49 protein-coding genes and 1 riboswitch (1 of these 50 cut by a window edge) are annotated in these 56,692 nt (G+C 61.0%); of the genes, 28 read left to right on the forward strand and 21 right to left on the reverse strand.

Going from position 1 to position 56,692, the window contains the following annotated elements; translation table 11 throughout:
* The first annotated feature begins 222 nt into the window (after positions 1-222).
* The 4 genes from ruvA (at position 223) to V8G57_RS18425 (ending at position 3,437) form a co-directional block, all read left to right on the forward strand.
* The gene (ruvA, locus tag V8G57_RS18410) at positions 223-801 is read left to right on the forward strand and encodes a Holliday junction branch migration protein RuvA (protein ID WP_120237208.1); all 579 of its coding nucleotides are present in this window, start codon (positions 223-225) and stop codon (positions 799-801) included.
* A 92-nt stretch (positions 802-893) separates the two neighbouring features.
* Positions 894-1,952 (forward strand): Holliday junction branch migration DNA helicase RuvB, encoded by a 1,059-nt coding sequence (gene ruvB / locus V8G57_RS18415; protein WP_342830593.1) that lies wholly within the window; start codon positions 894-896, stop codon positions 1,950-1,952.
* Positions 1,953-2,001: 49 nt separating this feature from the next.
* Complete coding sequence (locus tag V8G57_RS18420; RefSeq protein ID WP_092396549.1) at positions 2,002-2,454, forward strand: YaiI/YqxD family protein; 453 nt, start codon at positions 2,002-2,004, stop codon at positions 2,452-2,454.
* A gap of 140 nt (positions 2,455-2,594) precedes the next feature.
* Positions 2,595-3,437: a 2-keto-4-pentenoate hydratase gene (locus V8G57_RS18425; protein ID WP_092396551.1), complete on the forward strand. Its 843-nt coding sequence runs from the start codon at positions 2,595-2,597 to the stop codon at positions 3,435-3,437.
* 89 nt (positions 3,438-3,526) lie between these two features.
* On the opposite strand, the gene V8G57_RS18430 is transcribed toward V8G57_RS18425, so the two are convergent.
* Both V8G57_RS18430 and V8G57_RS18435 read right to left on the reverse strand, forming a co-directional pair.
* Complete coding sequence (locus tag V8G57_RS18430; RefSeq protein ID WP_342830686.1) at positions 3,527-3,961, reverse strand: DUF2147 domain-containing protein; 435 nt, start codon at positions 3,959-3,961, stop codon at positions 3,527-3,529.
* An 84-nt stretch (positions 3,962-4,045) separates the two neighbouring features.
* On the reverse strand, positions 4,046-6,880 hold the full coding sequence (locus V8G57_RS18435) for a valine--tRNA ligase (RefSeq protein ID WP_342830594.1): 2,835 nt from the start codon (positions 6,878-6,880) through the stop codon (positions 4,046-4,048).
* A gap of 248 nt (positions 6,881-7,128) precedes the next feature.
* Positions 7,129-7,236: riboswitch (TPP riboswitch) on the forward strand.
* Positions 7,237-7,343: 107 nt separating this feature from the next.
* Here V8G57_RS18435 and thiC point away from each other — a divergent pair.
* The 5 genes from thiC (at position 7,344) to thiE (ending at position 11,995) form a co-directional block, all read left to right on the forward strand.
* Positions 7,344-9,257: a phosphomethylpyrimidine synthase ThiC gene (thiC, locus tag V8G57_RS18440; protein WP_342830595.1), complete on the forward strand. Its 1,914-nt coding sequence runs from the start codon at positions 7,344-7,346 to the stop codon at positions 9,255-9,257.
* A 244-nt stretch (positions 9,258-9,501) separates the two neighbouring features.
* Entirely contained in the window at positions 9,502-9,702 is a 201-nt protein-coding gene (gene thiS / locus V8G57_RS18445; protein WP_092396856.1) for a sulfur carrier protein ThiS, read from the forward strand.
* A gap of 49 nt (positions 9,703-9,751) precedes the next feature.
* Entirely contained in the window at positions 9,752-10,564 is an 813-nt protein-coding gene (locus V8G57_RS18450; RefSeq protein ID WP_092396558.1) for a thiazole synthase, read from the forward strand.
* Positions 10,561-11,376 (forward strand): bifunctional hydroxymethylpyrimidine kinase/phosphomethylpyrimidine kinase, encoded by an 816-nt coding sequence (gene thiD / locus V8G57_RS18455; protein WP_342830596.1) that lies wholly within the window; start codon positions 10,561-10,563, stop codon positions 11,374-11,376. Before V8G57_RS18450 ends, thiD begins: the two co-directional genes overlap by 4 nt.
* Before the next feature lie 4 nt (positions 11,377-11,380).
* Positions 11,381-11,995, forward strand: coding sequence for a thiamine phosphate synthase (gene thiE, locus V8G57_RS18460; RefSeq protein WP_342830597.1), 615 nt, complete (start codon positions 11,381-11,383; stop codon positions 11,993-11,995).
* Between the two features lie 51 nt (positions 11,996-12,046).
* On the opposite strand, the gene V8G57_RS18465 is transcribed toward thiE, so the two are convergent.
* Positions 12,047-12,535, reverse strand: coding sequence for a Dps family protein (locus V8G57_RS18465; protein ID WP_092396564.1), 489 nt, complete (start codon positions 12,533-12,535; stop codon positions 12,047-12,049).
* A 94-nt stretch (positions 12,536-12,629) separates the two neighbouring features.
* Positions 12,630-13,856 (reverse strand): MFS transporter, encoded by a 1,227-nt coding sequence (locus tag V8G57_RS18470; protein WP_342830598.1) that lies wholly within the window; start codon positions 13,854-13,856, stop codon positions 12,630-12,632.
* Positions 13,857-14,027: 171 nt separating this feature from the next.
* Between V8G57_RS18470 and V8G57_RS18475 the strand changes: the two genes are divergently transcribed.
* Positions 14,028-16,307 (forward strand): UvrD-helicase domain-containing protein, encoded by a 2,280-nt coding sequence (locus V8G57_RS18475; protein ID WP_342830599.1) that lies wholly within the window; start codon positions 14,028-14,030, stop codon positions 16,305-16,307.
* Between the two features lie 36 nt (positions 16,308-16,343).
* Here V8G57_RS18475 and V8G57_RS18480 read toward each other — a convergent pair whose 3' ends face one another.
* From V8G57_RS18480 to V8G57_RS18495, 4 genes are all read right to left on the reverse strand, one after another.
* Complete coding sequence (locus V8G57_RS18480; RefSeq protein WP_342830687.1) at positions 16,344-17,141, reverse strand: BPSS1780 family membrane protein; 798 nt, start codon at positions 17,139-17,141, stop codon at positions 16,344-16,346.
* A gap of 34 nt (positions 17,142-17,175) precedes the next feature.
* Positions 17,176-18,153, reverse strand: a complete 978-nt coding sequence (locus V8G57_RS18485; RefSeq protein ID WP_342830600.1) for a homoserine kinase — start codon at positions 18,151-18,153, stop codon at positions 17,176-17,178.
* A 118-nt stretch (positions 18,154-18,271) separates the two neighbouring features.
* Positions 18,272-18,700 carry a DUF2782 domain-containing protein gene (locus tag V8G57_RS18490; protein WP_139220023.1) on the reverse strand — a complete coding sequence of 143 codons (429 nt, stop codon included), beginning with the start codon at positions 18,698-18,700 and terminating at the stop codon, positions 18,272-18,274.
* Between the two features lie 114 nt (positions 18,701-18,814).
* Positions 18,815-19,552 (reverse strand): LOG family protein, encoded by a 738-nt coding sequence (locus V8G57_RS18495; protein WP_092396574.1) that lies wholly within the window; start codon positions 19,550-19,552, stop codon positions 18,815-18,817.
* Here V8G57_RS18495 and polA point away from each other — a divergent pair, their 5' ends adjacent.
* The 3 genes from polA to V8G57_RS18510 all read left to right on the forward strand — a co-directional run bounded on the left by polA (position 19,553) and on the right by V8G57_RS18510 (position 24,248).
* Positions 19,553-22,327 (forward strand): DNA polymerase I, encoded by a 2,775-nt coding sequence (polA, locus tag V8G57_RS18500; RefSeq protein WP_342830601.1) that lies wholly within the window; start codon positions 19,553-19,555, stop codon positions 22,325-22,327.
* Between the two features lie 57 nt (positions 22,328-22,384).
* The gene (locus V8G57_RS18505; protein WP_092396578.1) at positions 22,385-23,299 is read left to right on the forward strand and encodes a dienelactone hydrolase family protein; all 915 of its coding nucleotides are present in this window, start codon (positions 22,385-22,387) and stop codon (positions 23,297-23,299) included.
* Positions 23,300-23,501: 202 nt separating this feature from the next.
* Positions 23,502-24,248: a ZIP family metal transporter gene (locus V8G57_RS18510; protein WP_254785034.1), complete on the forward strand. Its 747-nt coding sequence runs from the start codon at positions 23,502-23,504 to the stop codon at positions 24,246-24,248.
* Positions 24,249-24,284: 36 nt separating this feature from the next.
* Here the strand turns inward: V8G57_RS18510 and V8G57_RS18515 are convergent, their stop codons facing one another.
* The 3 genes from V8G57_RS18515 to V8G57_RS18525 all read right to left on the reverse strand — a co-directional run bounded on the left by V8G57_RS18515 (position 24,285) and on the right by V8G57_RS18525 (position 27,393).
* Positions 24,285-25,151 (reverse strand): sulfurtransferase, encoded by an 867-nt coding sequence (locus V8G57_RS18515; protein ID WP_342830602.1) that lies wholly within the window; start codon positions 25,149-25,151, stop codon positions 24,285-24,287.
* Between the two features lie 67 nt (positions 25,152-25,218).
* Positions 25,219-26,133 carry a DMT family transporter gene (locus V8G57_RS18520; RefSeq protein WP_342830603.1) on the reverse strand — a complete coding sequence of 305 codons (915 nt, stop codon included), beginning with the start codon at positions 26,131-26,133 and terminating at the stop codon, positions 25,219-25,221.
* 150 nt (positions 26,134-26,283) lie between these two features.
* Positions 26,284-27,393: an aromatic ring-hydroxylating oxygenase subunit alpha gene (locus V8G57_RS18525; protein WP_092396584.1), complete on the reverse strand. Its 1,110-nt coding sequence runs from the start codon at positions 27,391-27,393 to the stop codon at positions 26,284-26,286.
* A 221-nt stretch (positions 27,394-27,614) separates the two neighbouring features.
* On the opposite strand from V8G57_RS18525, the gene V8G57_RS18530 reads away from it, so the two are divergent.
* The 4 genes from V8G57_RS18530 (at position 27,615) to folE2 (ending at position 31,654) form a co-directional block, all read left to right on the forward strand.
* Positions 27,615-27,878 (forward strand): exodeoxyribonuclease VII small subunit, encoded by a 264-nt coding sequence (locus V8G57_RS18530; RefSeq protein WP_092396586.1) that lies wholly within the window; start codon positions 27,615-27,617, stop codon positions 27,876-27,878.
* Positions 27,875-28,807, forward strand: coding sequence for a polyprenyl synthetase family protein (locus tag V8G57_RS18535; RefSeq protein ID WP_342830604.1), 933 nt, complete (start codon positions 27,875-27,877; stop codon positions 28,805-28,807). The genes V8G57_RS18530 and V8G57_RS18535 overlap by 4 nt, the downstream gene beginning before the upstream one ends.
* 2 nt (positions 28,808-28,809) lie before the next feature.
* Entirely contained in the window at positions 28,810-30,681 is a 1,872-nt protein-coding gene (gene dxs, locus V8G57_RS18540) for a 1-deoxy-D-xylulose-5-phosphate synthase (protein ID WP_342830605.1), read from the forward strand.
* A 169-nt stretch (positions 30,682-30,850) separates the two neighbouring features.
* Complete coding sequence (gene folE2, locus V8G57_RS18545; protein WP_342830606.1) at positions 30,851-31,654, forward strand: GTP cyclohydrolase FolE2; 804 nt, start codon at positions 30,851-30,853, stop codon at positions 31,652-31,654.
* 57 nt (positions 31,655-31,711) lie between these two features.
* Here folE2 and V8G57_RS18550 read toward each other — a convergent pair whose 3' ends face one another.
* Positions 31,712-32,269 (reverse strand): cob(I)yrinic acid a,c-diamide adenosyltransferase, encoded by a 558-nt coding sequence (locus tag V8G57_RS18550; protein WP_342830607.1) that lies wholly within the window; start codon positions 32,267-32,269, stop codon positions 31,712-31,714.
* 124 nt (positions 32,270-32,393) lie between these two features.
* Between V8G57_RS18550 and V8G57_RS18555 the strand changes: the two genes are divergently transcribed.
* From V8G57_RS18555 to glcF, 5 genes are all read left to right on the forward strand, one after another.
* Positions 32,394-33,803, forward strand: a complete 1,410-nt coding sequence (locus V8G57_RS18555) for an FAD-binding oxidoreductase (protein ID WP_342830608.1) — start codon at positions 32,394-32,396, stop codon at positions 33,801-33,803.
* Between the two features lie 38 nt (positions 33,804-33,841).
* On the forward strand, positions 33,842-34,729 hold the full coding sequence (locus tag V8G57_RS18560; protein WP_342830691.1) for a LysR substrate-binding domain-containing protein: 888 nt from the start codon (positions 33,842-33,844) through the stop codon (positions 34,727-34,729).
* Between the two features lie 177 nt (positions 34,730-34,906).
* A complete protein-coding gene (locus tag V8G57_RS18565; RefSeq protein WP_342830609.1) occupies positions 34,907-36,418 on the forward strand; it encodes an FAD-linked oxidase C-terminal domain-containing protein in 1,512 nt (503 codons plus the stop codon).
* Between the two features lie 15 nt (positions 36,419-36,433).
* Positions 36,434-37,507: a glycolate oxidase subunit GlcE gene (gene glcE / locus V8G57_RS18570; RefSeq protein WP_342830610.1), complete on the forward strand. Its 1,074-nt coding sequence runs from the start codon at positions 36,434-36,436 to the stop codon at positions 37,505-37,507.
* Between the two features lie 36 nt (positions 37,508-37,543).
* Positions 37,544-38,779, forward strand: coding sequence for a glycolate oxidase subunit GlcF (glcF, locus tag V8G57_RS18575; RefSeq protein WP_342830611.1), 1,236 nt, complete (start codon positions 37,544-37,546; stop codon positions 38,777-38,779).
* A gap of 23 nt (positions 38,780-38,802) precedes the next feature.
* Here the strand turns inward: glcF and V8G57_RS18580 are convergent, their stop codons facing one another.
* From V8G57_RS18580 to V8G57_RS18605, 6 genes are all read right to left on the reverse strand, one after another.
* Entirely contained in the window at positions 38,803-39,978 is a 1,176-nt protein-coding gene (locus V8G57_RS18580; RefSeq protein ID WP_342830613.1) for a porin, read from the reverse strand.
* A 29-nt stretch (positions 39,979-40,007) separates the two neighbouring features.
* Positions 40,008-42,425, reverse strand: coding sequence for a glycoside hydrolase family 31 protein (locus tag V8G57_RS18585; protein ID WP_342830614.1), 2,418 nt, complete (start codon positions 42,423-42,425; stop codon positions 40,008-40,010).
* Between the two features lie 20 nt (positions 42,426-42,445).
* Positions 42,446-43,717 (reverse strand): MFS transporter, encoded by a 1,272-nt coding sequence (locus V8G57_RS18590; RefSeq protein WP_342830615.1) that lies wholly within the window; start codon positions 43,715-43,717, stop codon positions 42,446-42,448.
* 51 nt (positions 43,718-43,768) lie between these two features.
* Complete coding sequence (locus V8G57_RS18595) at positions 43,769-44,722, reverse strand: aldose 1-epimerase (protein ID WP_342830616.1); 954 nt, start codon at positions 44,720-44,722, stop codon at positions 43,769-43,771.
* 19 nt (positions 44,723-44,741) lie between these two features.
* Positions 44,742-46,097: a glucarate dehydratase gene (gudD, locus tag V8G57_RS18600; protein WP_342830617.1), complete on the reverse strand. Its 1,356-nt coding sequence runs from the start codon at positions 46,095-46,097 to the stop codon at positions 44,742-44,744.
* Between the two features lie 137 nt (positions 46,098-46,234).
* Entirely contained in the window at positions 46,235-47,308 is a 1,074-nt protein-coding gene (locus V8G57_RS18605; RefSeq protein WP_092396614.1) for a LacI family DNA-binding transcriptional regulator, read from the reverse strand.
* Positions 47,309-47,448: 140 nt separating this feature from the next.
* Here V8G57_RS18605 and V8G57_RS18610 point away from each other — a divergent pair, with 140 nt between their 5' ends.
* The 4 genes from V8G57_RS18610 to V8G57_RS18625 all read left to right on the forward strand — a co-directional run bounded on the left by V8G57_RS18610 (position 47,449) and on the right by V8G57_RS18625 (position 52,548).
* Positions 47,449-48,252 (forward strand): DeoR/GlpR family DNA-binding transcription regulator, encoded by an 804-nt coding sequence (locus V8G57_RS18610; RefSeq protein ID WP_342830619.1) that lies wholly within the window; start codon positions 47,449-47,451, stop codon positions 48,250-48,252.
* 324 nt (positions 48,253-48,576) lie between these two features.
* Positions 48,577-50,112: a glycerol-3-phosphate dehydrogenase gene (gene glpD / locus V8G57_RS18615; RefSeq protein ID WP_342830621.1), complete on the forward strand. Its 1,536-nt coding sequence runs from the start codon at positions 48,577-48,579 to the stop codon at positions 50,110-50,112.
* Positions 50,113-50,241: 129 nt separating this feature from the next.
* The gene (gene glpK / locus V8G57_RS18620) at positions 50,242-51,738 is read left to right on the forward strand and encodes a glycerol kinase GlpK (RefSeq protein WP_342830622.1); all 1,497 of its coding nucleotides are present in this window, start codon (positions 50,242-50,244) and stop codon (positions 51,736-51,738) included.
* Between the two features lie 96 nt (positions 51,739-51,834).
* Complete coding sequence (locus tag V8G57_RS18625; RefSeq protein ID WP_041742976.1) at positions 51,835-52,548, forward strand: MIP/aquaporin family protein; 714 nt, start codon at positions 51,835-51,837, stop codon at positions 52,546-52,548.
* A gap of 68 nt (positions 52,549-52,616) precedes the next feature.
* Here the strand turns inward: V8G57_RS18625 and V8G57_RS18630 are convergent, their stop codons facing one another.
* The 3 genes from V8G57_RS18630 to V8G57_RS18640 are packed head-to-tail and all read right to left on the reverse strand — an operon-like array spanning position 52,617 to position 55,321.
* Positions 52,617-53,111 carry a glutathione peroxidase gene (locus V8G57_RS18630; RefSeq protein WP_092396622.1) on the reverse strand — a complete coding sequence of 165 codons (495 nt, stop codon included), beginning with the start codon at positions 53,109-53,111 and terminating at the stop codon, positions 52,617-52,619.
* Positions 53,108-54,244 (reverse strand): PilT/PilU family type 4a pilus ATPase, encoded by a 1,137-nt coding sequence (locus tag V8G57_RS18635; RefSeq protein WP_092396624.1) that lies wholly within the window; start codon positions 54,242-54,244, stop codon positions 53,108-53,110. Before V8G57_RS18635 ends, V8G57_RS18630 begins: the two co-directional genes overlap by 4 nt.
* A gap of 33 nt (positions 54,245-54,277) precedes the next feature.
* Positions 54,278-55,321, reverse strand: a complete 1,044-nt coding sequence (locus V8G57_RS18640; protein ID WP_092396626.1) for a type IV pilus twitching motility protein PilT — start codon at positions 55,319-55,321, stop codon at positions 54,278-54,280.
* A 122-nt stretch (positions 55,322-55,443) separates the two neighbouring features.
* Here V8G57_RS18640 and V8G57_RS18645 point away from each other — a divergent pair, with 122 nt between their 5' ends.
* Together V8G57_RS18645 and proC are read left to right on the forward strand one after the other, a co-directional pair.
* Positions 55,444-56,199 (forward strand): YggS family pyridoxal phosphate-dependent enzyme, encoded by a 756-nt coding sequence (locus V8G57_RS18645; RefSeq protein WP_092396628.1) that lies wholly within the window; start codon positions 55,444-55,446, stop codon positions 56,197-56,199.
* Positions 56,189-56,692, forward strand: the 5' portion of a protein-coding gene (gene proC, locus V8G57_RS18650) for a pyrroline-5-carboxylate reductase (protein WP_092396630.1). It continues 321 nt past the right edge of the window; 504 of the gene's 825 nt are visible here — the first part of the coding sequence; it begins with the start codon at positions 56,189-56,191; its stop codon lies beyond the right edge, outside the window. Before V8G57_RS18645 ends, proC begins: the two co-directional genes overlap by 11 nt.

Consider the following 56,692-nt stretch of genomic DNA (forward strand, 5'->3'; position numbering starts at 1 on the left):
GACTTTGCGCCGATGATAGTGCTGCAACCAGTGTGAAAGTAGGTCATCGTCAGGCTTTTATTAAAAAACCCTCTGCATTCACATGCAGAGGGTTTTTGCTTTGTGTTTTCAGTTTCCACCGCAGCACGATTTCCCGAAATTTCAGCTTTGACGCAACAAAACTACTGTGTTTTTAACCAGTTGTCCTGTATGATTCATTGATTCACATAAAGGCCAACTGCGATGATAGGTCGTCTTTCCGGGATTCTGCTCGAAAAAAATCCTCCTCAATTATTGATCGACTGCAATGGCGTCGGCTATGAGGTCGGCGTGCCAATGAGCACTTTCTACAATCTGCCGGGGCTGGGCGAGAAGGTCGCCTTGCTGACCCATCTGGCGATACGCGAAGATGCGCATGTCTTGTATGGCTTTGGCACGGCTGAAGAACGGAATGTTTTCAAGCAGCTGATCAAGATCAGCGGCGTCGGCGCCCGGACCGCCTTGTCCATCCTGTCCGGCATGTCGGTGCAGGATCTGGCGCAGGCGATCACCATGCAGGAAGCCGGCCGCCTCACCAAGGTGCCAGGCATCGGCAAGAAAACCGCCGAGCGGCTGTTGCTCGAACTGAAGGGCAAGCTGGGCGCGGACCTGGGACCGGTCGGCAGCCATCATGCCAGCGATGTCAGCGGCGATATCCTGAACGCCCTGATCGCACTGGGTTACTCGGACAAGGAAGCGATGCTGGCGCTGAAACAGCTGCCGGCCGATGCCAGCGTATCCGATGGTATCAAATTGGCACTGAAAGCCTTGTCCAAGCTATAAGCGGACAGGCAAAAGCTGATCATTATTGCTTTATTGATGGTGTGGATGTCTTTTTTTATATCTAATCGCTACAGTCTGGCTACAATCCGACCATGAGTATCCAAACCGACGATTTCGCCGAACAACGCATTATCGCTGCCACGCCGGCTTCGCCCAATGAAGAGGCGATCGAACGTGCCTTGCGGCCGAAGCAGCTGGACGAATACGTCGGCCAGGAAAAGATACGCGACCAGCTGCAGATATTCATCACGGCGGCCAGGCAGCGGCGTGAAGCGCTGGACCATACCTTGCTGTTCGGTCCTCCGGGCCTTGGCAAGACTACGCTGGCGCATATCATCGCGCGCGAAATGGGCGTCAACCTGCGCCAGACTTCGGGGCCGGTGCTGGAACGCGCCGGCGACCTGGCTGCGCTGCTGACCAATCTCGAAGCCAACGATGTGCTGTTCATCGATGAAATCCATCGATTGTCGCCGGTTGTCGAAGAAATCCTGTATCCGGCGCTGGAGGATTATCAGATCGATATCATGATCGGCGAAGGCCCGGCAGCGCGTTCGGTGCGCCTGGACCTGCAGCCGTTCACCCTGGTAGGCGCGACCACGCGCGCGGGGATGCTGACCAATCCGCTGCGCGACCGTTTCGGCATCGTCGCCCGCCTTGAGTTTTATACGCCGCAGCAGCTAAGCAAAATCGTCACGCGCAGCGCTTCCTTGCTGGGCGCGCCGATCATGGACGAAGGCGCTTTCGAAATAGCCAAGCGCAGCCGCGGTACGCCGCGTATCGCCAACCGCCTGCTGCGCCGGGTGCGCGACTACGCCGAAGTCAAAGGCAATGGTGAAATCACCAAGCCGATGGCGGATGCGGCGCTGGTCATGCTGGATGTCGATCCGGTCGGTTTCGACATCATGGACAGGAAATTGCTGGAAGCGGTGCTGTTCAAGTTCGGCGGCGGTCCGGTCGGTCTGGACAACCTTGCCGCCGCCATCGGTGAAGAACGCGACACCATCGAAGATGTGCTTGAGCCGTACCTGATCCAGCAGGGATACCTGCAGCGTACGCCGCGCGGCCGTATTGCGACCCCGCTGGCATACGGCCATTTTGGCGTGGCGGCGCCGCGCACCGGGCCCAACGGCGAGTTATGGGGGCAAAATTAATTCGCCCACGGAAGCCGACGCCAAAGCTGTGCCCGGGCAGCCGGCAGCAATGCAGATCTGGGTTGACGCCGATGCATGTCCCGGCGTCATCAAGGAAATCCTGTTCCGGGTGGCCGATCGGTTGCACATTGTAGTGACCCTGGTCGCCAACAGGTTGTTAAGGGTGCCGCCTTCGCGGTTCATCAAGGCGGTCCAGGTGGCGTCCGGTTTCGACGTCGCCGATCGCGAAATTGTTCGATTGCTGCAAGCGGGCGACCTGGTGATTACCGCCGATATCCCGTTGGCGGCAGATGTGCTTGAAAAGGGCGGCAACGCTTTGAATCCGCGTGGCGAGTTTTATACCAGGGACAACATCCAGCAGCACCTGACGATGCGTAATTTCATGGATGAGCTGCGCGGCAGCGGTGTGGAAACCGGCGGTCCGGCGGCATTCAGCCAGAGCGACCGCCATCTGTTCGCAGCTCAGCTTGACCGGTTTCTGCAGAAGTCGCGGAATCGATGAATGTTTCTGATCATGGCAGGACCGCGGGCCCGGTGTCGTCCCGCAATCCAGGTGTCGAAATGTCAATGTTTCTGCGCTTGTGTAAAAATTGAACGTCACAGACAATACGATAGCCTTCACTAATAGTGTGCAAGTCAACCATGCTTATGTCTACCAAAGCTAACCGTTACGCCAACCAGCTTCTGGATGCGCGGGCGCGTGCCAAATTGATGCCGCTGTTGTCGGCTGCCGATGCCCTGTCGCCGATGGATGGGTATGACATCGGCAAGCGCATCCTGGATGCCAGCATCAGCCAGGGCGATTCCCCGGTCGGCCGCAAGGTCGGCTTCAGCAATCGCACCATCTGGCCGAAATACGGCATCACCGAAACCATCAATGCTCCGATCTGGGCGCACGTATTCGACAGTACGGTGCGCTACGCCGAAGATAACCGCGGAATCCAGAGTCTGGAAGGCGCCTTGCAGCCGCGTATCGAACCGGAGGTGGTGTTCAGCCTGGGCCGGACGCCGGCGCCGGATGCCGACCTGGAAGAAATCGCCGACTGTATCGAATGGATGGCGCATGCCTTCGAAATCGTGGTGTGTCCTTTCCCCGACTGGAAATTCGAGGCGGTCGACGCGATCGCTGCGTTCGGCCTGCACGGCACGCTGATTGTCGGCGAACCGCACATGCTGTCGACGGCCACCCGCCGCAACCTGGCCAGCATGCTGGCCAACGCCAGCGTTTCGCTGTCGTGCTGCACCGAAGACTCGGTGACCCTGTGTGGAGCCGGTTTCGGCAGCGATGTGCTGGATAGCCCGGTGCACGCCTTATGGCATTTGCACCAGGTGCTGAATGCGCAATCGCAGTTCACGCCTTTGCAGGCCGGTGAAATCATCACCACCGGCACCTGGACCGACGCCTATCCGGTGCAGGCAGGGCAGACCTGGGTCACGGCATTTTCAGGAATCGCGCTGCCGGGCTTGACGGTATCCTTCGTGTAAGCCGGCTGAAGCAGCGCCAGGCAAAGAAAAATGCCGTTCAGCGAATCGCTTGAACGGCATTTTTTTCGAACGGCCCAGCGGCCGGCCAATTATTCTTCGCGTACCCAGGTCTGGGTGCGGCCAAGCATAGGCACGCCGATATAGCCGCGCACATTCAGTTTTTTGCCGTCCTCGATGAGGGCCATCTTGCTCTTGTAGACCTTGCCGTTGTCCGGGTCAAGGATGGTGCCGCCGTTGTATTCGTTGCCATCTTTCTTCATGCCGTTGATGATGGTCATGCCGAGGATAGGCTGGTCTTTCAGTTCACCCTGGCATTTGACGCATTTCGGATTCTGGTCCTGGCTGGGATCGCGCAGCAGTTTCTCGATCTTGCCGCGCAGTTCGCCATTGCTTTCGGTAATGCGGATCAGCGCTTTCGGCTTGCCGGTATGGTCGTCGATATTCTTCCACAGGCCGACCGCCGAACTGGTGTTCTGGGCGAACGCGCCGAAAGCCAGCAAGACGCTGCCGGCGATTGCCGTCATCAAAAGTTTCTTCATGTTTTGTCTCCTGTCTCTATCGCATCGGCCTGCATTGCTGCAGGCCGGTGCATTCATATTATTAAGAAATCAAGATACTTTTAATTTTGCAAACTGTTCCCGCAACTTTTCAAGGGTACCCGAAAAATTGACCAGGCGTTCTTGCATCTGCGCAACCACCTGTGCCGGTGCTCTTGCCACAAAGCTTTCATTGCCCAGTTGGACCTGCGCTTTCGCAATCTCTCCTTCTATACGAGCGATTTCCTTGCCCAGGCGTTCCCGTTCAGCTGCAACATCAATTTCTACCTTGAGCAGCAGCTTAGCATCGCCCACTATGGAGACCGGGGCGGGCGATTCGGGTAGAGTCTCTACTACTTGCACCTCTGCCAACTTCGCCAGCGCCTGCAGATAGGGTGCGAACGATTGCAGCGTTGCCTGTTGCGTTGCCGAACCCGCAATGACCAGCGGCACCCGCGTCGCCGGCGACAGCTGCATTTCGCCGCGCAGGTTGCGGCAGGCATCGGTCAGCGCTTTCAACTGGGTCATCCAGGCTTCGGCGTTTTCGTCGATCTTTTCCAGGTCAGCTTCAGGATAAGGCTGGCGCATGATGGAGTCGCCGGCCGGATCAAGCGTCTTGCCGGTCAGCGGCGCCACGCTCTGCCACAAGGCTTCGGTGACAAACGGAATGACCGGGTGCGCCAGGCGCAGCACGACTTCCAGCACGCGCAGCAAAGTGCGGCGGGTAGCGCGCTGTTGCGCTTCGCTGCCTTGCTGGATCTGAACCTTGGCGACTTCCAGGTACCAGTCGCAATATTCGTCCCAGACGAACTTGTAGATGGCGGAAGCGATATTGTCGAAACGGTAGTCGGCAAAACCCTTGGCGACTTCGGCTTCGGTGCGCTGCAGGAGCGAAACGATCCAGCGGTCGGCTTGCGAGAACTGCAGCTTTTCCTTGTCGCACACGCCAGGCGTGTGGCCGTCGAAACCGCAGTCCTTGCCTTCGGTGTTCATCAGCACGAAGCGGGTGGCGTTCCACAGCTTGTTGCAGAAATTGCGGTAGCCGTCGCAGCGGCCGAGGTCGAAATTGATGTTGCGGCCGAGCGTCGCCAGCGAAGCGAAGGTAAAGCGCAGCGCATCGGTGCCGAAGGCCGGGATGCCGTCGGCGAATTCCTTGCGGGTCGCCTTGGCGATGCGTTCCGCGTCCTTCGGCTTCATCAGGCCGACGGTGCGCTTGGCGACCAGTTCTTCCAGCGTGATGCCGTCGATCAGGTCGATAGGGTCAAGCGTATTGCCTTTCGACTTCGACATTTTCTGGCCGTTGCCGTCGCGTACCAGGCCGTGCACATACACGGTCTTGAACGGCACCTTGCCGGTGAAGTGGGTGGTCATGATCACCATCCGCGCCACCCAGAAAAAGATGATGTCGAAACCGGTGACCAGCACCGAGGACGGCAGGAACATTTTGTAGTCCGGCGTTTCTTCCGGCCAGCCCAAGGTCGAGAACGGCACCAGCGCCGATGAGAACCAAGTGTCGAGCACGTCGTCGTCGCGCCGCAACGCGCCGGTATAGCCGGCGGCGGCAGCCTTGGCTTGCGCTTCCGCTTCATTGCGGGCGACATAGATCTTGCCGTCGTCAGCATACCAGGCCGGGATCTGATGGCCCCACCACAGCTGGCGCGAAATGCACCAATCCTGGATATTGTTGAGCCACTGGTTGTAGGTGTTGTTCCAGTTTTCCGGAATCATCTGGATTTCGCCGTTGGCGACTTTCTCCAGCGCGACTTCGGTAATCGATTTGCCAGGAAAGTGCGTGCCTTCCGGCGCCGGCTTGCTCATGGCGACAAACCACTGGTCGGTCAGCATCGGTTCGATCACCACCCCGGTACGGTCGCCGCGCGGCACCACCAGCTTGTGCGGCTTGACCGATTCCAGCAAACCTTGGGCGTCGAGGTCGGCGACCATCTGCTTGCGGGCCGCGAAACGATCCATGCCCTGGTACTGGACCGGGCCGTTTTCGTTGATCTTGGCGTCCAGCGTCAAGATGGTGATCTGCGGCAGCTGGTGCCGCTGGCCGACTGCATAATCGTTGAAGTCATGGGCCGGCGTGATCTTCACGCAGCCGCTGCCGAATTCCTTGTCGACGTAGCTGTCGGCGATGACCGGGATCTCGCGGTCGGTCAACGGCAGCTTCAGCATCTTGCCGACCAGGTGGATATAACGTTCGTCAGTCGGATCGACTGCGACAGCAACGTCGCCCAGCAAGGTTTCAGGACGCGTGGTGGCGACCGTCAGGTGGCCGCTGCCATCGGCAAACGGATAGCGGATATGCCACATCGAACCGTCTTCTTCTTCCGACGCCACTTCCAGTTCCGAGATCGCGGTGCCCAGCACCGGGTCCCAGTTCACCAGCCGTTTGCCGCGATAGATCAGGCCCTGTTCAAACAGCCGTACAAACACTTCCACCACGGTGCCGGACAGTTTTTCGTCCATTGTGAAATATTCACGGCTCCAGTCGGTCGAGGCGCCCATGCGGCGCATCTGGCCGGTAATGGTCGAGCCGGACTGCTCTTTCCATTCCCAGACTTTTTCGACGAATTTTTCACGGCCGAGGTCATGGCGCGAAATATTCTGCGCGTCGAGTTGCCGTTCGACCACAATTTGCGTGGCGATGCCGGCGTGGTCGGTGCCCGGGATCCATGCGGTGTTGAAACCGCGCATGCGGTGGTAGCGGGTCAGGCCATCCATGATGGTCTGGTTGAAAGCATGCCCCATGTGCAGCGTGCCGGTGACGTTGGGCGGCGGCAACTGGATGCTGAAAGACGGTTTGTCGGCGTCGGTGGTGGCGGTGTAGTACCCGCGCTTTTCCCACTCGCTGCGCCAGAATTGTTCAATCTCGGCAGGGTCGAAAGACTTGGCTAATTCCATGATTTATTGGGGTTCTTTGCTAAAGCGATCTAAAACGACGATTATAAAGTACGCAGCCGACTCGCTCCTAGTATTGGGGCCGGGCAGGCAGGGTTTTTTGACGTAAAGACAATCGTATGGACGGATTTGCCACGGAAGCCGGCTTCTATACTTGATCTGGGATAAGGAAACCCGGATTTTCGATATACCGCAAGCCGGTTGCGGGTGTAAAATCCTTTCCGCTGCCTCGGGATTCAAACACCGCGGCAATGCAACGCTAGGGGTCCTGATTGCTGAAATGCCAATGCAATCGGGTGAGAAATACCCTCGAACCTGATCTGGGTAATGCCAGCGAAGGGAAGCTGTCGAGATGTAACCGGCCGGTTCACAAGACGATTTACAGCCTGTACTGTGATCCCGCGCCACCAGACTCGAAAACTCCTTTGCTGGCTCCAAGCCATGAATTACAAGCAAAGGAGCCAATATGAACGCCAATCCAAAATTCTTGTCCGCCACAGCAACGGTGGATGAAGCCGCAATCCATCCCCTGCCGAATTCCCGCAAGATATACATCACCGGCTCGCGCCCCGATATCCGCGTGCCGATGCGGCAGATCAGCCAGTCTGATACGCCGGCTTCGTTCGGCGCCGAAAAGAATCCGCCGATCTATGTCTACGACACCTCGGGACCGTACAGCGATCCTGATGTAAAGATCGATATCCGCTCCGGCCTGGCGACGCCGCGCCTGCCGTGGATCATGGAACGCGACGATACCGAAGAACTGCCGGGCCCGAGCTCGGAATACGGCATCGAGCGCCTCAACGATCCCAAGCTGGCCGAACTGCGCTTCAACCTGCACCGCAAGCCGCGCCGCGCCAGGGCCGGCAAGAACGTCTCGCAGATGCACTATGCGCGCCAAGGCATCGTCACGCCGGAAATGGAATTCGTGGCGATCCGCGAAAACATGCGCCGCAAGGAATACCTGGAAGAGCTGAAAGCCTCCGGCCCGATGGGCAACAAGCTGGCCGAACTGATGGGCCGCCAGCATCCTGGCCAGTCGTTCGGCGCCTCGCTGCCTGCCGAAATCACGCCGGAATTCGTGCGCGACGAAATCGCCCGCGGCCGCGCCATCATTCCCGCCAATATCAACCACCCGGAAATCGAACCGATGATCATCGGCCGCAATTTCCTGGTCAAGATCAACGCCAACATCGGCAACTCCGCAGTGACCTCGTCGATCGGCGAGGAAGTCGAAAAGATGACCTGGGCCATCCGCTGGGGCGGCGATAACGTGATGGACCTGTCGACCGGCAAGCACATCCACGAAACGCGCGAATGGATCATCCGTAATTCGCCGGTGCCGATCGGCACGGTGCCGATCTACCAGGCGCTGGAAAAAGTCAACGGCAAGGCTGAAGACCTGACCTGGGAAATTTTCCGCGATACCTTGATCGAGCAAGCCGAGCAAGGCGTCGACTACTTCACCATCCACGCCGGCGTGCGCCTGCAATACGTGCCGATGACGGCCAAGCGCCTGACCGGCATCGTCAGCCGCGGCGGCTCGATCATGGCCAAGTGGTGCCTGGCGCATCACCGCGAATCGTTCCTGTACGACCATTTCGAAGACATCTGCGAAATCATGAAAGCCTATGACGTCAGCTTCAGTCTCGGCGACGGCTTGCGTCCAGGTTCGATCTACGACGCCAACGATGAAGCGCAGCTGGGCGAACTGAAGACCCTGGGCGAACTGACCCAGATCGCCTGGAAGCACGACGTGCAGGTGATGATTGAAGGCCCTGGCCACGTGCCGATGCACCTGATCAAGGAAAACATGGACCTGCAGCTGGAGCAGTGCCACGAAGCGCCGTTCTACACGCTCGGACCATTGACTACCGACATCGCACCGGGCTACGACCACATCACTTCCGGCATCGGCGCCGCCACCATCGGCTGGTACGGCACGGCCATGCTGTGCTACGTCACGCCGAAGGAACATCTGGGCTTGCCGAACAAGGTCGACGTCAAGGACGGCATCATCACCTACAAGATCGCGGCGCATGCGGCCGACCTGGCCAAGGGCCATCCCGGCGCGCAGATCCGCGACAACGCCCTGTCGAAAGCACGCTTCGAATTCCGCTGGGAAGACCAGTTCAACATCGGCCTCGATCCGGACAAGGCGCGCGAATTCCATGACGAAACCCTGCCCAAGGATTCCGCCAAGGTGGCGCATTTCTGCTCCATGTGCGGACCGCATTTCTGTTCGATGAAGATCACCCAGGAAGTGCGCGAATACGCCGCCGCGCAAGGCATTTCCGACATCGCTGCGTTGAAGCAGGGGATGGAAGTGAAAGCCATCGAGTTCGTCAAGAACGGCGCGGAAATATACACCAAGCAGTGAGGCTGATCTTAGAAACGGCAGTAGACCACTCGCTTATGTTTGGAGAGCTATATGAACATTGGAATTATGAGAAATCTAGTCGTGCATCTAACGGGTGAAAGCGTTACGCGCCCGATTGCACTTTTGTCGCGGCGCCTGGCGGCGTTGCTCCTCCTTGCAGGGAAAACCCTGCCGCGTCGTCGCGCCTTGCCATGCACCCCGGCAAAAGCACACTCGGGCGCGTTCTACTGCCGTTTCTAAGATGATGGAAATCGTTCTTAACGGTGCGCCGCATCCGCTGGCCGACGGCGAGAACCTGCAACAGCTGATCACGGCGCTGGAGCTGGCCGGGAAAGCGGTGGCGGTCGCCGTCAACCGGCAAGTGGTGCCGGCCAGCCTGTGGCCGCAGCGCATCTTGCAGCCGGAAGACAAGGTTGATGTAGTGCGTGCGATAGGAGGCGGCTGAAGCCGTTCCTGTCGGACTGCACGCGACTCAATGACAGAAAGGAATTGAAATGGACCTGAACTCGAGCCCTGCGACGGGACAACCAGACACCGGCCTGACCATCGCCGGCAAAACCTACAGTTCGCGGCTGCTGGTCGGCAGCGGCAAGTACCGCGACCTGGAGCAGACGCGCGCCGCCACCGAAGCCAGCGGCGCCGAAATCATCACGGTAGCGATCCGGCGCGTCAACATCGGCCAGGATCCGAAAGCGCCCAACCTGCTGGATGTGGTGCCGCCGTCGCGCTACACCATCCTGCCCAATACCGCGGGTTGCTACACCGCGGCCGATGCGATCTATACCCTGCAGCTCGGGCGCGAACTGCTGAACGGGCACAAGCTGGCCAAGCTGGAAGTGCTGGGCGACGAGCGCACGCTGTTCCCCAACATGCCGGAAACCTTGAAAGCGGCGGAAGCCCTGGTCAAGGACGGTTTCGACGTCATGGTGTATTGCAGCGACGATCCGATCCAGGCCCGCCTGCTGGAAGAAATCGGCTGCGTCGCGGTGATGCCGCTGGCGTCGCTGATCGGTTCCGGCATGGGCATCCTGAACCCGTGGAACCTGTCGCTGATCATCGAGCAGGCCAAGGTGCCGGTGCTGGTCGACGCCGGCGTCGGCACTGCGTCTGACGCGGCGATTGCGATGGAGCTGGGTTGCGACGGCGTGCTGATGAATACCGCGATTGCCGGCGCCCAGGATCCGATCCGCATGGCGCGGGCGATGCGGCTGGCGATCGAAGCCGGGCGCGAGGCGTTTCTCGCCGGCCGGATTCCGAAGCGCTTTGCGGCGTCGCCGTCTTCACCGATGGCCGGACGACTCAAGTGAGCGCCGGCGCTGCATCGCCGGCCTGCGTGCTGGTGTTTTCCGGCTCGGATCCAAGCGGCGGCGCCGGTTTGCAGGCCGACATTGGCGCGATTGCCGCGTTGGGCGCGCACCCCTTGTCGGTAGTGACGGTGCTGACGGTGCAGGATAACGAACGGGTGTTCGGCGTCCACCCGGTGGCGGCCGACCTGGTGCGGCAGCAGGCGCAGGTTCTGGTCGACCGGATTGCCATTGCCGCGGTCAAGCTGGGCATCGTCGGCAATCGCGCCAATGCTGAAGCGATTGCCGCCGTCATCCGTGACCTGCGCTCGCGGCAGCCGGACTTGCCGGTGGTGTTCGATCCGGTGCTGGCGACCGGCCATGGCGACAGCCTGGCCAGTGAAGATCCAATCGCAGCGCTGTCGCCTTTGTTCGAGCTTGCCACGGTGATTACGCCGAACCGGATCGAGGTCGACCGTTTATGCGGCGCCCAGGCCAGCCCGGAGCAGCAGGCCGCGCTGTTGCTTGAGCGTGGTTGCGGGCATGTGCTGCTGAAGGGCGGCCATGGCCCGGAACCCGACGAAGTCTTGAACCGCTGGATCAGCAAGGCGCAGCAGCGCAACTGGCGCTGGCCGCGCTTGCCGGGCGAGTTCCACGGCAGCGGCTGCACGCTGGCGGCGGCGCTGTCTGCGCTGTTGGCGCAGGGCCTGGATATGGAACAGGCAATCGATGCAGCCCAGGCATATTGCCAGCAGGCGTTGGCGGAATCGTATGCGATAGCGGCCGGACAGCGCATTCCCAGCCGCATTCTGCCGTTCTTAAAATTACGAGGATAAAGCGATGAAAGGTTTATACATCGTCACGCCCGACTGGGATGACACCGACAAACTGCTGCGTGTCAGCGAGCAGGCTTTGCAGGGCGGAGCAGCGCTGCTGCAGTACCGGCACAAGACCGCGGATGCCGCGCAACGGCGGCAGCAGGCTGAAGCCTTGCTCAAGCTGTGCCGGCGTTATGAACGGCCCTTTATCGTCAACGACTATGTCGAACTATGCATGGAGCTGGGAGCGGACGGCATCCACGTCGGCGGCACCGACGCCAGCGTGGCTGAAGTGCGGGCGATGGTGGGGGCGGACAAGATTGTCGGCGCTTCCTGCTACGGCGACCTGGAGCTGGCGCATGCCGCATACCGCGCCGGCGCCAGCTACATAGCGTTCGGCGGATTTTATCCTTCGCGCGTGAAGAAGTATCCGGTCACCACGCCGCCCGACATCGTGACCCGCGCCAAGGCGCAGATCGCGGTGCCGAACGTGGTGATCGGCGGCATGACGCAAGAGAATGCAGTGCCCCTGATTGCCGCCGGCGCCGACATGGTGGCGGCCATCAGCAGCGTCTACCTGGCCGACGATCCGGTTGCCGCGGCGCGCAGCTTCGCCGCCTTGTTTGAAAACCGTTAAGCAACGATAGCCGCGGCCGTAACCGCGATCATCCGTTTGATAGGGAACCGTTCAGGTTTCCAGCAGGCTGCGCAGCATCCACGCATTTTTTTCATGCAGCTGCATGCGCTGCGTCAGCAAGTCCGCGGTCGGCTCATCCGACGCGGCGTCAACTACCGGGAAAATCGAACGCGCGGTGCGGGTGACGGCTTCCTGTCCCTGCACCAGCTGCTGGATCATGGCGGTCGCGTTCGGCACGCCTTCTTCTTCGGTGATCGAGGTCAGCTTGGAGAACGCCTTGTAGGTAGCCGGCGCAGGGTAGCCGAGCGCGCGGATCCGTTCTGCGATCAGGTCCACCGCCAGCCACAGTTCGTTGTACTGGGTTTCGAACATCAGGTGCAATGTATTGAACATCGGCCCGGTGACGTTCCAGTGGAAATTATGGGTTTTCAGATACAGGGTGTAGGTGTCGGCCAGCAGCTTGCTGAGCCCGTCGGCGATTTTCCTGCGATCCTTGTCGCTGATGCCGATATCGATGACTGCGACGTTTTTCTTTACCATTGTGCTGCTCCTTCTAACAGTGGTGTATGAAGACTTGCAGCTCGATTTTAAGTCAATTCGCCGCAGGCAAAGCAATGCCCGCGTTTTTCCCAGCCTAGCCGGGGACGGCGGTGCTGGAAGCCGGCTGCGCGCGGCGATACATGCTGACAGTCAAAGCCACTGCGGCCAGCGACGCCACGGCAGCGAACAGGAATACCTCGGGGTAGCCGAACTGGCTCACGATCAATCCCGCCAGCGGGCCGGTGACGCCCAGCGCCAGGTCGAGGAACACCGAATAGGCGCCGAGGGCGCTGCCGCGGTTATTGGCCGGCACCAGGTTGACCGCTTCCACCCCGAGCGCAGGGAAGATCAGGGCAAAACCGAAGCCGGTGAGCGAAGCGCCGACCAGCGCCAGCGCAGGCGAACCGGCCTGCCACAGCAGCAGCAAGCCAAGCGCCTCGACCGAAAAACAGATGATCGCCACCCGGAAGCCGCCGAAGCGCGAAATGGTGCTGGCGAACAGCAGGCGCGCGCCGACAAAGAAGGTGCCGAACAAGGTCAGGGAAAATGCCGCGTTCGGCCATTGGTGGCTGGCGTAAAACAAGGTGATGAAAGTGGCGATGGAGCCGAAGCCGATCGAGCCCAGGGCCAAGCCCATGCCGTGCGGAAATACCTTGCGCAATACGTGCTGGAACGGCAAGTGTTCGCCGCGCACCACGGCCGTTGCCGCTTTCAGGCGAGCCAGCAGGAAACCGCCCAGCGACAGCACGGTCACGGTAGCTCCGACTGCAGCCAGGCCCCAGGCATGGTTGATCACCACGCCCAGCGGCGCGCCGATGGCCAGCGCGCCATAAGTGGCGATGCCATTCCAGGAAATCATGCGCGCCGTGTGCTGGGCGCCGACCCGGCCTATGCCCCAGGTAATCGCCCCGGTGCCGACCATGCTTTCGCCGCAGCCAAGCACCAGCCGGCCGATCAGCAGGATGGCCAGGCTCAGCGCCGGTATCTGCGGAAAGAACCCCGCAGCCAGCAAGAACACGCCGCTGACGCTGCAACCGGCCAGGCCGCGCAGGACGGCGGTCTTGGGACCGACCGAATCCGCCATGCGGCCCGCGAACGGCCGGCTGAGCAAGGTCGCCAGGTATTGCATGCTGATCGCCAGGCCCGCCAGCACTGAGCTGTAGCCGAGGTCGGTATGGACGTAGCCGGGCAGCACAGCCAGCGGTATGCCGATTGCCAGATAGCAAATGAATGTAAAAAATGCGGTGGAAACGATGTGAAACGTTACTGCGGTCCCGGACAACGGCTGGCTGGCGCGGTCGAGACGAACTTCTTCGGGCATGGTGGAGGACGACTTGGTTGATGGTGACGGAGGGATGCAATGATGCAATGCGGTATTTTACTCTTCCGGCCCGGATGCTGCAGGCGGGCCGCCACCAGGGCGGACGCGGCCCGGCGACGGCTGCCGTGATCGCGGCATCAGGCGAGCCTCCGCACAGCTTATAATGCAGGGATGCAAAATCTTCTTCATAACCTCAATCCAGAGCAGCTCGCGGCAGTCACCTTGCCGGCGCAATCCGCACTCATCCTGGCCGGCGCCGGTTCCGGCAAGACGCGCGTGCTGACCACTCGCATCGCCTGGCTGATCCAGACTGGCCAGGTATCGCCGTCCGGCGTGCTGGCGGTGACGTTCACCAACAAAGCGTCAAAGGAAATGATGATGCGCCTGTCGGCGATGTTGCCGATCAATACGCGCGGCATGTGGATCGGGACTTTCCATGGCTTGTGCAACCGCCTGCTGCGCGCCCACTATCGCGACGCCGCTTTGCCGCAGACCTTCCAGATCCTGGATTCGCAGGACCAGTTGTCGGCGATTAAGCGTTTGCTGAAATCGCTCAATGTCGACGATGAAAAATACCCGCCGCGCAACCTGATGTATTTCATCAACGGCGCCAAGGACCAGGGCTTGCGCGCCAACGAAGTCGAGGCGAACGACGATTACAACCGCAAGTTCGTCGAGCTGTACGATTTGTACGACCAGCAATGCCAGCGCGAAGGCGTAGTCGATTTTGCCGAGCTGCTGCTGCGCACCTATGAACTGCTGAGCCGCAACCAGCCGCTGCGCGAGCATTACCAGTCGCGCTTCCAGCATATCCTGGTGGACGAATTCCAGGACACCAACGACCTGCAGTACAAATGGCTCAAGCTGATGGCGGGCCAGCGCGGCTCAGTGTTTGCGGTGGGCGACGACGACCAGAGCATCTATGCTTTCCGCGGCGCCAATGTCGGCAACATGAGCGCTTTCGAGCATGAGTTCCGGGTTGAGAACCTGATCAAGCTGGAGCAGAATTACCGTTCGCACGGCCATATCCTGGACAGCGCCAATACCCTGATCGCCAACAACAGCAAGCGCCTCGGCAAGAACCTGCGCACCGACGCCGGCCACGGCGAGCCGGTAAGGATCTACGAAGCCACCAGCGACCTGCAGGAAGCGCAGTGGATCATCGAAGAAACCAAGAGCCTGATCAACGAAGGCGCCAGCCGCAGCGAAATCGCCGTGCTGTACCGCTCGAATGCGCAGTCGCGCGTGATCGAACATGCCTTGGTGGCGTCTGGCATCCCTTACCGGGTGTACGGCGGCCAGCGCTATTTTGAACGTGCCGAGGTCAAGCACGCGATCGCCTACCTGCAGCTGATGGACAATCCGCACAACGATTCGGCCTTTCTGCGCGTGGTCAATTTCCCGGCGCGCGGCATCGGCGCCCGCTCGCTGGAGCAGCTGCAGGATGCGGCCAAACAATACGGCATCTCTTTGTATGCAGCGGTGCCGCATGTGGCCGGCAAGGCTGGCGCCACGCTCGGTTCCTTCCTCAAGCTGATCGAAGGCGGGCGCTTTGAAACCCAGCATCTGCCGCTGCCGGAAATGGTGCAGGTGGTGCTCGACCTGAGCGGCCTGATGCAGCATTACCAAAATGAAAAAGAAGGCGCCGACCGCATCGAGAATCTGGAGCAGCTGGTGAATGCTGCGACCCTGTTTGTGTCGGAAGAAGGTTATGGCATCGATGCGCCGGCCTTGCTTGGGCCCAAGGCGCAGGCGGTGTCAGGAGCGGCCATCACGACCGCCGGCGGCGTCGAGATCTTCGATGCCGATGCGCCGCTGTCTGCGGTGATGTCGCCATTGTCGGCCTTCCTTTCGCATGCGTCGCTGGAGGCTGGCAACAACCAGGCCCAGGCCGGCGAGGAAGCCTTGCAGCTGATGACGGTGCACTCGGCCAAGGGGCTGGAGTTCGATGCGGTGTTCATTACCGGGCTGGAAGAGGGGCTGTTCCCGCACGAGAATTCACAGAAAGAGGACGCCGGCGTGGAAGAAGAGCGGCGCCTGATGTACGTTGCCATCACGCGCGCGAAAAAGCGGCTGTACATGAGTTTTTCGCAAACCCGGATGCTGCACGGCCAGACCCGCTACAACATGCGCTCGCGCTTCTTTGACGAGCTGCCGGAAGATGCGCTGAAGTGGCTGTCGCCCAAGGTGCAGCAGCATAGCTGGTTCGCCAATGCAAAATCGGCCTGGGACGAGGCGCCCGAGAAAGCTGCCAACAATATCTCCAAGAACTTCGGCCGGCGCGATATCGGCTGGCGCATTGGCGAGAACGTCGCTCACTTGAAGTTTGGCGAAGGCGTGATCGTGAATATCGAAGGCAGCGGCGGCAACGCCCGCGCCCACATCAATTTCGGCAAGCACGGCATGAAGCTGCTGGACCTGAGCGTGGCGAAACTGGAGAAGGTTGCCTGAGGAGGGGGCGGGGCGGGTTATCCCGCCCGCCGGCGCTTATTCCTGCGTAGGGGCTTCCACCGTCGGCGGCAAATCTGCCTCGGGTTTGCCGAAGATGTGGGTGTAGGTCGGGTAGAAAGAGCAGTACATCACCACCGTCAGCGCGATCGACAGCGGCAGCAGGATCATGATCGTGACCGCCTGGTTGCCGACCAGTACCGCAATCAGCACGCTGACGATCGCCGGCAGCACAACGCCGATGCCGGCCCAGGCCAGCCCGTATACGGTGAAGGCCTTGATTTCACGCGATACCGCAAAGAAGCTGTAGAAAATGGCTTTCGATACACCCATGTTTTTCCACATGATGAGCGGCGCTGCGTACCAGAACGCCATTGCTGCCGGCGCATAGACCGCGGCGGAAAACAGCATCGCCAGCGACATGCTGGAGTCCTGTATCTCTTTGGGATCGAGCGCGGCCTGGCCGGTGATCGTTTTCCAGAACACGCCGCCGTCGATCAGGGCCGAGGCGGCCAGGGCGACAAACGCAGCCACCAGGTACAGGGCGCCCAGGATCAGCAGGTTTTTCAGCGCCGGCGAGCGAAAGCCGACCATCAGCAGGTTGGGATAGACGCGCTTGCCCTGTTCAATCAGCAGGCAGGCTTGCATGAAGGACATGGCAAATACCGGGACCAGCATCAGCGGCAGCAATTGTCCCAGCAGCGGCACGAAGCTGAGCAGCAGCATCAGGAACATGTAAGCCAGGAATAGAGTGGATATTTCGGCCGGCTGTTTGCGGAACAGCGCAAACCCTTCCTTGATCCATATCCATCCGGTTTTTGCAGGCAGTTTTTCCATTGTTTCAATCAAGAATTTTGCTTAATGACTTGGTTTAATACAAGGCTTTAAGGCTTGAATACAGGGCCGGGGCAGGGTGCGCCACACGTTGCCGCAGAATCCGCTCGAAATGGGCCGGATCGTGTGGCGTCAGCATTTCCGCCGCACGCGGCAAATAAAAATCGTAGAGCCGCGACAGCCAGAAGCGCAGGGCGCCGGCACGCAGCATGGCTTGCCAGGCGCCTTGTTCGGCGGCGCTGAACGGCCGTACGGCATGGTAGGCGTCCAGCATGGCCCTGGTCCGGGCCGCATCCAGCTCGCCACTGGCCGGGTCTATGCACCAGTCATTGACCGTGACCGCCAGGTCGAACAGCCAGGTATCGCAGCCGGCGAAATAGAAATCGAAAAATCCTGTCAGCCGTTCGCCGTCGAACATCACGTTGTTGCGGAACAGGTCGGCATGCACCGGTCCGCTGGGCAGCTCGCCATAAGCTTGCGAGGCGGCGAAGCTTTCCTGGAACGCCATCTCGCTGCGCAGCAGCTGCTGGCCGTCTTGCGGCAGGTAAGGCAGCACCACAGGCGTGGTTTCGCGCCACCAGGACAAGCCGCGCAAATTCGGCTGGCGGATCGTAAAGTCTTGCGCCGCCAGGTGCATTTTTGCCAGCATCGCGCCTACTTCAGCGCAATGTACCGCCGCCGGCGCCAGCTGGCAATCACCCTCCAGCTTGGTGACGATGGCCGCAGGCTTGCCGTGCAGCGGATTGATGATCCGGCCTTGCTGGTTGGCGATAGGCTCGGGCACCAGCACACCGCGCTGCGCCAGGTGGCGCATCAATTCCAGGTAAAACGGCAGCTGCTCGAAACTGAGGTTTTCAAATACCGTCAGCACATACTCGCCGCGTTCGGTATCGATGAAAAAATTGCTGTTTTCGATGCCGGACGAAATGCCCCTGATTGCCAGTGCCTTGCCTAAGGAAAAGGGAGGGATCCACTGCGTGAGATCGTCTAGCGTGACGGGGGTAAATACTGCCATGGGGAAAATCGGAAAAGGACAAGATTCGGACAAGGTTCAGGCCGGGTTGGAATGAATATGCGGCAAATGCGCAGCGGTTTCCCGCGCATCGGCCGCATGGCTGCTCAGGAATTGCAGGCTAGTTCTTGGACGGCGCCACTGTCGGCGGCGGCAATCCTGCATCGCCGTCAGCTTGCACGGCTTCGCCTTCCTTGCGGGCTTTTTTGCCCAGGTCGAATTCCTTGATCTGCCATTGGGCGCCGCGTACCGGGCCATCGCCCGGCTGCAAGGTGCCGGCCTGCGACTGCGGCTTCACATAGTAAGTGCTGCCGCCGCTGGTGACCTTGACTTCGGTGACCTTGCCTTGTTCGCGTTTTTGGGTCATGTCGGCAGGGCCTTCGCCCGGCTTGCGGATGGAGACGGCCGGCGCTTCGCCTTCTTCCAGCTTTTGCAGCTCGGGCGGTGGCGGCGCGGCGGTCTTGGCCGCCTGTTGTGCATTGACCAACAACGGCGTTGCCAACGCGGCAATACATACTGCCAGCAACTGCCAGGCTTTGGATTTATTCATGAGAATTTGGCTACCTTGAATTAAAACAAGATGGAAGTCTTCATTGTAACAAACCACCGGCCCCTATAGGCGATAAGGGGGCCGGGAATCTGTCGGCGAGCGCTTGCTGCGGGTTTACAGCAACACGCTGGCGTGGCGGTCGGATTCCGCCATGACGGTTTCGCCCGCTTCGTAGAATTTCACCACGGCAGCAAGGATTTCGGCCGGATCGTCCAGCACCTGGATCAAGTCCATGTCCTTTGCCGCGATCATGCCGTCGCCCACCAGCTGGGTGCGGAACCAGTCCAGCAAACCGCTCCAGAAGCTGCTGCCGACCAGGATGATCGGGATGTGGCGGCATTTGCCGGTCTGGATCAGCGTCAATACTTCGGTCAGCTCATCCATGGTGCCGAAGCCGCCCGGCAGCACGATGTAGGCATCGGCGTAACGCACGAACGCGACTTTGCGGGCGAAGAAATGACGGAAGCTGAGCGAGATGTCTTGCCACTTGTTTCCGCTTTGCTCATGCGGCAGTTCGATGTTCAGGCCGACCGATGGCGATTTCCCTTCAAATGCGCCTTTGTTGGCCGCTTCCATCAGACCCGGGCCGCCGCCGGAAATCACGGCAAAACCTTCATCGGAAAAACGCCGCGCGATATCCTTGCACAAGGGGTAATAAGGATTATTTTCCTTGATCCGGGCCGAGCCGAAGATCGATACCGCGGGATGCAACTCGGAAAGGCGTTCGGTCGACTCGATAAATTCTGCCATAATCGTGAACATATGCCACGATTCGCGCGCCTTCTTGGAAGTTGCGCGTTCGATGTCCGTCACTTGCCGCAAACGCGGCACATTTTTTCCGTTCAATTCCATATGCAAAAAACCCTGCTGTTAGTTGATGGTTCCAGTTATCTCTATCGAGCTTTCCATGCCTTGCCCGATATGCGCAATGCTGCCAATGAACCGACCGGCGCGATGTACGGGATCATCAATATGTTGCGCCGCCTGCGCCTCGATTACCCCTCAGCTTACCTTGCCTGCGTGTTCGATGCAAAAGGTAAAACTTTCCGCGACGACATGTACGCCGACTACAAGGCAACCCGGGCATCGATGCCGGAAGACCTGGTTAAACAGATTACGCCGATTCACGCCGCCGTGCGCGCCATGGGCTGGCCGATCCTGATGGTCGAAGGCGTGGAAGCCGACGATGTGATCGGCACCCTGACCGTGCAGGCGGTGAGCCACGGCATGCAGGCCATCGTCTCGACCGGCGACAAGGACCTGGCGCAGCTGGTCAACGACGATGTGACGCTGATCAACACCATGAACAACGAAACGCTGGACCGCGCCGGCGTGATCGCCAAGTTCGGCGTGCCGCCTGAACGCATCGTCGATTACCTGACCCTGATCGGCGATACCGTCGACAATATTCCCGGCGTCGCCAAGGTCGGGCCGAAGACTGCCGTCAAATGGCTGGCGCAATACGACACGGTCGACCAGGTGATCGCGCATGCGGCCGATATCGGCGGCGCCGTCGGCGAGAACCTGCGGCAAGTGCTGGACTGGCTGCCGAAGGCGAAGGAACTGGTGACGGTAAAAACCGATTGCGACCTGAGCGCGCACATGGTGTCGATCCCGGAATCGCTGAAGGCGCCGGAGCAGGACAAAGAGATGCTGATCGAATTGTTCACGCGCTATAACTTCAAGACCTGGCTGCGCGAACTGAGCGCACCGGGCAATGCCGCCGACGCCGCCGACAGCGTGGGAAAAACCGCCACGGCCGCTGCCGACGGCAAACCGGGCGCGGCCGAACCGGCCCAGAGCAGCCTGTTTGCAGCGGTCGAGCGGCAGTACGAAACCGTGCTGACCGAAGCCCAGCTGGACCAGTGGCTGCAGCGCATCGACAAGGCCGGCTTGACCGCGGTGGATACCGAAACCACTTCGCTCGAGCCGATGACTGCCCAGCTGGTCGGCATCTCGCTGTGCTGCGAGGTCGGCATCGCCGCCTATATTCCGGTCGCGCACCGCTACCAGGATGCGCCGGCGCAGTTGCCGCGCGAATTCGTGCTGGAAAAAATGCGCGCTTGGCTGGAAGATGAGAGCAAGCCCAAGGTCGGCCAGAACCTGAAATACGACAGCCATATTTTCGCCAACCAGGGTGTCAGCCTGCGCGGTATCGTGCACGATACCCTGCTCGAATCGTATGTGTTCGAATCGCACCGCAGCCACGATATGGACAGCCTGGCCTTGCGCCACCTGAACCACCAGACCATCACCTTCCAGGAAGTGTGCGGCAAGGGCGCCTCGCAGATCGGTTTCGACGAAGTCGAGATCGGCCGCGCCACCGAATACGCGGCAGAAGATGCCGACATCACGCTGCAGCTGCACCTGGCCATGTGGCCGCACATCGCCGACGACGCCAAGCTCAGGTTCATCTACGAAAAAATCGAAGTGCCGACGTCGGTCGTGCTGCAAAAGGTCGAGCGCAACGGCGTGCTGATCGACGCCAGCCTGCTGGCGACGCAATCGAATGAACTGGGCAAGCGCATGCTGGAGATCGAGCAGCTGGCTTATGAGCTGGCCGGCCAGCCTTTCAACCTGAGCTCGCCCAAGCAGCTGGGCGAAATCCTGTTCGACAAGCTCAAGCTGCCGGTGGTCAAGAAGACGCCGTCCGGATCGCCTTCCACCGATGAGGAAGTGCTGCAGAAACTGGCGGAGGATTATCCTTTGCCGAAGGTGCTGCTCGACTATCGCAGCCTGTCCAAGCTGAAGTCGACCTATACCGACAAATTGCCGAAGATGGTCAATCCGAACACCGGCCGTGTGCACACCAACTATGCGCAGGCGGTGGCGGTGACCGGACGGCTGGCGTCCAACGATCCCAACCTGCAGAACATCCCGATCCGCACCGCCGAAGGCCGGCGCATCCGCGAAGCATTCGTGGCGCCGGCGGGCAGCGTGATTGTCTCAGCCGACTATTCGCAGATCGAACTGCGCATCATGGCGCACATCTCGGGCGATGAAAACATGCTGCGCGCCTTTGCCGAAGGGGTGGATATCCACCGCGCCACCGCCGCCGAGATTTTCGGCACGCCGGCGGCGGAAGTCAGCAGCGAGCAGCGCCGTTACGCCAAGGTGATCAACTTCGGCCTGATCTATGGCATGAGCGCGTTCGGCCTGGCCGGCAACCTCGGCATAGAGCGCGCCGCGGCGCAGATGTATATCGAGAAATATTTCATGCGTTTCGCCGGCGTCAAGCAGTTCATGGACATGACGCGGGTAGAGGCCAAATCGCAAGGTTACGTCGAGACGGTGTTCGGCCGCCGCCTGTGGCTGCCGGAAATCAATTCGCCCAACGGCCAGCGCCGCCAGGGCGCCGAACGGGCCGCGATCAATGCGCCGATGCAGGGTACGGCTGCCGACCTGATCAAGTTGTCGATGATCGCGGTGCAAGGCTGGATCGAAACGGAGCGGTTAAAATCCAAGATGGTCATGCAGGTGCACGATGAGCTGGTGCTCGAAGTGCCAGAGGACGAACTGGCGCTGGTGCGCGAAAAGCTGCCGCAGCTGATGGCTGGCGTGGCTGAACTAAAAGTGCCGCTGATTGCCGAAGTCGGAGTAGGCAAGAACTGGGACGAGGCGCACTGAGGACAACGCGCACACGGTTTCTGCGATAGCTGAAGGTCAACTTTAAAGGAGAGCTTGATGCCGAATTTGAAAGAGGATTTCGATAGCCTGGTGGCGAAAACCAGTTTGTCCGACGGCGTGGACCGCCGTACTTTCATGAAAACCGCCTTGGGCACAGGCTTTGCCGCCGCCGTGCTGCCGGTAACGGCGCAGACCGTGATCAAGACCGATGCCGAGGGCCTCACGGCCGGCGCGCTGGACATTGAGGAAAACGGCTTGAGCGTACCGATCTATCGCGCGCAGCCGGAGGGGAAAACCAATTTGCCGGTGGTGCTGGTGGTCTCGGAGATTTTCGGGGTGCACGAGCATATCGCCGATATCGCAAGGCGTTTCGCCAAGCTGGGTTACCTTGCGATTGCGCCGAATCTGTTCAAGCGCCAGGGCGATCCGGCGGCTTTCGCATCCATCCCGGAGTTGTACGTCAACGTGATTTCCAAGGTGCCGGACGACCAGGTGCTGGGCGATCTCGATGCCTGCGTGGCCTGGGCCAAGAAAAATGGCGGCAATGTCAGCAAGCTGGCGATCACCGGTTTTTGCTGGGGCGGCCGCATCACCTGGCTGTACGCCAGCCACAACCCCAAGGTCAAGGCTGCCGCGGCCTGGTACGGCAGCCTGGTCAAGGGCAAGGACCCCGAAGGCAAGACCGAGGCTGAAATCAAGGCGTTGACGCCGAAGCAGCCGGTCGACATCGCGCCGACCCTGAAAGTGCCGGTGCTGGGTTTGTACGGCGCCAAGGACCAGGGCATCACGCAGGACCATGTGGCGCAGATGAAGGCGGCGCTGGCCAAGGGCAGCAGCAAGTCGGAGATCGTGGTGTATCCGAATTCCGGCCATGCGTTCAACGCCGATTACCGCCCCAGCTATGTTGAAGCAGATGCAAAAGACGGCTGGAAGCGCACCTTGGCCTGGTTCAAAGAGCATGGCGTGAGCTGATGCCGATGTTTGTTTCTGGGCGCCTGGCGTCCAGAAACAGAAATCTTTGCTGGCGGCCTTCAGGTCGGAATAAACAGTTAAAAAGCAGTTAAATTTGCCGAAATGCAGCAGCTGTGCTTTAATTTGCAACCTTGTTGCATATAACGCTGTCTGCCGGAGCAAAAAAATTAATTCCACACTCGTTTCAATCCTCCTGGCGACCATGATCGCCGGCCTCTTCAGCATTACCGCCGCTGCCGTTTTTTCGTTCGCGCTGCTATCCAAGATGGTCGAGCGCATGGTCAGCCTGTCGGTCGGCATCATGCTGGCGACTTCCCTGCTGCACGCCTTGCCGGAAGCGTTCGAGTCGAATGCCGACAGCCACACGCTGTTCGCCGTGCTGCTGGGCGGCCTGCTGGCGTTTTTCGTGCTGGAAAAATTCGCCATCCTGCGCCATTCGCACCATCACGAAGACGACGGCCACGGCCATCACCACGGCCACGACAAGAAAGAGGCGGGCAAAGCCGGCTGGATGATCCTGGTAGGGGACGGCTTGCACAACTTTACCGACGGCATCCTGATTGCCGCCGCTTTCCTGGCCGATCCGCACCTGGGCCTGATCACCGGCCTGGCCATCATCGTCCATGAGATCCCGCAGGAAATCGGCGATTTCATCGTGCTGCTCAACGCCGGCTTTTCGCGCACCCGCGCTTACGTGTACAACCTGATCTGCAGCCTGATGGCGGTGGTCGGCGGCTTGCTCGGCTATTTCACCCTTGAGCGCGGCATGGAATGGATTCCTTACGTGCTGGTGTTCGCCTCATCGGGATTCATCTATATTGCCGTCAGCGACCTGATGCCGCAGATGCAGCGCCGCGCTACTTTGCGCGAAACCATTCCGCAGATCCTGCTGATCGGCGCCGGCGTCGCTATCGTGCTGTTCCTGACGCGCCACGCTCACAACCATTAAACCCTAGGGGCAGGCAAAAACCTGCCCCTAGCGGTTTTATGCACCCTTGGCCATTGGCCGCGTCGCATCCGAACACCATTCGCTCCACGATCCCGGATACAAGGCAGCGCCATGCAAACCGGCGATTTCCAGCGCCAGCAGGTTGTGGCAGGCGGTGACGCCCGAACCGCATTGCATGACCGCCGCCTGCGGTTCGCTGATCAGGGCGCCGAATTCCTCGTGCAATTGATGGCCCGGCTTGAACCGGCCGTCCGCTTGCAGGTTGTCTTTGAAGAAACGGTTCTTGGCGCCGGGAATGTGGCCGCCGACCGGGTCGATGGTTTCATTTTCTCCGCGAAAACGGTCCGGCGCGCGGGCGTCGACGATGGTGCGCCGCGGGTTGGTCAGGTTGACCAGGATGTCATGCGCATTGACGCTCGCAGTCAGCGGCGGCTTGGCGCCGATGTTGCCGGCCGCAGGCGCCGGTTCCGCAGTCGACAAGCCGCCGCCCGCTGCCTGCCAGGCCGCCACGCCGCCGTCCAGCACCGCGACCGAGCTGTGGCCGATGGAGCGCAGCAGCCACCATAGGCGGGCCGCATACATGCCGCCCTGGGCGTCGTAGGCGACGACCTGGGTATCGTCGTTGATGCCCCAGCGCCGCAGCGTCGCCAGCAAGGCATCTTTTTCCGGCAATGGATGGCGGCCCTTGAAACTGCCGTCGGCCGCCTGCTTGGCGCCGGAAAGATCGCGATCGAGGTTGGCAAAGCGGGCTTCAGGAATATGGCCGGCATCGTACGCTGCCCTGCCGGCGGCGGCATCCACCAGGTCATGGCGGCAGTCGAGGATGACCCAGTTGGGGTTTTGCGCATTCTGCAGCAGGTTCGCGGCAGAAATCAGCGTCTGGTAGGGATGGGCTTGGGACATGGCATTCCTTTTATCAAGTGTGTGTCAGATGATGCAGGGCAACGTTCATATACGCACAAAGGGTGGCCTAGCCAGCCACCGCTTTTTCCTCATGCAAAGAGCTGAGCGGACGTGCCTTCTTTTGATTATAAAACGTTGCCAGCAAACCGCTGACAAGGATTACGGCAGTGCCAAGCCAGCCGCGCCAGTCCATCTGGTCGCGCCAGATAAGGATGCCCCAGATGCTGGAAAAGACAATGCCGGTGTATTGCAGGTTTGCAGTCAATAGCGGATTGCCAAGGCGGTAGGCGCGCGTCATGGCCATCTGCGCCAGCGTGGCCGACAGGCTCAGCGTGACCAGCAGGCTCACGCCTTGCACGGTGTGCGGATGCCAGAACGGCATGCCGCCGCCAGGCAGCAAGGTGCTGCCCGCCAGGCCGGCCAGGGCGCTGGTGCTGGAAAAATAGAATACCACCCGGTATTCCGGTTCGCCCAGGGTGCCCAGGCGCCGCACCTGCAGGTAAGCCACGGCCGAGAGCAGGCCGGACACCAGCGCGATCATACCGCCCGTGGTCTGTTCGGCATTGAACGATGGCCGCAGCAACAGCATCACGCCGATGAAGCTGAGCAGGATGGTGAAAGCCATGCCCCATTCAAAGCGGCCGCTGCCGCGCCACCAGGCAGCGCCGAACAGGATTGCCGCCAGCCATATCGAGGAAGTGTAGTTGAGGGTGGTGGCGGTCGCCACCGGCAGCAGGCTGAAGGAATAGAACCACATCGACAAGGCGATCACGCCGATCACGCCGCGCCAGATGTGCTCGCGCGGCATAGGGGTCTTGAGGGTACCGCCTTTCGCCAGTATCAGGACGATGATGAACAGCATGCCGATCAGGCCGCGGCTCAGGACGATTTCAGCGATGGAATAATGGTCTGCGGCGAGCTTGACGCAGACCCCCATGATGGAAAACATGAGGCTAGCGAACAGCATCCAGAGTGATTGCATGGGGCGGGAGTGAAGTAGGGGAGCGTTGCTGCTATTCTGACTGATTCTGGTCGCCGTGCATGCCTGCAGCGCTAAATAATGACAAAGGGCCGGAGCCTGCGCGCTCCAGCTTGCGCACAAACTCCGGCCCCCGCTACGGTCCTTGAATGCTTAGGCTTGGACCAGGCCGTCCTGGCTCCGGTACCATTCGTGGAAATGCTGCATGCCGTCTTCCATCGGCGACTGGTAAGGGCCGGCTTCATTGACGCCGCGCTCCATCAGGATGCGCCGTCCGGCGTCCATGCGCAGGGCAATTTCATCATCTTCGACGCAGGTTTCCATGTAGGCCGCACGTTCCGCCTCGACCATTTCGCGTTCAAACAGCGCAATTTCCTCGGGATAGTAGAACTCGACCACATTGGTGGTCTTTTGCGGGCCGCGCGGCCATAGCGTCGACACCACCAGGACGTGGGGATACCACTCGACCATGATGTTGGGGTACAAGGTCAGCCAGATCGCGCCGAACTTCGGCGGTTCGCCGTTGCTGAACTTGAGCACCTGCTCTTGCCACTTCTTGTACGCCGGCGAGCCGGATTTCGCCAGCCCGTGGTTGACGCCCACGGTCTGCACGCTGTAATCCTTGCCGAACTGCCATTCCAGGTCGTCGCAGCTGACAAAGCTGCCGAGGCCGGGATGGAACGGTTCGACGTGATAGTCCTCCAGGTAAACCTCGATAAAGGTTTTCCAGTTGTAGTCGCATTCGTGGACTTCGACATGGTCGAACAGGTAGCCGCTGAAATCGAGATCCTTGGCCACGCCCAGCTGCGCCAGCTTTTCGCCGACGTGGAAGGCGTTCTGTTCAAACAGCAAGCCGTTCCAGTTCTGCAAGGGCGTGCGGGACAGGTTCATGCACGGCGTCTCGCCGAAATGCGGCGCGCCGATCAGTTCGCCCTTGAGGTCGTAAGTCCAGCGATGCAGCGGGCAGACGATGTTGCGGGCATTGCCGCGGCCGTCGAACATTTTTGCCTGCCGATGGCGGCAGACGTTGGATACCAGCTCAATCCCCTGGGGATTGCGCACCAGCATGCGGCCTTCGTTTTCAGAAGCGAGCGTGGCGTAATCGCCGACGTTGGGCACCATCAGTTCATGGCCGACGTAACGCGGGCCAGTCTGAAACAATTGCTGGATTTCGCGCTTTAACAGCGCTTCGTCAAAGTAGACGTTGACTGGAAGTTGCGCATCGGAGCGCGCGAGCTTGGTAATAGAAGCCAGATCGGACATCCCTCCACCCCCAAATGTGTTATCAACCTAAGAGAGAAAGAATCCGCAAAAACCTGTGTTCAAATAATATGAAACGGAAATTTTGGACAGAACCGAGGATTATCCCATAAAAATGCCGGTTTTGGCGCTGTTTTACGCTTTTTATCCAGATAAAGCCTTCGAATTTCAACGGCTTATAGATGTTTGCTCTAAAATAGCGAACTACACTATTTATAGCCACTATGCCAAAAAATCCGATTTCCGCCAGCAGTCCCGCCTCATTTGAACAAGCAATGGCCGAACTGGAGCAACTGGTTGCCCAAATGGAAGCTGGCGAGTTGCCGCTGGAAGCATCCGTCGCCGCTTATAAACGAGGATCGGAACTGGTCAAGTTTTGCGCTTTGCAGCTGGAAAAAGTCGACAGCCAGGTCAAGGTGCTGGAAGGCGACATGCTCAAGCCGTTTGCCGGTGAAGCGCTCAAGGATCACAGCGGAGCCGACGAATGACTGTTGCCGTTCCATTATCGAACCATGCGCAGGAGCCGGCATTGGCTTTCGACGCCTGGATGCGCCAGACGCAAACCGGAATGGAAGCCGCCCTGGACCGGTGCTTGCCAGCTGAGGCCAGCATTCCGGCCAGGCTGCACCAGGCCATGCGCTATGCCGTGCTGGATGGCGGCAAACGGGTCCGGCCCTTGCTGGTATTTGCCGCAGGAGAATTGTTTGCAACGCCGGCCGCCGTCGCGCAACGCGCCGCCGCCGCAGTCGAAATGATCCATGCCTATTCGCTGGTGCACGACGACATGCCATGCATGGACGACGATGCCTTGCGTCGCGGCAAGCCGACCGTGCATGTGCAGTACGACCAGGCGACCGCCCTGCTGGTGGGCGATGCCTTGCAGTCGCAGGCATTCATCGTGCTGGCCGAAGCCGGCGAGGGCGTCGATGCGGCGCGCCAGATCGTCATGCTGCGCCTGCTGGCGCAAGCCTCGGGTTCGCTCGGCATGTGCGGCGGCCAGGCGATCGACCTGGCTAGCGTCGGCCTGAATTTGTCGCTGCCGGAACTGGAGCAGATGCACAAGCTGAAAACCGGCGCCTTGCTGCGCGCTTCGGTATTGCTGGGCGCGTGGGGCGGCAAAGCCTTGGCGCCAGCTGAAATCGAGGCGCTGGAAGCCTATGGCACCGCCATCGGCCTGGCGTTCCAGGTGGTGGACGACATCCTCGATGCGACCGCGGATTCCGCGACGCTGGGGAAAACCGCAGGCAAGGACGCCGCGGACAACAAGCCGACCTATGTCTCGATTCTGGGTTTGCCCGAATCGCAGGCGCTGGCGGAAAAATTGCGCAACGACGCCCACCAGGCGCTTGCGATCTTTGGGAACAAGGCACGCCGCCTGCGTGAGCTGGCGGACTTGATCGTGCAACGGAAGGCTTAGATATGGAATTACTCAACACAATCGACAGCCCGGCAGACCTGCGCAAACTGACGCGGGCGCAACTCAAGCCGCTGGCTGACGAGCTGCGCGAATTCGTCATCGAATCGGTGGCGCAGACCGGCGGCCACCTGTCGTCCAACCTGGGCACGGTGGAATTGACGATTGCGCTGCATTACGTTTTCAACACGCCGGAAGACCGCGTGGTGTGGGATGTCGGCCACCAGACCTATCCGCACAAGATCCTCACCGGCCGCCGCGACCGCATGCATACGCTGCGCCAGCTCGACGGCATCTCCGGCTTCCCGCGCCGTAGCGAAAGCGAATACGATACCTTCGGCACCGCCCATTCGTCGACCTCGATTTCAGCCGTGCTGGGCATGGCGCTGGCCGCCAAGACCAAGGGTGAAACCGAGCGCCATGCAATCGCCGTGATCGGCGACGGCGCGATGACCGCCGGCATGGTGTTCGAAGCGATGAACAACGCCGGCGTGTATGACGACATCAACATGCTGGTGATCCTGAACGACAACGACATGTCGATCTCGCCGCCGGTAGGCGCCTTGAACCGCTACCTGGCGCGCCTGATGTCGGGCCAGTTCTATGCGCAAGCCAAGAACGTCGGCAAATCGATACTGCCGGGGCCGATGCGGCAGCTGGCCAAGCGTTTCGAGGAACACGCCAAAGGCATGGTGGTGCCCGCCACCATGTTTGAAGAATTCGGGTTCAACTATATCGGCCCGATCGACGGCCATGACCTGGAATCGCTGATCCCGACCTTGCAGAACCTGAAGCACCTGAAAGGCCCGCAGTTCCTGCACGTGGTGACCAAGAAGGGCCAGGGCTACAAGCTGGCGGAAGCCGATCCGGTGCTGTACCACGGTCCGGGCAAGTTCAATCCGGCCGAGGGCATCAAGCCGGCCGCGGTCAGCAAGATGACCTACACCCAGGTGTTCGGCGACTGGCTGTGCGACATGGCGGCGCAGGACGACAAGCTGATCGGCATCACCCCGGCGATGTCGGGCGGCTCCGGCCTGGATACGTTCGCCCAGCGTTTTCCGCAGCGTTTCTACGATGTCGGCATCGCCGAGCAGCATGCGGTCACGTTCGCCGCCGGCCTGGCCTGCGAAGGCTTGAAGCCGGTAGTGGCGATCTATTCGACTTTCCTGCAGCGCGCCTACGACCAGCTGATCCATGACGTCGCCCTGCAAAACCTGGACGTGACCTTTGCGCTGGACCGTTCCGGCCTGGTCGGCGCCGATGGCGCAACCCATGCCGGCAATTACGACATGGCGTATCTGCGCTGCATTCCCAACATGGTGGTGATGGCGGCGTCCGATGAAAACGAATGCCGCCAGATGTTGTCCACGGCGTATCGCTACAACGGACCGGCAGCGGTGCGTTATCCGCGCGGCGCCGGCGTAGGCGCCGCCATCGCTCCCGAATTGAGCACCTTGCCCCTGGGCAAAGGTGAAATCAGGCGCCAGGGACAGAGCGTGGCGATCCTGGCCTTCGGTTCCATGCTGGCGCCGAGCCTGGCAGCAGGCGAGATGCTGGACGCCACGGTCGTCAACATGCGTTTCATCAAGCCGCTGGATGTCGACCTGGTGCTGGAACTGGCGCGGACCCACGATGCGCTGGTCACGGTAGAGGAAGGCTCCATCATGGGCGGCGCCGGCGCCGCAGTGGCGGAAGCCCTGGCGGCGGCGGGATGCGTCAAGCCGCTCTTGAATCTGGGCTTGCCGGACCGATTCATAGACCATGGCGACGTCAGCCAGCTGCTGGCGCAATGCGGCCTGAATGCAGAAGGTATCGCTGCATCGATACGCCAGCGCTTCGGCAAGGACCAGCCGCGCCTGGTCGTCAACCAGAATTAAGCAGGGCTGGCCGCCTGCCGTCCCCAAGCCATTCCAGCCAGGATGCTGCCGCCGGTCGAGCGGCAGCGTTCAAGCCAGACTTATATCCAACCATCCCGGATTTCCTGCCGAGCCTGCAGGCGAAGCGGGATCAGGCTGCTTCCGGCAGCCTTTCATTCAAAGGTTAAGCATGAATACTCGTGACCGCAATCTGACGATTCCAGACGTGCAAAGCAGCGTCGACACCCGCCACCTGGCGATCCAGCGCGTTGGCGTCAAAGGCGTGCGTTATCCGGTGACGGTGCGTACCGCCGCAACAGCACAGCCAACCATCGGCAGCTGGAACATGTACGTGCATCTGCCGGAACAGCAGAAGGGCACCCACATGTCGCGTTTCATCGCCTTGCTGGAAGGTTTGGAAGGACCGCTCGACGTCGCCTCGTTCGGCGCGCTGATGCGCAAGATGGTGACCCTGCTGGACGCCGAGCGCGGCCGCATCGAGCTGACTTTCCCGTACTTCATCAACAAGACCGCGCCGGTTTCCGGCGTGCAGAGCTTGATGGATTACGAAGTGGGCTTGACCGGCGAGATCAGCCAGGGGCAACTGGAAATCACGCTCAAAGTGCTGGTGCCGGTAACCAGCCTGTGCCCTTGCTCGAAGCAGATTTCAGCCTACGGCGCGCACAACCAGCGCTCGCACATCACCGTCAATGCGGTGCTGGACGGCGAGATCCAGGTCGACGAGCTGATCGCGAAGATCGAGGCGCAGGCATCCTGCGAACTGTTCGGCCTGCTGAAGCGTCCGGATGAAAAATACGTGACCGAGCGCGCTTACGAAAATCCGAAGTTCGTCGAGGACCTGGTGCGCGACGTGGCGGTGGCGCTGAACAACGAACCGCGTGTGCTGGCCTATGTGCTGGAAGCGGAAAACTTCGAGTCCATCCATAACCATTCGGCGTATGCATTGATCGAGCACGACAAGCGCAGCCAATAAACGCGTTTGATCCAACAGAGCGGGATGAAGCCGGTTGCGGCGTCATCCCGTTTTTTTTTACGCGTCCCGCAAGCGATCCTTTTGCCACAGCACGTCGCTGCCGCCATCCGCGCGGTTCAGCACCCGCGACAGCACGAACAGCAGGTCCGACAAGCGGTTCACGTACTGCCGCACCGCCTCATTCACCGTTTCGCTCTTGCCCAGGCTGACAATGCTGCGTTCCGCGCGCCGGCAGACTGTACGGCAGACATGCGCCAGCGCCGCCGGGCGGTTGCCGCCGGGCAGGATGAAATCCTTTAGCGGCGGCAGGCCGGCATTGTATTTTTCCAGCAGGTCGTCGAGCCGGGCTACCTGCGCCTCGCTGACCAGCGCATAGCCGGGAATGCACAGCTCGCCGCCGAGGTCGAACAGGTCGTGTTGTATCGATAGCAATGCTTCGCGCAATGTTGCGTCCAGCCCTTCGCACAGCAGCAGGCCAAGCTGCGAATTGAGTTCGTCGACATCGCCGATTGCCTGGATGCGCAGGCTGTCCTTATCGGTGCGGCTGCCGTCGCCGAGGCCGGTAGTGCCCTTGTCGCCGGTGCGCGTCGCGATCTTGGAGAGTCGATTGCCCATGGTTTTGAAGTCCCTCTGTTTCCGTTTGTTCCGGCTGATCCTGGATGGAATAGCAAGACTTGTACTTTACACCAGCGCGCAGCAGTCGCGCAGAGTAAAATCCAGAGGAAAAGGAGACCTTCCAATGAACCACATCGCCGATCTCGCCGCCCTGAAAAAACCGTTGCCGGATGGCTTGCTTGCAGCTCTCGCCCCCTTGTTTGGCGAGCGCCTCTCGACCACCATGGCGATGCGCGAGCATCACGGCCGCGATGCTTCTTCGTATGATCCGATGCCGCCGGATGCCGTCGTGTTCGTCGAATCGACCGAAGAGGTCGCCGCGCTGGTCAAGCTGTGCAGCGAATACCAGGTCCCGGTGATTCCTTTCGGCAGCGGCACGTCGCTGGAAGGCCATGTGCTGGCGCTGCAGGGCGGGATTTCCATCGACTTGTCGCGCATGAACCGCTTGCTGGCGATCCATGCCGAAGACTTGACGGCGACAGTGCAGGCCGGCGTCACCCGCAAGCAGCTGAACCACGAGATCAAGGACAGCGGCCTGTTCTTTCCGATCGATCCAGGCGCCGACGCTTCGATCGGCGGCATGGCCGCCACCCGTGCTTCCGGCACCAACGCCGTGCGCTACGGCAGCATGCGCGAGAACACGCTGGCGCTGACAGTGGTGACCGCGGACGGCCGCATCATCAAGACCGGTACGCGCGCCAAGAAATCCGCCGCCGGTTATGACCTGACGCGCATTTTTGTCGGCAGCGAAGGCACGCTGGGCGTGATCACTGAAGTGACCGTCAAGCTTTATCCGCAACCGGAAGCCATCTCGGCCGCGGTCTGTTCGTTCCGGAATATCGCCGACGCGGTCAATGCGGTGATCCAGACCATACAGCTGGGCGTGCCGGTGGCAAGGGTAGAGCTGCTGGATGAGAACGGCGTGCGCGCCATCAATGCGCATTCCAGGTTGGCGCTGCCGGAACAGCCGCTGCTGCTGTTTGAATTCCACGGCAGCGAGAACGGCGTCAAGGAGCAGGCTGAGCTGGTGCAGGCGGTGGTGGCTGAGCACCACGCCGTCGGCTTTGAATGGGCGACGCGGCCGGAAGACCGCTCGCGTTTATGGACCGCGCGCCACAATGCCTATTTCGCCTTGCTGCAATTGCGTCCCGGCAGCCGCGCGATTTCCACCGATTGCTGCGTGCCGATCTCGCGCCTGGCGGAGTGCATCCTGGAGACCAAGGCCGATTGCGAGGCGAACGGCATGGTGTATTCGATCATCGGCCACGTCGGCGACGGCAATTTCCATGTGCAGATGCTGGTCGATCCTGACGACGCCGCCGACATCGCGCGCGCCGAGGGCGTCAATGCGCGCATGGTGAGCCGCGCCATCGGCATGGACGGCACTTGCACCGGCGAGCATGGCGTCGGCCTGCACAAGATCGATTTCCTGGTTGAAGAGCATGGCGTGGAAGCAATCGCCACCATGCGCGCGCTGAAGCATGCTTTCGATCCGAAAAACATCATGAATCCCGGAAAGATCATCCGGTGGTAAGTCCACGTGTCTAGGTAATAATTTTGAACAAAACCCCACTGGTCAATCGCCTGCCGCCGGTGCACGCCTTGTCCGCGTTTGAAGCTGCCGCGCGCCACCACTCGTTCGCATTGGCGGCGGACGAGTTGTGCATCACGCCGTCGGCGCTGTCGCACCGGATCCGCCTGCTGGAAGATTTCGTCGGCGAACGCCTGTTCTCGCGCGAGGGCCGGACCGTCGCCTTGTCCGAATTCGGCCACCGCTACCTGGAGGTGGTGCGCAGCGCCTTGCGCACCTTGACCGAATTTCCGCTGCCGCAGCGTAACGCCCAGGTGCAGCCGCGCGTCAAGATCACCGCGCCGCCGACGTTTGCACGCCAGCTGCTGATCCCGCACCTGCATGAATTTGCCAGGCGGCACCCTGAGATCGTGGTCGAAATATTCCTGTCGGTGCCGCTGTACGACCTGAGCTTGACGGAGAGCGATCTTGAAGTGCGTTTTGGTGCAGGCAAGTATCCCAACACCACCACCGAGAAACTGTTTGAGGAACCCACCTTTGCCGTCGCCAGCCCGGGATACCTGAAGCAAGTCGGCCCGCTGAAGCAGCCGGCCGACTTGCGCAAGGCAAGCCTGCTGCGCTCGGCGCTGGAACCCTGGCAGCCATGGTTCCAGGCGGCCGGGCTGGACTGGCCCGAGCCTTCCTCCGGCTTGCGTGCCGACGACCTGGGGCTGCTGCTGGAACTGGTGCGCCATGGCCATGGGGTCGGCCTGACCCGCAAGCATTTTGCCCAGCAGATGATTGCGCAGGGAGAAGTGGTGCAATTGTTCGACATCAGCCTGACTTCGCCGCCCCATGCGTATTACCTGGTGTACCAGCAAAAGCCGCAGGAACGGCCGGAAGTGACCACCTTCATTGAATGGATGAAGGATACTTTCAGCCGCATCTGAAGCGGATTGGCGGCAGGCGGACGGCCGCCTGAAAATATTTCATCCGCGCGATGCAAGCTTTTCAGGCGGATCCAAGCTGGATATCAGAGGAAAACATTCTGTTGAAAACACAATATCGTTATACTCGACGATAGAAAACACACTCTCCGATAGCCAGCCTGCCAATGGGACAACAGCATGAACGGGAAAACAGCATCGCTCGCTACAGCTCCTGCTGAATCCGCCTTTAGCCCGGTCCGCCAGCAGCAAGTCGTCAGCGCGCTGCGGGCGCTGCTGCCGGAACAGGCGTTGCTGTCGAACATCGAAGATACCCGGCCCTACGAATGCGACGGCCTGGCCGCCTACCGGCAGACGCCGATGGTGGTGGCGTTGCCGGAGAACGAAGGACAGGTAGTCGCCATCCTCAAGGCTTGCCGCGATCTCAAGGTACCCATCGTGCCGCGCGGCGCTGGCACCGGCCTGTCGGGTGGCGCCATGCCGATCGCCGACGGCGTGGTCTTGTCCACCGCCAAATTCACCCGCATCGTCAAGCTCGATCCGTATGCACGGACTGCCGTGGTGCAGCCCGGCGTGCGCAACCTCGCCATTTCCGAGGCGGCAGCCGCGCACGATCTGTATTACGCGCCGGATCCGTCGTCTCAGATCGCTTGCACCATCGGCGGCAACGTGGCGGAGAATTCGGGCGGCGTGCATTGCCTGAAATACGGCCTTACCGTGCACAACGTGCTGCGGGTCAGGATGGTGACGATCGACGGCGAGGTGGTTGAACTCGGCAACGGCGCGCTGGATGCGCCCGGCCTCGACTTGCTGGCGCTCTTCATCGGCTCGGAAGGCATGCTGGGCGTGGTCACCGAAGTCACGGTCAAGCTGATCCCCAAGCCGCAGGCGGCCAGGGTCATCATGGCTTCCTTTGACGACGTGGTGAAGAGCGGCAATGCGGTTGCCAACGTGATTGCCGCCGGCATCATCCCGGCCGGCCTGGAGATGATGGACCGCACCAGCTCGCGCATGGTGGAACCCTTCGTCAAGGCCGGCTACGATACCGATGCCGCCGCCATCCTGTTATGCGAATCGGATGGCACCGCGGAAGAGGTGGAAGAGGAAATCGGCCGCATGAGCGCGGTGCTCAACGCCAGCGGTGCGACCCGCATCGAAGTGTCGACGTCGGAAGCGGAGCGCCTGCGCTTCTGGTCGGGCCGCAAGAACGCCTTTCCGGCTGCCGGCCGCATTTCCCCCGATTATTACTGCATGGACGGCACCATCCCGCGCAAGAACCTGGCGCAAGTGCTGCTCGGCATCGAGCAGATGGAAGGCAAATACGGCCTGCGCTGCGCCAATGTGTTCCATGCCGGCGACGGCAACCTGCATCCCCTGATCCTGTTCGATGCCAACCTGCCTGGCGAATTTCATCGCGCGGAAGAATTCGGCGCCGAGATCCTTGAGTTGTGCGTGGCTGTCGGCGGCACCATTACCGGCGAGCACGGCGTCGGCATCGAAAAGATCAATTCGATGTGCGTGCAGTTTTCTCCGCTGGAGCGTGAAGCTTTCTTCAATGTCAAACGTGCCTTCGATACCGCGTTCCTGCTCAATCCGGACAAGGCGATCCCCACTTTGCAGCGCTGCGCCGAGTACGGCAAGATGCATGTGCAGCGCGGCCAGCTGAAATTTGCGGAACTTCCGCGCTTCTAAACCAGACCCGAGAATATGGACGCAGAGTCATTCAGGCAGCAGGCCAAGGCGCAGATCCTCGCCGCCGCCGCAGAACACCGGCCGCTGGAAATCCGCGGCGGCGGCAGCAAGCGCTGGTATGGCCAGCAGGTGCAGGGCGAGCTGCTCGACGCGCGCGGCTATGGCGGCGTCATCGATTATGAGCCGACCGAACTGGTGATCACCGCCCGTTGCGGCACCCCGCTGGCCGAGATCGAGGCGCTGCTGGCGCAGCACAACCAGATGCTGCCGTTTGAACCGCCGCATTTCGGCAGCGCCGCGACGTTGGGCGGCATGGTCGCCAGCGGCTTGTCCGGCCCGTCGCGGCAGGCGGTCGGCGCGTTGCGCGACTTTGTGCTGGGCGCGGTGCTGATGGATGGCAAGGGCGACATCCTGCATTTCGGCGGACAGGTCATGAAGAACGTGGCGGGATACGATGTGTCGCGTTTGCTGGCCGGTTCGCTTGGCACCCTGGGTTTGATCCTGGAAGTGTCGCTGAAAGTGTTGCCGCGCCCGATCGCCAGCAGCAGCCGCCGGTTTGCCATGGGCGAAGCCGAAGCGATTCGCAGCCTTAACCAGTGGGGCGGCTTGCCCTTGCCGGTTTCCGCCAGCTGCTGGCAGGATGGCATGCTGACGCTGCGCCTGTCCGGCGCGCAGGCAGCGGTAAGCGCCGCCGAAAAGAACCTCGGCGGTGAAGCGGTCGCCGATGCGGACGATTTCTGGCACGCGCTGCGCGAGCAGACGCACGCTTTTTTTGCGCCGGCAGCCGCGCAGAAGCCCTTGTGGCGGCTGGCGCTGCCGTCGACCGCAGCGCCGCTGGCGTTACCCGGCGCCACGCTGATCGAGTGGGGCGGGGCACAGCGCTGGCTGTTCACCGGCGCCGACGCGCAGGCGGTGCGGGACGCGGCGTCCGCCGCCGGCGGCCATGCCACGCTGTACCGCGGCGGCGACAAAGAGGCCGGCGTGTTTCATCCGCTGGCGCCCGCGGCGGAACAGATTCACCGGCGTTTGAAAGCCAGCTTCGATCCTGCGGCGATTTTCAATATCGGCCGCATGTATCCCGGCTTTTGATCCGAACCTCACAAACAACCTATAGCGCAGCAAGCCATGCAAACCAATCTCGCCGACTTCATCAAGAATACCCGCGCAGGCAAGGAAGCCGACGCGATTCTGCGCGCCTGCGTGCATTGCGGCTTCTGCACGGCGACCTGCCCGACTTACCAGCTGCTGGGCGATGAGCTGGACGGCCCGCGCGGCCGCATCTACCTGATCAAGCAGGTGTTGGAAGGGGCCAAGGCTACCGTCAAGACCCAATCCCACCTGGACCGTTGCCTGACTTGCCGCAATTGCGAATCGACTTGCCCGTCGGGCGTCGAATACGGCCGCTTGCTCGATATCGGGCGCAAGGTGGTCGACGACCAGGTGCCGCGCCCTGTGGCGCAACAGCTGACGCGCAAGCTGCTGAAAGAATTCTTGCCGCGCCCCTGGCTGTTCAAGCCGGCCATGGCGGCCGGCCAGCTGCTGCGGCCGCTGTTGCCGCGCACGCTGAAAAACAAGGTTCCGGAAAAACATGGGGCGGGAATTTTCCCGCGCCGCGAACACGCGCGCAAGATGCTGTTGCTGGACGGCTGTGTGCAACCGGCGATGTCGCCCAACATCAACCACGCCGCCGCACGGGTTTTCGACGCGCTCGGGGTGCAGCTGCTGGTAGCGCCCAAGGCGGGCTGCTGCGGCGCGATCCGTTACCACCTGAACGACCAGGCCGGAGGGCTGGACGACATGCGGCGCAATATCGACGCCTGGTGGCCGTACGTGATCGGCAGCAATGGACAAGGCGTCGAAGCAATCGTCATGACCGCGTCGGGTTGCGGCGTCACGGTCAAGGAATACGGACATCTGCTGGCGGCCGATCCGGCCTATGCCGTGAAAGCAAAAGCGATTTCGGCGCTGACCAAGGACCTGTGTGAAATCCTGCCGGCGTTCGAGGCGGAGCTGCAGCAAAAACTGCAAGGGAAAATCACCCAGCGCGTGGTCTACCATCCGCCATGCACCCTGCAGCACGGCCAGCAGATCCGCGGCAAGGTGGAGGGCTTGCTGCGCAGCGTCGGCGTCGATGTGCAGCTGTGCGCCGACAACCACCTGTGCTGCGGTTCGGCCGGCACCTATTCCGTATTGCAGCCGGAATTGTCGTACCGCCTGCGCGACAACAAACTGGACAATCTGCAGGCAAGCCAGCCGGACATGATCGTCTCGGCCAACATCGGCTGCCTGACCCATCTGCAGTCGGGCACGCAGACGCCGGTCAGGCATTGGATCGAACTGCTGGACCAGGCGCTGGCCTGACAGTTTGCAGGGCGCCGCCGCCCTTAAAACTGATGGCGGATGCCGACTGCCGCGACAAACTGCTTGCCGTTGGAAGACGGCGTGCCGTTTTGCGAGTCGCCGACCACTGCCACCGCGTCGACCGCTGTCACGCCATCTTTCCCCAAGGTCTGGCCACGCGCTTTTTGATAAGCTTCCAGGAAGTAAAGCGCGGTACGTTTAGAGAAATCATAGGTCTGCTCCAGGGACAGCTGCTGGTAGCGGGCCGGATTGCTGATGCCGTTGGCGGCTGATTCCCGCGTGTAGCTATAGCCTGCCGCTACCGTGATGGCCGGCGTCAGCTTGTAGCTGGAAATCACGCCTGCCGTATTGAAACTGGCCTGGTGCGTGAACAAGGACGCTGCTCCCGGCGCCATCTGGACGTTGGAAAAATTCAAGCCCAGCATCAGGCTGCCCGACGCCTGGTACCTTGCCGCCGCTGCGATCATCTGTACCGATTTAGCCGAGGCATATCCGGCATTGACCGGGGACTGGGCGTAGCTGCCCGACGTGACGTTCGGATCCCATGGCGCAAAACCCTTGAGGTTGTTGTTGTTCAGCTTGAGATATCCCAACGCGAGGCTGAGCGCATTAAGGTCGTAGCGCAGCGCCGCGCTGAGGGTATTTCCGGAACCCATGGTGCCGGCGTTTTCACCGAAACCATACAGGGCGCTGGCCTGGAAACCGGCAATCAGCGGCGTCGCATAGACCAGGGAGTTATTGATGCGTATGGTGGTGTCGAGGCCGTCCAGGTCGCCCGGATGGGCGCCGGTGGCGCCGGTCAGCACGCCGGTCGATCCCAGTCCGCCGACATAGCGCCAGTACGGCGTGTACTGGCGGCCTAGCGTCAATGTGCCGTAACGGGCGTCGCTCAATCCGACAAAGGACTGGCGGTTGAACGCCTTGCTGGGATCGCTCTGGGTGCCGTTGTCGATGTTGAATCCCTGTTCCAGCGTGAAAATGGCTTTGCTGCCGCCGCCCAGGTCTTCGCTGCCGCTAAATCCCAGCTTGCTGGCATTCAGGTTGCCGCTGTTCATATACGTGTTGGCATGGCCGCGCTGGCTGCTGGAGTAGATGATCGCGGCGTCGGCGGTGCCGTAGATGGTGACGCCGTTTTGCGCCTGGGCATGGCCTGCGAATGAAACGGCTGCTGTCACCAGCGCCAGTGTTTTGTGTTTCATGTGTCTCCCTTTATGGTTATTGGACTGCTTCAGAACGCCGGTTTGGTGATTCTTAACTTGATTTCGCGGTAGCCGTCGACGATGGCGTCGCTGACGATGCCGGCAGCGTCAGCCGGCAGCCGGCGATTTTCGTGGCGCGGCAAGAGCACGGTCACGATATCGGACGCCGGCTGCACGCCCGCGCATCCGACCGCGATTTCCAAAGTCGATGCGCAGCTCTGGACACGGATCTTCCACAAGCTGTGCTGTCCGTTTTGGTAGGCGTGGCTGCAGCCGTCGTCGTCGAAAAACTCGGCCGTGAAACTGCCGTCGGCCTGGTGCGGGAAGACCATGAAACCTTGCTGGTGCGTGGCTCGGTTGAAATGCTGTTCAGCGACGTTGACGGCGATGGCGCTGCCGGCCCTGGCCAGCAGCGGCGGTTGCTCGCCGACGGCAGGCAATACGATTTCTTGCCCGCCGCGGTGATGCGCGCCGCTCCAGAATTCGTACCAGTCCGCGCCTGCCGGCAGGTACACGCTGCGGCTGTGCTGGCCCGGCTCCACCACGGCAGCCAGCAGCAGGCTGGGGCCGACCAGCATGTCGTCGTTTTCATCGAAACAGCGCGGATCGCCGGGGAAAGCCAGGAAGGTAGGCTTGACCATTGGCTCGTAGTGCTGGTGGTAGCGCCATAGCAAGTCGTAGAAATACGGCGTCAGGCGAGCGCGCAGCTTGAGCAGGTTGCGGATGGCGCCGGTGATGTCAGGGTACATCCAGGCTTCGTTGACAGTCTTGTCGTCGTTCCAGGAATGGATCGAAAAGCGCGGCATGAAAATGCCGAACTGGACCCAGCGCAGCAGCAATTCCGGACCCGGCGCCGGGCCGCTGAAGCCGCCTACGTCATGGCCGGTGTTGGAAATGCCGGACAAGGCCAGGCCAATGCCCATCTTGATGTTGTATTTCAGGGTTTGCCACGAGGTGTAGTTGTCGCCGGACCAGGTCTGCACGTAACGCTGCATGCCGGCGGCGCCGGAGCGCGAGACCAGGTAGGGCCGCTGGTGCGGCGCAAACGCGGTTTGCGCTTCCTGCGAGGCGGCCATCATCAGCATGGTTTGCAGGCCCTTGGCTTCGACTGCCTTGAACGGCTGGCCGAAACCGTGGACGCTCGCCTGCGGATTGAGCACCTGGAATTCGTTGTTGTCGTTCCAGGTGCTGGTGATGCCATATTCCAGCAGGGAGCTGGTCACGGCTTGCTTCCACCAGTTGATGGTGTCAGGATTGGTGAAATCCAGGTAAGCGCCGATTTCATCCCAGAACTGCACCATTTCCGGTTCGCCGTCCTGGTCGTTGATGAACAGGTTCAGGTCCCGCGCTTCGGCAAAACACGGATGGTCCTGCAGCAGGCAAGGCTTGATGTTGGCGCACAGGCGCACGCCATGTTGCAGGTAATGCTGGGCAAAAGCCTTGGGGTCGGGGAATTTCTCGCGGTTCCAGTTGAATACATAGCGCTTGTCGCCGATCGACGTGTAGCCGGACGACAGGTGGAACGATTCGCATAGCATGTCGTGCTGCTCGCAGCTCGCCAGGAATTCGTTCATCTTTTCCTGTGCGTTCGGGGCGTCGGTATACGTCATGGTCGAACCGGAATAGCCGAGGCCCCATTTCGGCGTGAACGCCGGCTTGCCGGTCAGCCAGGTATAGCGCCGCACCACTTGCTCCATGTCGTCGCCGGCGATGAAGTAATAATCAAGGTCGCCATGGTCGGCAACGAAATAGCGGTAGTGGCCGTGATAATTGTCCAGCTCGCACCCCATGTCCAGCTTGCCTTCAGACAGCGTGTCGTAGAACAGGCCGAAGGCGTTTTTTTGCCGCCGGTTCCAGGTCAGGTAGAACGGGATGTGCTTGTACAAGGCGTCGGTGCTGCTGGCGTTGTAGCCCATCGCATCGATGGTTTTCAGGGAGTAGCTGCGGCCGTGGCGGTTGGTGTCGCCGCTGCGCTCGCCGAGGCCGAAATACATTTCATCCTTGGCGTCGCGCTTGAGGTAGTGGTAGACCTTGTCGTCCCAATAGCCGAAATTGACATGTTGCGTGGCGCGGTCCTGGGCGGCGCTTTGCCAGGTTCCGTCCTCGCAGGTTGCCCAGCTGCAGGACAGTCCTTTGAGTTGCACCGTCAGCCGGATTTTCGCGGTTTGTATCAACAAGGCGCCGCCGCTTTCCTCGGTGCTGTAGGGTGGTTGTGCAAAACCCGCCAGCGAGAAACGGTCGCGTCCCTCCAGTGGAAGTTGCGGCGCGCCCGGCGCAATTGCCCAAGTGCGGGGAAAGCGCAGCTTCGCATCAGGCAATACCATGACGCGGATGATGTCTTGTTCCAGCACGAAGATATGGGCCACCTGGCCGCCGGAACCCTTGAGCGTCAGCAGTGGGCCTTTTTGCGCGGCGAGGTGAAATTCAGGTATGCGTTTGACTGACATGGAAGTCTCCAATTTCTTGTTCAGTTGCTGGCGGCATTGCTGTCTTTATAGCCGCGGTACAGCAGGAAAAGAATCGTTACGCCGACCACGTCGAACATGCCGAGCGCAGCGAACAGCGGGGTATAGCCTATCGATTCGGCCAGCTGCCCGATCAGCAATGAAAACGAGAGTCCGCCGATCCAGCTGATCATGCCGGTCAGGCCGTTGGCAGTGCCGACTTCGCGGGTGTTGAAGACGTCGGCGGTCATGGTGTTGACCAGGCCGGAAATCATCTGGTGGGAAAAGCCGCCTATGCAGAACAGGGCGATGGCCACGTAGGGACTTTCTACATAACCGACAAAACCGACGCTGGTCATCAGCAGTGCGCCGGTGGCGATGCCGGCGATGCGCGAGCTGATCAGCTTGAACTTGAAATGCTTCATCAGGAACGGCGACAGGTAGCCGCCCAGGATGCCGCCCATGTCGGCGGCAAAGAACGGCATCCAGCCGAAGACGGCGAACTCTTTCAGGTTCATGCCGCGCACGGAAATGAAATACAGCGGAATCCAGAAATTGAAGGTTTGCCAGGCCGGTTCCGCCAGGAAGCGGGTGATTGCGATGCCCCAGAAACGGCGCGTCCTGACGATCGCCCGCACCGATGGCTTGGCGTGGGCCTGGCTTTCGGCAATGCTTTCCTGGCCGGAGAGGATATATGCCCGTTCTTTATCGGACAGGTTGGGATGATCCTTAGGGGCCCGATAAAAGAAGAACCACAAACCCGCGAAAATGAAGCCCAGCGCGCCGGTGGCGATAAACGCTGCCTGCCAGCCATGTTTGTAGAGCAGCCATGCCACCAGCACCGGCGCGATCACCGCACCCATCGATGTGCCGGCGTTGAAATAGCCGACTGCCACCGAGCGCTCCTGTTTTGGAAACCATTCCGATACCGCTTTGACGCCGGCCGGAATCGCGACGGCTTCGGTCAGGCCCAGCAAGCCGCGGAAGAACGCCAGCGATAACCAGCCGGTGGCGAAGCCGTGCAGCATGCCGACTATCGACCAGGCGGCGGCAAACAAGGCGAAGCCCACTTTCAAGCCGAGGAAATCGATGATGTAGCCGCATACCGGCTGCATGATGGTGTAGGCGACCTGGAAGGCCGCCACCACGTACGAATATTCCTTGGTGCTGAACGCCAGGTCGTGTTTCAGCGTATCTGCCAGCACGCCCAGCGAGTTGCGCGATATGTAGTTGAGTATGGTGCCAAAACAGACGAGGGCGATGATCCACCAGCGCAGGCCTTTGATATGTTTCATTGTTGTTGTCTCGGTTGGTTTTTATTTATGTGATTGAGCGCCGGCTGGGCGTCATGGCGGTTCCGGGATGGCCAGGCTGGAAAACGCCATCCGGAAATCGCAGCTGAAGGTACGGCCGGCGGCCAGGGTTTTTAATCCGGTATCGGGAAAGCCGGATTGCGCCAGGTTGACTGCGTCGGCGACGTGGGTCACCGGTTCGATGCAGAAGTATTCGCCTGCCTTGGGAGCATGCAGGACCAGGTGCGACAGCGGCGGCGATGCGGAAATCGCGATGCAGTGCTGCCGGCCGTCGCCGAGCATGGCTTGTCCGTTCCAGCCGCCGTAATACAGCGTCAATTCTTCCTCTGGCGGAATGCTGCGCAGGGTGCGGTAGTCATGCTGTGGAGGGATCTCGCCGACGCCGATGGCGACATGTTCGGCATCGGCTTGCCACAGCTGTTGCGCGGCAAAGGAAACCTGGCGGGCGAAGCGCCGCGGAAAATATGGATGGAATCCGGCGCCGAGCGGCATCGGCGGCAATGCCGTATTGCCGGTGCTGGTGACCTCCATTTTCATGGCGAGTGCGCCGGCTGCCAGGCTGATGGTCTGCTTCGCTTCGAAACGCCAGGGCCAGCCGTTGTCGTCTTCTTCGTGGACGTACAGCATTGCGGCGCTGCTGCCATCGCAATCGAGCAATTGCCATTCGGCGCGGTGGCCAAAACCGTGCATGGCATGCCGTTCTCCCGGATGCAGCGGCAAATCCAGAGCCAGGCCCGCCCAGGAAAACCTGCCGCCGCGGATGCGGTTGGAAAACGGCAGCAGCGGGTAAATGCCGGCCTTGGGCCAGGCGCTTGCCGGGAAGCCGTGCCGCCTGCACTGTTCCGGCATGGGGACGATCCAGTCGATTTCACGTTCGCCTTGCGACGACCTGAGGGACGTGACGCGGCCGCCGGCTGCAGGCGACAAGGTCAAATGCCAGCCGTCGTTGCCAAGGCTGATTTCCGGCGGGAGCAGGAGTGTTTTCATTTGACGTTCATCGTGCGCCTTAGCGCAACAGGCAAGGCTTCTTGTTGTCGAATTTCCAGCCGGGGATCAGGTATTGCATGGCCGCGGCATCGTCGCGCGCACCCAGTCCCATGCTGCGGTAGAGCTGGTGCGCGGCTTCCAGTTCCACCGGATCAAGTTCGACGCCGAGCCCGGGTTTGTCTGGCACTTCGACCATGCCGCCGGCAATCTGCAGCGGCTGCCTGGTCAGGCGCTGGCCGTCTTGCCAGATCCAGTGCGTGTCGATGGCGGTGATGTCGCCCGGCGCCGCGGCGGCGACGTGGGTGAACATCGCCAGCGAGATATCGAAATGGTTGTTGGAATGGGAGCCCCAGGTCAGGCCCCATTCGCGGCACATCTGCGCCACCCGTACCGAACCCTGCATGGTCCAGAAATGCGGATCGGCCAGCGGGATGTCGACCGATTGCAGCTGGATGGCATGGCCCATCTCGCGCCAGTCGGTGGCGATCATGTTGGTGGCGGTCTGCAAGCCGGTGGCGCGGCGGAATTCGGCCATCACTTCACGCCCGGAAAAGCCGTTCTCCGCACCGCAGGGATCTTCGGCATAGGCCAGCACCGCGTGCTGGTCGCGGCACAGGCGGATGGCATCCTTGAGCAGCCAGCCGCCGTTCGGATCAAGCGTGATGCGGGCCGCCGGGAAACGCTCCGCCAGCGCCGTCACCGCTTCGATTTCATCCTCGCCGCGCAGCACGCCGCCCTTCAGCTTGAAATCGTTGAAGCCGTAGCGTTGGTAAGCGGCTTCGGCCAAGGCGACCACTGCCTGCGTGTCCAAGGCTGGCTCGTGGCGCAGCCGCAGCCAGTCGTCGTCGGCGTCCGGCGCGCTGGCGTAGGGCAGGTCGGTGGCGTTGCGGTCGCCGACGTAGAACAGGTAGCCCAGCATCTTCACCGCAGTGCGTTGCTGGCCTTCGCCCAGCAACGCCGCCACCGGCACGCCGAGAAATTTGCCGAGCAGGTCGAGCAGGGCGGCTTCCAGCGCCGTCACCGCATGGATCGCGATGCGCAGGTCGAAGGTTTGCAGGCCGCGGCCGCCGGCGTCCCGGTCGTTGAACGCCGCGCGCGCGCTGTTGAGGATCGCCTGGTAGTTGCCTATCGATTTTCCCAGCAGCAGCGGGCGCGCATCTTCCAGCGTTTGCCGGATGCGTTCGCCTCCCGGCACTTCGCCCACGCCGGTGTTGCCGGCATTGTCGCTGAGGATCACGATGTTGCGCGTGAAATAGGGGCCATGCGCGCCGCTCAGGTTGAGCAGCATGCTGTCGCGCCCGGCTACCGGCACCACGCGCATGTCGACGATATGCGGAGTGCCTGGGGCTGGCTGGCTGGTATTCGAATCTGTCATGGGGCTGCCTATGGCTGTGTGCGCTGAAATATTTTGTTGTCTTTATTGCTAAAAATGGGACCGCTACCAAATTGAATTCGAGCAAATGGTAGCGGTCCCATTTTTGGCTGTCAATGATTTTTTTTGCGAAAAAGAGGTTAAACGCTGGCGCGCTCTATGATGGTGAAGCCGAGATCGCAGATCGGTTCGGCCACGCTTTTGCCCTCGGAGCGGGCGATGATGAAACGCGCGGCGGTGCTGCCGATGGCGGTGCCGTCGATGCGGACCGTGGTCAGCGGCGGCTGCAGGTCGCGCGAAAAGCTGAGGTCGCCCAGGCCGATGACGGCCAGCTGGCGGGGAATGGCGATGCCGCTGGCTTGCGCTTCAATCATCAGGCCCAGGGCCAGCAGGTCGGAGCTGCAAAACACGGCGTCGATGTCGGGTGCGCGCTGCAGCAATTCCCGCAGCCCGCTGCGGCCGTTGCCAAGCGTGGTGGGCGCCGTCACCAGGCAAGCCGGGATGTCGGTTTCCTGCGGCAGCGCCATGCCCAGCCGGACCGCCGCCTCGGAAAACGCCGTGGCGCGGCGCCGGCTGCGTTCATCGTCGCCGCTGATGGCAGCCACCCGTTTCTTGCCTTTGGCGTGCAGGTACTGGGCCACCGCGGCGCCGATCTTTTCATGGGAAAAACCGACCAGCATGTCGACCGGGGTCGGCGTCAGGTCCCAGGTTTCGACCACCGGGATGCCGCTTGCCAGCAAGCGCCGGCGCGCCTGCGGCGAACGGGTGATGCCGGTCAGCACGATGCCGTCCGGGCGGCGGCCGATGATGGCGTCGAGCAAGGCGTCTTCGCGCGAATTTTCATAACCGCTCTGGCCCAGCATCACCTGGTAGCCGGCGCCGGCCAGGGTGTCGGTCAGCGCTTCCACGGTTTCCAGGAACATCGGACCGGACAAGGTCGGCACCACGGCCGCCACCAGGCGGCTTTTCTGCGACGCCAGCGCGCCGGCCAGCAGGTTCGGCACATAGCCGGTCTGCGCTACCGCGGCTTGCACTTTTTGCAGAACCTTGGCGGAGACGGCGTCCGGCGTATTCAGTGCGCGCGACGCCGTGATGGGCGCGACGCCCGCCAGTTTGGCGACGTCGCGCAAGGTGAAGCCGCCGGTTTTACGGCCGCCTTTACGGCGCGCGGTGACGTCGGCGACGACGGCATTCATCAAGTTTTCTTTTTCCATGGCGAAATTCTAACATTATAAAATGATACCGTTACCATTGTGCCCGGGGCGGTGCGACAAAATGCGTTGTGCATTCTCCCCTTATGGCAGAAATCCCATCATAATAAAAGCCTTTGAAAAATCCGCACAGGACAGGGTTCATGCCAGAGATATCAACGCAAAAGCTTAACGCTCGCCAGCAGGAGCTGTTGAGTTATGTGCAACGCGACGGTTTTGTGACGGTAGAACATCTGGCGACGCGCTTCAAGATCACCCAGCAGACCATTCGGCGCGACATCAACCTGCTGGCGGAAATGAACCTGCTGCAGCGCTATCACGGCGGCGTCGGCCTGCCGTCCAGCGCCGAGAATATCGCCTATGGCGCCAGGCAGGGTCTGTATTCGGAAGAAAAGCGCCGCATCGCCGCCCTGGTGGTGGAACATATCCCGGACCAGGCGACGCTCTTCATCAACCTCGGCACCACCAACGAAGAAGTCGCCAAGGCCTTGAGCCGGCGCCGCAACTTGCGGGTCATCACCAATAACCTGAACGTGGCCGCCATCATGAGCGGCTATCCGGGCTGCGAAGTGATCATCACCGGCGGCGTGGTGCGCGCCCGCGACCTCGGGATCACCGGCGAAGAAACCATCGATTTCATCCGCCGCTTCAAGGTCGATTTCGGCATCATCGGCATTTCCAGCATAGAGGCTGACGGCACCCTGCGCGATTTCGACTATCGTGAGGTGCGGGTTTCGGAAGCGATCATCGAACATTCGCGCACCGTGTTCCTGGTGGCCGACCATTCGAAATTCTGGCGGCCGGCGCTGGTGCGGCTCGGCGATATCTCGAAAATCAATGCCCTGTTCACCGACAAGCCGGTGCCGGAAGCCATGACCGGCATTTTCGAAGAAGCGAAAATCGACGTGTTCGTTACCGACGACGCGGACCGGCAGCAAAAAAAATAATCCCGCGAAGCCATTCGCACGCCGCACGGCGAACATCCATCCCCTTTTTCCTCCATCCGGGCGACGGCTCAGGCCAGTCCTATGCGCGACAGCCGCTTGCAAGCCTCCGGGCCGAGGAGGGGATAGTGCTTATCTATAAGCAATTAAGTTTATTTCTATTGAATAATTGCTTTCAATAAATATAAATGATTATCAATGTTCGAATTCGAACAATATACTTTCGAATATAAATATTTTATGATGTGCGGTGACATTGCAAGCATACCGTTTTGCTATTTGGCAACAACTGGATATGTCCGATGAGCGAGTTGCCGACACAAGGAGATGGCTGTGGCATCAGATGAGATTGTTGATTTGCTGGTAGTGGGCGGCGGCGTTAACGGCGCCGGGATTGCGCGCGACGCCGCGGGCCGCGGACTGAGCGTGTTGCTTTGCGAGCAGGACGACCTGGCTTCGCACACTTCATCGGCCAGCACCAAGCTGATACATGGCGGCTTGCGCTATCTCGAACATTACGAATTCGGCCTGGTCCGCAAAGCCCTGCAAGAGCGCGAACTGCTGCTGCGCATGGCGCCGCACATCATCGCGCCGCTGCGCTTCGTGATGCCGCATGTATCGAGCCTGCGGCCGGCCTGGATGATACGCGCCGGCCTGTTTTTATACGACAACCTGAGCAAGCGCGAATTGCTGCCCGGTTCGCGCTCCATCGATTTCCGCAAGCATCCGGCCGGCGCGCCGCTGAAGAAAACCCTGAGCAAAGGTTTCGTGTATTCCGACGCCTCGGTGCAAGACGCGCGCCTGGTGGTGCTCAATGCGATGGACGCCAAGGAACGCGGCGCCGCCATCCTCACCAGAACCCGCCTGATCGAAGCCAGGCAAGGCACGCAATACTGGGACGCCACTTTGCTGTCGGCCGTGAGCGGCGCGACTACCAAGGTCAAGGCGCGCTGCGTGGTCAACGCTGCCGGTCCCTGGGTCGCCAGCTTGTTGAACAGCGCCTTGAATACGCCGGCCCAGCACCACATCCGGCTGGTCAAAGGCAGCCACATCGTCACCAAGCGCCTGTTCGACCACGACCACGCTTACATTTTCCAGAATCCCGACAAGCGCATCGTCTTTGCGATTCCGTATGAAACCGACTTCACGCTGATCGGCACCACCGATGTCGAGTACAGCGGCAATCCGGGCAAGGTAGAGATTTCGGAGGAAGAAACGGCTTACCTGTGCGAATCGGTGAGCCGCTATTTCGAAGCCGCCGTGACGCCGCAACAGGTGGTCTGGTCGTATGCCGGCGTGCGGCCGCTGCTGGAAGAAGAGGTCGCCAATCCGTCCGCGGTAACCCGCGACTACCGTCTTGAGCTGCGGGCCGAACAAGGGCTGGCGCCGGTGCTGTCGGTATTCGGCGGCAAGATCACCACTTACCGGCGCCTGGCGGAAGAAGCCATGGAGCAGCTGCAGCCGCTGTTCGGCTACATGAAATCGGACTGGACCGCGCATGAAGCGCTGCCGGGCGGCGACATCGCCAACGCCGATTTCGCAGACTTCCAGCGGATTTTCCAGCAGCGCCATGCCTGGCTGCCGGCCGCCCTGGCGGCGCGTTATGCACGCACCTACGGCACCCGCGCGGCGCGCCTGCTGGACGGCATCCACGAGATGGCCGGGCTGGGCGAACTGTTCGGCGCCGACCTGTATGAAGCGGAAGTGCGCTACCTGATGCGCAACGAATGGGCGCTGACTGCCGACGACATCCTGTGGCGCCGTTCCAAGCTGGGATTGCGTTTTGACGCAGCCGGCGTCGAGCGCCTGCATGCCTGGCTGGAAGCGCAGCAAGTACCCGCACCGGCCGCCATGCTGGCGTGAAATGGTTTACCTGAAGTTTTGCCCGGCAGGCAGCAGCGCCGGAAGATAAAAAAGACAGGCCCGGGATCAGCCCCGGATCAAAGTCCCCCGGTCCGCGCAGGCGGATTCACCAACCTTGGAGTAGACAAGTTGAAAGATAAATACATTTTAGCCCTGGATCAGGGAACGACCAGTTCGCGCGCCATCCTGTTCGACCGTCAAGGCAATATCGTTTCTTCGGCGCAGAAAGAATTCCGCCAGATCTATCCGCAGCCGGGCTGGGTCGAACATGATCCGCAGGAAATCTGGTCGACCCAGGTCGGCGTCGCCGCCGAGGCTTCGACCAACATCGGCCTGAACGGCATGTCGATCGCCGCCATCGGCATCACCAACCAGCGTGAAACCACCGTGGTCTGGGATCGCGAAACCGGCAAGGCGGTGTACAACGCCATCGTCTGGCAAGACCGCCGCACAGCCGCATTCTGCGACCAGCTGAAAGCCGACGGCCTGGCCGAAACCATCCGCGCAAAGACCGGCCTGCTGGTCGACTCGTATTTTTCCGGCACCAAGATCCGCTGGATACTGAACAACGTCGAAGGCGCGCAGCAGCTGGCAGACCAGGGCCGCCTGGCGTTCGGCACGATCGACACGTGGCTGGTCTGGAACATGACCCGCGGCAAGCTGCACCTGACCGATGTCTCGAACGCTTCGCGCACCATGCTGTTCAACATCCACACCATGGAATGGGATGACGAGCTGCTCAAGATCATGGGCGTGCCGCGCAGCATGCTGCCGGAAGTGCGTTCCTCCAGCGAAGTCTACGGCCACACCGAGATTTCGGGCTTCGGTTCCGAAATCCCGCTGGCGGGGATTGCCGGCGACCAGCAGGCAGCCTTGTTCGGCCAGATGTGCACCGAACCCGGCATGGTCAAGAATACCTACGGCACCGGCTGTTTCATGGTGATGAACACCGGCACCAAGCCGATCATTTCGAAAAACAACCTGCTGACCACGGTCGCCTGGAAAATCGGCAACGAAGTCAACTACGCGCTGGAAGGCAGCATCTTCATCGGCGGCGCCGTGGTGCAGTGGCTGCGCGACGGCCTCGGCATCATCAAGACTTCCACCGAAATCGAAGCACTGGCGCGCAGCGTCAAGAGCAGCGACGGCGTCTACCTGGTGCCGGCGTTTGCCGGCCTCGGCGCGCCGCACTGGAACCCGCACGCGCGCGGCACCATTTTCGGCATTACCCGCGGCACCACCTCGGCCCACTACGCGCGCGCCGCGCTGGACAGCATCGCTTACCAAACCATGGACGTATTGAAAGCCATGGAAGCGGACGCCGGCATCGTCATCCCGGAATTGCGTGTCGACGGCGGCGCCACTGCCAACAACCTGCTGATGCAATTCCAGTCCGACATCCTGGGCGTGGATGTGGTGCGCCCGAAAGTCACGGAAACCACGGCGCTGGGAGCTGCCTACCTGGCTGGCCTGGCGGTCGGCTACTGGAGCAGCACCGACGATGTGCGCGGCCAATGGCAGCTCGACCAGCGCTTCAAGCCGGCGCTGCCGGCGGAAGAAGTGCAGACCAGCATCAAAGGCTGGCAGCGGGCGATTGCGGCGGCCACGGTGTGGGCAGATTCCTGACCACCAGCCGGTAGCAAGCACTGTTGGATAAAAACAGACCGGAACGCAGGCCAGAATCTGCGTTCCTCTCACTTCCCATTTCCGAAAGAGTTCGTCATGACTCCCTTTTTAGCTGAATTCGTGGGCACCGCCCTGATTGTCTTGCTTGGCAACGGCGTGGTTGCCAACGTACTTTTAAGTAAAACCCACGGCCATGGCAGCGGCCTGATCGTGATCACGGTCGGCTGGGCGATGGCCGTATTCGTTGGTGTTTTTGTGGCGGCATCGTCCAGCGGCGCCCACCTGAATCCGGCCGTGACCCTGGCGCTGGCGGTGGCCGGCAAGTTTGCCTGGGGCAGCGTGCCGGGTTATATCCTGTCGCAGATGCTGGGCGGGATGATGGGTGCTTTCCTGGTATGGCTGGTGTACCGCAATCACTTCGCCGAAACTACGGACGGCAATTTGAAGCTGGCGGCGTTTTGCACGGCGCCGGCGATCCGCAACACTTTCGGCAACGTAGTGTCTGAAGTGGTCGGCACTTTCGTGCTGGTCTATTGCGTGCTGAATATCGCTTCGCCGAAGATGGGCCTGGGCGCGCTGGACGCGCTGCCGGTGGCTTTGCTGGTGATGAGCATCGGCGTTTCCCTGGGCGGCACCACCGGTTATGCGATCAACCCGGCGCGTGACCTGGGCCCGCGCCTGATGCACGCATTGCTGCCGATTCCCGGCAAACGCGACAGCGACTGGGGTTATGCCTTGGTGCCTGTGGTGGGTTCGATCTGCGGCGGCGTGCTGGCGGCGCTGGTGTACGGCCTGCAAATGGCGCATTGAGCTGCGATTGACGATGTATCCGGATCGGTTGGCGGCAAAGCCGGGAACCGGTCCGGAATGTTCCTGCCTTATTTCCCCAGCAATTTCTCGATATCCGCCGTCAGCGCTTCCGGCTTGGTCTGCGGTGCAAAACGGTCAACCACGCCGCCATCCTTGTTCACCAGGAATTTGGTGAAATTCCATTTGATGCCCTCGCTGCCCAGCAAACCCGGCGCCGCATTTTTCAGGTACTGGTAGAGCGGCGCCGCGTGGTCGCCGTTGACGTCGATCTTCTCGAACAGGGGAAAAGTGACGCCGTAGTTCTTTTCGCAGAAAGCGCCGATTTCGTCGGCGGTTCCCGGTTCCTGGGCGCCGAACTGGTTGCACGGAAAGCCCAGTACTTCGAAGCCTTGTGCGCGGTACTTCTGGTAAATCTCTTCCAGTCCCTTGTACTGCGGCGTGAAGCCGCAGTTGCTGGCAGTGTTGACGATCAGCAGCACCTTGCCGCGGAAGGCCGCCAGCGACTCGGGCGTGCCGTCCAGCTGCTTGACGGTGAAATCATAAATGCTAGTGTCGGTAGTCATACTATCCCCAGGTGTTCAGTGCCGGCTGCAAGGTCGCGGTCCTTTGCATCCTTGCCGCGCAGCTTGATGGCGAGACGCAGATCGTTGACCGAATCAGCGTTGCGCAAGGCGTCTTCATAGCTGATTTTATCCTCTTCGTACAAATCGAACAGGGCCTGGTCAAAAGTCTGCATGCCGAGTTCGCGCGACTTCTTCATGATTTCCTTGATCTCGTGCACGTCGCCCTTGAAGATCAGGTCGGAAATCAGCGGCGAATTCAGCATGATCTCAACCGCTACCGCACGTCCCTTCACGGTTTTCAGCGGCACCAGGCGTTGCGAGATGATGCCTTTCAGGTTGAGCGACAAGTCCATCAGCAGCTGCGGCCGGCGCTCTTCGGGGAAAAAGTTGATGATGCGGTCAAGTGCCTGGTTGGAACTGTTGGCATGCAAGGTGGCCAGGCACAAGTGGCCGGTTTCGGCGAAGGCGATGGCGTAGTCCATGGTTTCACGGTCGCGGATTTCGCCGATCAGGATCACGTCCGGCGCCTGGCGCAAGGTGTTCTTCAGCGCCACGCCCCAGTTGTCGGTATCGACGCCGACTTCACGCTGGGTCACGATGCAATTCTTGTGCGGGTGGATGTACTCGACCGGATCTTCGATGGTGATGATGTGGCCGTAGCTGTTTTCGTTGCGATAGCCGACCATCGCCGCCAGCGTGGTCGATTTGCCGGAGCCGGTGGCGCCGACCATGATCACCAGGCCGCGCTTGGTCATGGCGACCTCTTTCAGCGTGGGCGGCAGGCCCAGGTCTTCGAATTTCGGGATGTCGGTGGTGATCGTGCGCAGCACCATGCCGACCCGGCCTTGCTGGATGAAGGCCGAAGCCCGGAACCGTCCCAGCCCGGCCGGGCTGATGGCGAAATTGCATTCCTTGGTTTCTTCGAAATCGGCAGCCTGCTTGTCGCTCATGATGGCGCGCGCCAGTTCCAGGGTATGCACCGAAGTCAGCGCCTGGTTCGACACCGGGGTGATCTTGCCGTCGATCTTGAACGCCGGCGGGAAGTCTGCGGTAATGAACAAATCGGAGCCGCGCTTGCTGACCATCAGGCGCAGCAAGTCGTGCATGAATTTGGTGGCTTGATCTCTTTCCATGATTCTTATCCTAATGTATTTGCAGCCCGGTTTTTAGCCTGGGAAATTGTCCGGTGTCTTGGCCGCTGCGCGCGCGCTGGCCAGCGAGATCACATTGCGCTTGACCAGTTCGGTCAGGTTGCTGTCCAGGGTTTGCATGCCCATGTTGCTGCCGGTCTGGATCGCCGAGTACATCTGCGCAATCTTGCTTTCGCGGATCAGGTTGCGGATCGCCGGCGTGCCCAGCATGATTTCATGGGCCGCAACGCGGCCGGAGCCGTCCTTGGTCTTCAGCAGGCTTTGCGAAATCACCGCCTGCAGCGATTCCGACAGCATGGCGCGCACCATTTCCTTTTCTTCACCCGGGAACACGTCGACGATACGGTCGATGGTCTTGGCGGCGGAAGAGGTGTGCAGGGTGCCGAACACCAGGTGGCCGGTTTCGGCGGCGGTCAGCGCCAGGCGGATGGTTTCCAGGTCGCGCAATTCACCCACCAGGATCACGTCCGGGTCTTCGCGCAAGGCCGAACGCAGCGCATTGCTGAAGGAATGGGTGTGCGGGCCGACTTCACGCTGGTTGATCAGGCATTTGTTCGACTGGTGGACGAATTCGATCGGATCTTCGATGGTCAGGATGTGTGCGTATTCGTTCTCGTTGACATGGTTGACCATGGCGGCCAGCGTGGTCGACTTGCCGGAACCGGTAGGGCCGGTGACCAGCACCAGGCCGCGCGGCTTGAGCGACAGCTCGGCAAAGATGCGCGGCGCGTTGAGCTGTTCCAGCGTCAGTACGGTGGACGGAATCGTCCGCAGCACGGCCGCGGCGCCGCGGTCCTGGTTGAATGCATTCACGCGGAAGCGCGCCAGGCCGGGGATTTCAAAGGAAAAGTCGCACTCCAGATGTTCTTCGTACGCCTTGCGCTGGCCGTCGTTCATGATGTCATAGATCATGGAATGCACGTCCTTGTGCTCCAGCGGCGGCAGGTTGATGCGGCGCACATCGCCATGAACCCGGATCATCGGCGGCAAGCCTGCTGATAAATGCAAATCGGATGCCTTATTCTTTACCGAAAAAGCCAGAAGTTCGGAAATGTCCATTTATAATCCCTGTGCTGTATTTTGTTTGTTGAAATGCATTTTCCTGCCCAGGCGCTGCTTGTCAAAACCGCCTGGCCATGCAAGTTGGTAGTTCTTTACGGCAATTTTCAAACTCTCCGATTATGTCCTTAATGTCGCACAAGTTGCAAGCCGTCCATAGCAGTATTCATGCCACGGCCGTTGCGGTGTCGCGCCGACCTGACAGTGTGGCGTTGCTGGCGGTGTCCAAAACCTTCGGCGCCGACGCGGTGCTGGAAGCGATCGCCGCCGGCCAGCGCGCCTTCGGCGAAAACTATCTGCAGGAGGCGCTGGCCAAAATGGCTGAGGTCGAGCTGGCGCTGAAGTCTGGACAGCGCGACGATGTCTTGCTGGAATGGCATTTTATCGGTCCGATCCAGAGCAACAAGACGCGCGCCATCGCTGAGCATTTCGATTGGGTGCACACGGTCGACCGCGAAAAAATCGCCCAGCGCCTGTCGCAGCAGCGGCCGCCGCAACTGGCGCCGCTGAACATCTGCCTGCAGGTGAATATCAGCGGCGAAGCAAGCAAGAGCGGCCTGGCGCCGTCGGAACTGCCGGCTGTGGCGCGTGCCGTTGCGGGATTGCCGGGGCTGAGGCTGCGCGGCCTGATGGCGATACCGGAGCCGACCGACGACCGGCAAAAACAGCATGCGGCATTTCGCCAGACCAGGGAATTGCTGGAGCAGCTGCAGCAGGACCTGGGCGCGCAGCTAGCTGGACAGCAAGCTGGGCAGCAACTGGACACTTTGTCGATGGGCATGTCGGCAGACATGGTGGCGGCGATTGAAGAGGGCGCTACCATCGTGCGCGTGGGCAGTGCAATTTTTGGGCAACGGGAACGGAATCATGAAAAATAAACTGAATATCGGCTTCATCGGCGGCGGCAATATGGCGGCGGCCCTGATCGGCGGCCTGGCCGGCAAGGTGACCGACGGCGCCAACATCCATGTGGTCGACCTGAATCCGGAGGCGCTGCAGAATCTGGCGCAGCGCTTCGGCGTCAGCACGGCGACCGGAATCGATGCCGCGATCGAGGCCTGCGAAGTGATCGTGCTGGCGGTCAAGCCGCAGCAGATGAAGGAAGTCGTGGCCAAATTGCGGCCGCATGTCCGGACCCAGCTGGTGCTGTCGATTGCCGCTGGGATTCGCGCGGTGGACCTGGCGCGCTGGCTAGGCGGCCACGACGCCATCGTGCGCTGCATGCCGAATACGCCGGCGCTGATCGGCCAGGGCATTACCGGAATGGTCGCCACCGCCGGCGTGTCGCCGGCACAGCGCGAGACTGCCGACCTGATCTTGCGCGCGGTGGGCAGCACGGTATGGCTGGATGACGAAGCAAAGATCGATGCG

It is taken from the genome of Collimonas rhizosphaerae (assembly GCF_038896935.1).
Classification (GTDB): Bacteria; Pseudomonadota; Gammaproteobacteria; order Burkholderiales; family Burkholderiaceae_D; genus Collimonas; species Collimonas rhizosphaerae.

What these genes read in the sequence shown, in the direction of transcription:
- ruvA (WP_120237208.1), top strand. Translation starts at nt 223, where the DNA reads ATGATAGGTCGTCTTTCCGGGATTCTGCTCGAAAAAAATCCTCCTCAA.
- ruvB (WP_342830593.1), top strand. Translation starts at nt 894, where the DNA reads ATGAGTATCCAAACCGACGATTTCGCCGAACAACGCATTATCGCTGCC.
- V8G57_RS18420 (WP_092396549.1), top strand. Translation starts at nt 2,002, where the DNA reads ATGCAGATCTGGGTTGACGCCGATGCATGTCCCGGCGTCATCAAGGAA.
- V8G57_RS18425 (WP_092396551.1), top strand. Translation starts at nt 2,595, where the DNA reads ATGCTTATGTCTACCAAAGCTAACCGTTACGCCAACCAGCTTCTGGAT.
- V8G57_RS18430 (WP_342830686.1), bottom strand. Translation starts at nt 3,961, where the DNA reads ATGACGGCAATCGCCGGCAGCGTCTTGCTGGCTTTCGGCGCGTTCGCC.
- V8G57_RS18435 (WP_342830594.1), bottom strand. Translation starts at nt 6,880, where the DNA reads ATGGAATTAGCCAAGTCTTTCGACCCTGCCGAGATTGAACAATTCTGG.
- thiC (WP_342830595.1), top strand. Translation starts at nt 7,344, where the DNA reads ATGAACGCCAATCCAAAATTCTTGTCCGCCACAGCAACGGTGGATGAA.
- thiS (WP_092396856.1), top strand. Translation starts at nt 9,502, where the DNA reads ATGGAAATCGTTCTTAACGGTGCGCCGCATCCGCTGGCCGACGGCGAG.
- V8G57_RS18450 (WP_092396558.1), top strand. Translation starts at nt 9,752, where the DNA reads ATGGACCTGAACTCGAGCCCTGCGACGGGACAACCAGACACCGGCCTG.
- thiE (WP_342830597.1), top strand. Translation starts at nt 11,381, where the DNA reads ATGAAAGGTTTATACATCGTCACGCCCGACTGGGATGACACCGACAAA.
- V8G57_RS18465 (WP_092396564.1), bottom strand. Translation starts at nt 12,535, where the DNA reads ATGGTAAAGAAAAACGTCGCAGTCATCGATATCGGCATCAGCGACAAG.
- V8G57_RS18470 (WP_342830598.1), bottom strand. Translation starts at nt 13,856, where the DNA reads ATGCCCGAAGAAGTTCGTCTCGACCGCGCCAGCCAGCCGTTGTCCGGG.
- V8G57_RS18475 (WP_342830599.1), top strand. Translation starts at nt 14,028, where the DNA reads ATGCAAAATCTTCTTCATAACCTCAATCCAGAGCAGCTCGCGGCAGTC.
- V8G57_RS18480 (WP_342830687.1), bottom strand. Translation starts at nt 17,141, where the DNA reads ATGGAAAAACTGCCTGCAAAAACCGGATGGATATGGATCAAGGAAGGG.
- V8G57_RS18485 (WP_342830600.1), bottom strand. Translation starts at nt 18,153, where the DNA reads ATGGCAGTATTTACCCCCGTCACGCTAGACGATCTCACGCAGTGGATC.
- V8G57_RS18490 (WP_139220023.1), bottom strand. Translation starts at nt 18,700, where the DNA reads ATGAATAAATCCAAAGCCTGGCAGTTGCTGGCAGTATGTATTGCCGCG.
- V8G57_RS18495 (WP_092396574.1), bottom strand. Translation starts at nt 19,552, where the DNA reads ATGGAATTGAACGGAAAAAATGTGCCGCGTTTGCGGCAAGTGACGGAC.
- polA (WP_342830601.1), top strand. Translation starts at nt 19,553, where the DNA reads ATGCAAAAAACCCTGCTGTTAGTTGATGGTTCCAGTTATCTCTATCGA.
- V8G57_RS18505 (WP_092396578.1), top strand. Translation starts at nt 22,385, where the DNA reads ATGCCGAATTTGAAAGAGGATTTCGATAGCCTGGTGGCGAAAACCAGT.
- V8G57_RS18510 (WP_254785034.1), top strand. Translation starts at nt 23,502, where the DNA reads ATGATCGCCGGCCTCTTCAGCATTACCGCCGCTGCCGTTTTTTCGTTC.
- V8G57_RS18515 (WP_342830602.1), bottom strand. Translation starts at nt 25,151, where the DNA reads ATGTCCCAAGCCCATCCCTACCAGACGCTGATTTCTGCCGCGAACCTG.
- V8G57_RS18520 (WP_342830603.1), bottom strand. Translation starts at nt 26,133, where the DNA reads ATGCAATCACTCTGGATGCTGTTCGCTAGCCTCATGTTTTCCATCATG.
- V8G57_RS18525 (WP_092396584.1), bottom strand. Translation starts at nt 27,393, where the DNA reads ATGTCCGATCTGGCTTCTATTACCAAGCTCGCGCGCTCCGATGCGCAA.
- V8G57_RS18530 (WP_092396586.1), top strand. Translation starts at nt 27,615, where the DNA reads ATGCCAAAAAATCCGATTTCCGCCAGCAGTCCCGCCTCATTTGAACAA.
- V8G57_RS18535 (WP_342830604.1), top strand. Translation starts at nt 27,875, where the DNA reads ATGACTGTTGCCGTTCCATTATCGAACCATGCGCAGGAGCCGGCATTG.
- dxs (WP_342830605.1), top strand. Translation starts at nt 28,810, where the DNA reads ATGGAATTACTCAACACAATCGACAGCCCGGCAGACCTGCGCAAACTG.
- folE2 (WP_342830606.1), top strand. Translation starts at nt 30,851, where the DNA reads ATGAATACTCGTGACCGCAATCTGACGATTCCAGACGTGCAAAGCAGC.
- V8G57_RS18550 (WP_342830607.1), bottom strand. Translation starts at nt 32,269, where the DNA reads ATGGGCAATCGACTCTCCAAGATCGCGACGCGCACCGGCGACAAGGGC.
- V8G57_RS18555 (WP_342830608.1), top strand. Translation starts at nt 32,394, where the DNA reads ATGAACCACATCGCCGATCTCGCCGCCCTGAAAAAACCGTTGCCGGAT.
- V8G57_RS18565 (WP_342830609.1), top strand. Translation starts at nt 34,907, where the DNA reads ATGAACGGGAAAACAGCATCGCTCGCTACAGCTCCTGCTGAATCCGCC.
- glcE (WP_342830610.1), top strand. Translation starts at nt 36,434, where the DNA reads ATGGACGCAGAGTCATTCAGGCAGCAGGCCAAGGCGCAGATCCTCGCC.
- glcF (WP_342830611.1), top strand. Translation starts at nt 37,544, where the DNA reads ATGCAAACCAATCTCGCCGACTTCATCAAGAATACCCGCGCAGGCAAG.
- V8G57_RS18580 (WP_342830613.1), bottom strand. Translation starts at nt 39,978, where the DNA reads ATGAAACACAAAACACTGGCGCTGGTGACAGCAGCCGTTTCATTCGCA.
- V8G57_RS18585 (WP_342830614.1), bottom strand. Translation starts at nt 42,425, where the DNA reads ATGTCAGTCAAACGCATACCTGAATTTCACCTCGCCGCGCAAAAAGGC.
- V8G57_RS18590 (WP_342830615.1), bottom strand. Translation starts at nt 43,717, where the DNA reads ATGAAACATATCAAAGGCCTGCGCTGGTGGATCATCGCCCTCGTCTGT.
- V8G57_RS18595 (WP_342830616.1), bottom strand. Translation starts at nt 44,722, where the DNA reads ATGAAAACACTCCTGCTCCCGCCGGAAATCAGCCTTGGCAACGACGGC.
- gudD (WP_342830617.1), bottom strand. Translation starts at nt 46,097, where the DNA reads ATGACAGATTCGAATACCAGCCAGCCAGCCCCAGGCACTCCGCATATC.
- V8G57_RS18605 (WP_092396614.1), bottom strand. Translation starts at nt 47,308, where the DNA reads ATGGAAAAAGAAAACTTGATGAATGCCGTCGTCGCCGACGTCACCGCG.
- V8G57_RS18610 (WP_342830619.1), top strand. Translation starts at nt 47,449, where the DNA reads ATGCCAGAGATATCAACGCAAAAGCTTAACGCTCGCCAGCAGGAGCTG.
- glpD (WP_342830621.1), top strand. Translation starts at nt 48,577, where the DNA reads ATGGCTGTGGCATCAGATGAGATTGTTGATTTGCTGGTAGTGGGCGGC.
- V8G57_RS18625 (WP_041742976.1), top strand. Translation starts at nt 51,835, where the DNA reads ATGACTCCCTTTTTAGCTGAATTCGTGGGCACCGCCCTGATTGTCTTG.
- V8G57_RS18630 (WP_092396622.1), bottom strand. Translation starts at nt 53,111, where the DNA reads ATGACTACCGACACTAGCATTTATGATTTCACCGTCAAGCAGCTGGAC.
- V8G57_RS18635 (WP_092396624.1), bottom strand. Translation starts at nt 54,244, where the DNA reads ATGGAAAGAGATCAAGCCACCAAATTCATGCACGACTTGCTGCGCCTG.
- V8G57_RS18640 (WP_092396626.1), bottom strand. Translation starts at nt 55,321, where the DNA reads ATGGACATTTCCGAACTTCTGGCTTTTTCGGTAAAGAATAAGGCATCC.
- V8G57_RS18645 (WP_092396628.1), top strand. Translation starts at nt 55,444, where the DNA reads ATGTCCTTAATGTCGCACAAGTTGCAAGCCGTCCATAGCAGTATTCAT.